54 protein-coding genes and 1 pseudogene are annotated in these 54,935 nt (G+C 64.7%); 28 read left to right on the top strand and 27 right to left on the bottom strand.

Features of this window, described 5'->3' with window-relative positions; translation table 11 throughout:
- Nucleotides 1–244: 244 nt before the first annotated feature.
- The 3 genes from ACFPO9_RS25500 to ACFPO9_RS25490 all read left to right on the top strand — a co-directional run bounded on the left by ACFPO9_RS25500 (nt 245) and on the right by ACFPO9_RS25490 (nt 2,933).
- The gene (locus tag ACFPO9_RS25500) at nt 245–1,420 is read left to right on the top strand and encodes an MFS transporter (protein WP_379776713.1); all 1,176 of its coding nucleotides are present in this window, start codon (nt 245–247) and stop codon (nt 1,418–1,420) included.
- A 92-nt stretch (nt 1,421–1,512) separates the two neighbouring features.
- Nucleotides 1,513–2,103, top strand: coding sequence for a DUF4254 domain-containing protein (locus tag ACFPO9_RS25495; RefSeq protein ID WP_379776710.1), 591 nt, complete (start codon nt 1,513–1,515; stop codon nt 2,101–2,103).
- A complete protein-coding gene (locus tag ACFPO9_RS25490; RefSeq protein WP_379776707.1) occupies nt 2,100–2,933 on the top strand; it encodes a glycosyltransferase family 2 protein in 834 nt (277 codons plus the stop codon). The genes ACFPO9_RS25495 and ACFPO9_RS25490 overlap by 4 nt, the downstream gene beginning before the upstream one ends.
- Before the next feature lie 70 nt (nt 2,934–3,003).
- Here ACFPO9_RS25490 and ACFPO9_RS25485 read toward each other — a convergent pair.
- Nucleotides 3,004–3,183: pseudogene (locus tag ACFPO9_RS25485) on the bottom strand (glycosyltransferase family 9 protein); the annotation flags it as partial.
- Nucleotides 3,184–3,300: 117 nt separating this feature from the next.
- On the opposite strand from ACFPO9_RS25485, the gene nudC reads away from it, so the two are divergent.
- Nucleotides 3,301–4,122: an NAD(+) diphosphatase gene (gene nudC, locus ACFPO9_RS25480; protein WP_379776704.1), complete on the top strand. Its 822-nt coding sequence runs from the start codon at nt 3,301–3,303 to the stop codon at nt 4,120–4,122.
- A 25-nt stretch (nt 4,123–4,147) separates the two neighbouring features.
- On the opposite strand, the gene ACFPO9_RS25475 is transcribed toward nudC, so the two are convergent.
- Nucleotides 4,148–5,020, bottom strand: coding sequence for a hypothetical protein (locus ACFPO9_RS25475; RefSeq protein WP_379776702.1), 873 nt, complete (start codon nt 5,018–5,020; stop codon nt 4,148–4,150).
- Nucleotides 5,021–5,170: 150 nt separating this feature from the next.
- Between ACFPO9_RS25475 and folE the strand changes: the two genes are divergently transcribed.
- Nucleotides 5,171–5,737: a GTP cyclohydrolase I FolE gene (folE, locus tag ACFPO9_RS25470; RefSeq protein ID WP_230027028.1), complete on the top strand. Its 567-nt coding sequence runs from the start codon at nt 5,171–5,173 to the stop codon at nt 5,735–5,737.
- Between the two features lie 196 nt (nt 5,738–5,933).
- A complete protein-coding gene (locus ACFPO9_RS25465) occupies nt 5,934–6,257 on the top strand; it encodes a transposase (protein ID WP_379776699.1) in 324 nt (107 codons plus the stop codon).
- Between the two features lie 43 nt (nt 6,258–6,300).
- Here the strand turns inward: ACFPO9_RS25465 and ACFPO9_RS25460 are convergent, their stop codons facing one another.
- Entirely contained in the window at nt 6,301–6,723 is a 423-nt protein-coding gene (locus ACFPO9_RS25460; RefSeq protein WP_379776696.1) for a hypothetical protein, read from the bottom strand.
- A gap of 134 nt (nt 6,724–6,857) precedes the next feature.
- Between ACFPO9_RS25460 and ACFPO9_RS25455 the strand changes: the two genes are divergently transcribed.
- The 3 genes from ACFPO9_RS25455 to ACFPO9_RS25445 are packed head-to-tail and all read left to right on the top strand — an operon-like array spanning nt 6,858 to nt 10,648.
- Nucleotides 6,858–7,433: a 2Fe-2S iron-sulfur cluster-binding protein gene (locus tag ACFPO9_RS25455; protein WP_379776694.1), complete on the top strand. Its 576-nt coding sequence runs from the start codon at nt 6,858–6,860 to the stop codon at nt 7,431–7,433.
- 12 nt (nt 7,434–7,445) lie between these two features.
- Nucleotides 7,446–8,444 (top strand): FAD binding domain-containing protein, encoded by a 999-nt coding sequence (locus ACFPO9_RS25450; protein WP_379776691.1) that lies wholly within the window; start codon nt 7,446–7,448, stop codon nt 8,442–8,444.
- Nucleotides 8,441–10,648 (top strand): xanthine dehydrogenase family protein molybdopterin-binding subunit, encoded by a 2,208-nt coding sequence (locus ACFPO9_RS25445; RefSeq protein WP_379776688.1) that lies wholly within the window; start codon nt 8,441–8,443, stop codon nt 10,646–10,648. The genes ACFPO9_RS25450 and ACFPO9_RS25445 overlap by 4 nt, the downstream gene beginning before the upstream one ends.
- Nucleotides 10,649–10,783: 135 nt before the next feature.
- On the opposite strand, the gene ACFPO9_RS25440 is transcribed toward ACFPO9_RS25445, so the two are convergent.
- The 6 genes from ACFPO9_RS25440 to ACFPO9_RS25415 all read right to left on the bottom strand — a co-directional run bounded on the left by ACFPO9_RS25440 (nt 10,784) and on the right by ACFPO9_RS25415 (nt 16,608).
- Complete coding sequence (locus tag ACFPO9_RS25440) at nt 10,784–12,238, bottom strand: efflux transporter outer membrane subunit (protein ID WP_379776685.1); 1,455 nt, start codon at nt 12,236–12,238, stop codon at nt 10,784–10,786.
- Complete coding sequence (locus ACFPO9_RS25435) at nt 12,235–13,191, bottom strand: efflux RND transporter periplasmic adaptor subunit (RefSeq protein WP_379776682.1); 957 nt, start codon at nt 13,189–13,191, stop codon at nt 12,235–12,237. The genes ACFPO9_RS25440 and ACFPO9_RS25435 overlap by 4 nt, the downstream gene beginning before the upstream one ends.
- Before the next feature lie 7 nt (nt 13,192–13,198).
- Nucleotides 13,199–13,405 carry a DUF1656 domain-containing protein gene (locus ACFPO9_RS25430; RefSeq protein ID WP_379776679.1) on the bottom strand — a complete coding sequence of 69 codons (207 nt, stop codon included), beginning with the start codon at nt 13,403–13,405 and terminating at the stop codon, nt 13,199–13,201.
- On the bottom strand, nt 13,402–15,447 hold the full coding sequence (locus ACFPO9_RS25425; protein WP_379776676.1) for an FUSC family protein: 2,046 nt from the start codon (nt 15,445–15,447) through the stop codon (nt 13,402–13,404). The genes ACFPO9_RS25430 and ACFPO9_RS25425 overlap by 4 nt, the downstream gene beginning before the upstream one ends.
- Nucleotides 15,444–15,896, bottom strand: coding sequence for a MarR family winged helix-turn-helix transcriptional regulator (locus tag ACFPO9_RS25420; protein WP_379776673.1), 453 nt, complete (start codon nt 15,894–15,896; stop codon nt 15,444–15,446). Before ACFPO9_RS25420 ends, ACFPO9_RS25425 begins: the two co-directional genes overlap by 4 nt.
- 88 nt (nt 15,897–15,984) lie before the next feature.
- Nucleotides 15,985–16,608, bottom strand: a complete 624-nt coding sequence (locus tag ACFPO9_RS25415; protein ID WP_379776671.1) for an HAD hydrolase-like protein — start codon at nt 16,606–16,608, stop codon at nt 15,985–15,987.
- 57 nt (nt 16,609–16,665) lie between these two features.
- Between ACFPO9_RS25415 and ACFPO9_RS25410 the strand changes: the two genes are divergently transcribed.
- The 6 genes from ACFPO9_RS25410 to ACFPO9_RS25385 all read left to right on the top strand — a co-directional run bounded on the left by ACFPO9_RS25410 (nt 16,666) and on the right by ACFPO9_RS25385 (nt 21,536).
- Nucleotides 16,666–17,442 carry a hypothetical protein gene (locus ACFPO9_RS25410; protein ID WP_379776669.1) on the top strand — a complete coding sequence of 259 codons (777 nt, stop codon included), beginning with the start codon at nt 16,666–16,668 and terminating at the stop codon, nt 17,440–17,442.
- A gap of 76 nt (nt 17,443–17,518) precedes the next feature.
- Complete coding sequence (locus ACFPO9_RS25405) at nt 17,519–18,010, top strand: Hcp family type VI secretion system effector (RefSeq protein WP_379776666.1); 492 nt, start codon at nt 17,519–17,521, stop codon at nt 18,008–18,010.
- 14 nt (nt 18,011–18,024) lie between these two features.
- Complete coding sequence (locus tag ACFPO9_RS25400) at nt 18,025–18,498, top strand: hypothetical protein (protein ID WP_379776664.1); 474 nt, start codon at nt 18,025–18,027, stop codon at nt 18,496–18,498.
- On the top strand, nt 18,495–18,863 hold the full coding sequence (locus tag ACFPO9_RS25395) for a hypothetical protein (RefSeq protein WP_379776661.1): 369 nt from the start codon (nt 18,495–18,497) through the stop codon (nt 18,861–18,863). The genes ACFPO9_RS25400 and ACFPO9_RS25395 overlap by 4 nt, the downstream gene beginning before the upstream one ends.
- Nucleotides 18,864–19,018: 155 nt before the next feature.
- Nucleotides 19,019–20,236, top strand: a complete 1,218-nt coding sequence (locus ACFPO9_RS25390) for an extracellular catalytic domain type 2 short-chain-length polyhydroxyalkanoate depolymerase (RefSeq protein WP_379776659.1) — start codon at nt 19,019–19,021, stop codon at nt 20,234–20,236.
- A 172-nt stretch (nt 20,237–20,408) separates the two neighbouring features.
- A complete protein-coding gene (locus ACFPO9_RS25385; protein ID WP_379776657.1) occupies nt 20,409–21,536 on the top strand; it encodes an acyltransferase family protein in 1,128 nt (375 codons plus the stop codon).
- 14 nt (nt 21,537–21,550) lie between these two features.
- Here ACFPO9_RS25385 and ACFPO9_RS25380 read toward each other — a convergent pair whose 3' ends face one another.
- A complete protein-coding gene (locus ACFPO9_RS25380; RefSeq protein WP_379776654.1) occupies nt 21,551–22,969 on the bottom strand; it encodes a TonB C-terminal domain-containing protein in 1,419 nt (472 codons plus the stop codon).
- A gap of 255 nt (nt 22,970–23,224) precedes the next feature.
- On the opposite strand from ACFPO9_RS25380, the gene ACFPO9_RS25375 reads away from it, so the two are divergent.
- Entirely contained in the window at nt 23,225–26,431 is a 3,207-nt protein-coding gene (locus ACFPO9_RS25375) for a DUF3427 domain-containing protein (protein WP_379776651.1), read from the top strand.
- Between the two features lie 83 nt (nt 26,432–26,514).
- Nucleotides 26,515–26,817, top strand: a complete 303-nt coding sequence (locus ACFPO9_RS25370; protein ID WP_379776648.1) for a hypothetical protein — start codon at nt 26,515–26,517, stop codon at nt 26,815–26,817.
- A 52-nt stretch (nt 26,818–26,869) separates the two neighbouring features.
- Here ACFPO9_RS25370 and gyrB read toward each other — a convergent pair whose 3' ends face one another.
- The 3 genes from gyrB to dnaA form a co-directional block, all read right to left on the bottom strand.
- Nucleotides 26,870–29,374 (bottom strand): DNA topoisomerase (ATP-hydrolyzing) subunit B, encoded by a 2,505-nt coding sequence (gyrB, locus tag ACFPO9_RS25365; RefSeq protein WP_379776646.1) that lies wholly within the window; start codon nt 29,372–29,374, stop codon nt 26,870–26,872.
- 92 nt (nt 29,375–29,466) lie between these two features.
- Entirely contained in the window at nt 29,467–30,573 is a 1,107-nt protein-coding gene (gene dnaN / locus ACFPO9_RS25360; RefSeq protein ID WP_379776643.1) for a DNA polymerase III subunit beta, read from the bottom strand.
- 73 nt (nt 30,574–30,646) lie between these two features.
- Nucleotides 30,647–32,071, bottom strand: a complete 1,425-nt coding sequence (dnaA, locus tag ACFPO9_RS25355) for a chromosomal replication initiator protein DnaA (RefSeq protein ID WP_379776641.1) — start codon at nt 32,069–32,071, stop codon at nt 30,647–30,649.
- Nucleotides 32,072–32,430: 359 nt separating this feature from the next.
- Here dnaA and rpmH point away from each other — a divergent pair, with 359 nt between their 5' ends.
- The 7 genes from rpmH (at nt 32,431) to ACFPO9_RS25320 (ending at nt 39,373) form a co-directional block, all read left to right on the top strand.
- Complete coding sequence (gene rpmH, locus ACFPO9_RS25350) at nt 32,431–32,565, top strand: 50S ribosomal protein L34 (RefSeq protein ID WP_040378179.1); 135 nt, start codon at nt 32,431–32,433, stop codon at nt 32,563–32,565.
- Between the two features lie 32 nt (nt 32,566–32,597).
- On the top strand, nt 32,598–33,050 hold the full coding sequence (gene rnpA, locus ACFPO9_RS25345) for a ribonuclease P protein component (protein ID WP_379776639.1): 453 nt from the start codon (nt 32,598–32,600) through the stop codon (nt 33,048–33,050).
- The gene (gene yidD, locus ACFPO9_RS25340; RefSeq protein ID WP_379776637.1) at nt 33,047–33,289 is read left to right on the top strand and encodes a membrane protein insertion efficiency factor YidD; all 243 of its coding nucleotides are present in this window, start codon (nt 33,047–33,049) and stop codon (nt 33,287–33,289) included. Before rnpA ends, yidD begins: the two co-directional genes overlap by 4 nt.
- Before the next feature lie 10 nt (nt 33,290–33,299).
- Nucleotides 33,300–34,964 carry a membrane protein insertase YidC gene (yidC, locus tag ACFPO9_RS25335; protein WP_379776635.1) on the top strand — a complete coding sequence of 555 codons (1,665 nt, stop codon included), beginning with the start codon at nt 33,300–33,302 and terminating at the stop codon, nt 34,962–34,964.
- 181 nt (nt 34,965–35,145) lie between these two features.
- Complete coding sequence (gene mnmE / locus ACFPO9_RS25330) at nt 35,146–36,525, top strand: tRNA uridine-5-carboxymethylaminomethyl(34) synthesis GTPase MnmE (protein ID WP_379776633.1); 1,380 nt, start codon at nt 35,146–35,148, stop codon at nt 36,523–36,525.
- Nucleotides 36,522–37,172, top strand: coding sequence for a hypothetical protein (locus ACFPO9_RS25325; RefSeq protein WP_379776630.1), 651 nt, complete (start codon nt 36,522–36,524; stop codon nt 37,170–37,172). The genes mnmE and ACFPO9_RS25325 overlap by 4 nt, the downstream gene beginning before the upstream one ends.
- A complete protein-coding gene (locus ACFPO9_RS25320; RefSeq protein WP_379776626.1) occupies nt 37,169–39,373 on the top strand; it encodes a hypothetical protein in 2,205 nt (734 codons plus the stop codon). The genes ACFPO9_RS25325 and ACFPO9_RS25320 overlap by 4 nt, the downstream gene beginning before the upstream one ends.
- Here ACFPO9_RS25320 and ACFPO9_RS25315 read toward each other — a convergent pair.
- A complete protein-coding gene (locus ACFPO9_RS25315) occupies nt 39,352–40,260 on the bottom strand; it encodes a LysR family transcriptional regulator (protein WP_379776623.1) in 909 nt (302 codons plus the stop codon). The two genes, ACFPO9_RS25320 and ACFPO9_RS25315, sit on opposite strands and share 22 nt — an antisense overlap.
- Before the next feature lie 106 nt (nt 40,261–40,366).
- On the opposite strand from ACFPO9_RS25315, the gene ACFPO9_RS25310 reads away from it, so the two are divergent.
- The 3 genes from ACFPO9_RS25310 (at nt 40,367) to ACFPO9_RS25300 (ending at nt 42,253) form a co-directional block, all read left to right on the top strand.
- Complete coding sequence (locus tag ACFPO9_RS25310; protein ID WP_379776621.1) at nt 40,367–41,122, top strand: SDR family NAD(P)-dependent oxidoreductase; 756 nt, start codon at nt 40,367–40,369, stop codon at nt 41,120–41,122.
- A gap of 30 nt (nt 41,123–41,152) precedes the next feature.
- The gene (locus ACFPO9_RS25305) at nt 41,153–41,731 is read left to right on the top strand and encodes a DUF1439 domain-containing protein (protein ID WP_379776618.1); all 579 of its coding nucleotides are present in this window, start codon (nt 41,153–41,155) and stop codon (nt 41,729–41,731) included.
- Between the two features lie 303 nt (nt 41,732–42,034).
- Nucleotides 42,035–42,253 carry a hypothetical protein gene (locus tag ACFPO9_RS25300; RefSeq protein WP_379776616.1) on the top strand — a complete coding sequence of 73 codons (219 nt, stop codon included), beginning with the start codon at nt 42,035–42,037 and terminating at the stop codon, nt 42,251–42,253.
- Here the strand turns inward: ACFPO9_RS25300 and ACFPO9_RS25295 are convergent.
- The gene (locus ACFPO9_RS25295) at nt 42,243–42,836 is read right to left on the bottom strand and encodes an Hpt domain-containing protein (protein WP_379776613.1); all 594 of its coding nucleotides are present in this window, start codon (nt 42,834–42,836) and stop codon (nt 42,243–42,245) included. The genes ACFPO9_RS25300 and ACFPO9_RS25295 overlap by 11 nt on opposite strands.
- On the bottom strand, nt 42,833–43,810 hold the full coding sequence (locus tag ACFPO9_RS25290) for a CAP domain-containing protein (protein ID WP_379776610.1): 978 nt from the start codon (nt 43,808–43,810) through the stop codon (nt 42,833–42,835). The genes ACFPO9_RS25295 and ACFPO9_RS25290 overlap by 4 nt, the downstream gene beginning before the upstream one ends.
- A gap of 126 nt (nt 43,811–43,936) precedes the next feature.
- Between ACFPO9_RS25290 and pssA the strand changes: the two genes are divergently transcribed.
- Nucleotides 43,937–44,722 carry a CDP-diacylglycerol--serine O-phosphatidyltransferase gene (gene pssA / locus ACFPO9_RS25285; RefSeq protein WP_379776607.1) on the top strand — a complete coding sequence of 262 codons (786 nt, stop codon included), beginning with the start codon at nt 43,937–43,939 and terminating at the stop codon, nt 44,720–44,722.
- Between the two features lie 78 nt (nt 44,723–44,800).
- Here the strand turns inward: pssA and ACFPO9_RS25280 are convergent, their stop codons facing one another.
- The 11 genes from ACFPO9_RS25280 to ACFPO9_RS25230 form a co-directional block, all read right to left on the bottom strand.
- Nucleotides 44,801–45,103, bottom strand: a complete 303-nt coding sequence (locus ACFPO9_RS25280; RefSeq protein ID WP_379776604.1) for a metal-sensitive transcriptional regulator — start codon at nt 45,101–45,103, stop codon at nt 44,801–44,803.
- Complete coding sequence (locus tag ACFPO9_RS25275) at nt 45,100–46,026, bottom strand: aldo/keto reductase (protein WP_379776601.1); 927 nt, start codon at nt 46,024–46,026, stop codon at nt 45,100–45,102. The genes ACFPO9_RS25280 and ACFPO9_RS25275 overlap by 4 nt, the downstream gene beginning before the upstream one ends.
- A gap of 153 nt (nt 46,027–46,179) precedes the next feature.
- Entirely contained in the window at nt 46,180–47,328 is a 1,149-nt protein-coding gene (locus tag ACFPO9_RS25270) for a D-alanyl-D-alanine carboxypeptidase family protein (protein ID WP_379776599.1), read from the bottom strand.
- A gap of 96 nt (nt 47,329–47,424) precedes the next feature.
- The gene (locus ACFPO9_RS25265; RefSeq protein WP_379776596.1) at nt 47,425–48,054 is read right to left on the bottom strand and encodes an alpha/beta hydrolase; all 630 of its coding nucleotides are present in this window, start codon (nt 48,052–48,054) and stop codon (nt 47,425–47,427) included.
- A gap of 16 nt (nt 48,055–48,070) precedes the next feature.
- Complete coding sequence (locus tag ACFPO9_RS25260) at nt 48,071–48,397, bottom strand: (2Fe-2S) ferredoxin domain-containing protein (RefSeq protein ID WP_230027061.1); 327 nt, start codon at nt 48,395–48,397, stop codon at nt 48,071–48,073.
- 46 nt (nt 48,398–48,443) lie between these two features.
- Nucleotides 48,444–49,571 (bottom strand): VanZ family protein, encoded by a 1,128-nt coding sequence (locus ACFPO9_RS25255; protein WP_379776593.1) that lies wholly within the window; start codon nt 49,569–49,571, stop codon nt 48,444–48,446.
- Nucleotides 49,568–50,224, bottom strand: a complete 657-nt coding sequence (locus ACFPO9_RS25250) for an ABC-type transport auxiliary lipoprotein family protein (protein ID WP_379776590.1) — start codon at nt 50,222–50,224, stop codon at nt 49,568–49,570. The genes ACFPO9_RS25255 and ACFPO9_RS25250 overlap by 4 nt, the downstream gene beginning before the upstream one ends.
- The gene (locus tag ACFPO9_RS25245) at nt 50,221–51,168 is read right to left on the bottom strand and encodes an MlaD family protein (RefSeq protein WP_379776588.1); all 948 of its coding nucleotides are present in this window, start codon (nt 51,166–51,168) and stop codon (nt 50,221–50,223) included. The genes ACFPO9_RS25250 and ACFPO9_RS25245 overlap by 4 nt, the downstream gene beginning before the upstream one ends.
- 1 nt (nt 51,169) lies before the next feature.
- Entirely contained in the window at nt 51,170–51,994 is an 825-nt protein-coding gene (locus tag ACFPO9_RS25240) for an ABC transporter ATP-binding protein (RefSeq protein WP_379776585.1), read from the bottom strand.
- Nucleotides 51,994–53,124, bottom strand: a complete 1,131-nt coding sequence (locus tag ACFPO9_RS25235) for an MlaE family ABC transporter permease (protein WP_379776583.1) — start codon at nt 53,122–53,124, stop codon at nt 51,994–51,996. The genes ACFPO9_RS25240 and ACFPO9_RS25235 overlap by 1 nt, the downstream gene beginning before the upstream one ends.
- Before the next feature lie 69 nt (nt 53,125–53,193).
- Nucleotides 53,194–54,681, bottom strand: a complete 1,488-nt coding sequence (locus ACFPO9_RS25230; RefSeq protein WP_379777645.1) for a B12-binding domain-containing radical SAM protein — start codon at nt 54,679–54,681, stop codon at nt 53,194–53,196.
- Nucleotides 54,682–54,935: the final 254 nt, after the last annotated feature.

The raw sequence follows: 54,935 nt of genomic DNA, 5'->3' as shown, positions 1-54,935 counted from the left end.
TCACGTATTTCTACGTTAAAACCTTCTAATTTTTATTTTTAAGAAGAGATTTGCGTTGTCAATATCTTCATTCTGTCTATATTGCGCAACGCTTCGCCGGGCACTTACAAACTGAAAGAAAGTTTTTTCCGGATGGCAAAGTAAAACGGCGGCGATCCGCGTAGAATTCGACTCCATCAGTTTCCGCACGCCAACTACTTATGGTTGGCGTTTTGCTTTGAACTTCAAGAACACAACACTGCACATGCCGACTCCTTCCCGCACTACCAGCACTGCCCGCAGCATTGCACGCACCCTGTCGTTCGCACAGGCACAGCAATACGCACTGCCCGTCCTGTTCACCGTGTTCGGCGTGATCATGGGTTCGTGGGCCGGCCGTATTCCGGCGATGGCCGAGCGCGTGCACGTGTCGCACTCGGCGCTGTCGATGGTGCTGCTGATGGGCGGCCTGGGCGCCGTCCTGTCCTATCCGATCTCCTCGCGCATGATGGCCTCGCTGGGCGCGCGCAAGACCCTGCTGTCCTCGGGCATGGCCCTGCTGTGCGTGCTGGTCGCCATCGGGGCGGCCCCGACCGTGCCGCTGCTGATGATGGCCGTGCTGAGCCTGGGCATCACCGCCAGCACCTTCGACGTCGCCATCAACTCGGCCGCGACGGCCCGTGAAAAGGCGACCGGCAAGTCGGAACTGTCGAAGCTGCACGGCCTCGGCTGCGCCGGCGGCCTGGTGGGCGCGACCCTGGGCAGCCTGATGGCCAGCCTGCACATCATGCCGGTCACCCATTTCCTGATGCTGGCCGGTCCGCTGGCCTTCGTCCTGTACTACGCCTACACCATGCTGGAAGCCGACGACGCCCCGGCTGCCGTCGAAAAGAAGAAGTTCTCGCTGCCGCGCGGCCAGCTGCTGGTACTGGGCGCCCTGGGCTTCCTGGGCTCGATGGCAGAAGGCAGCATCGCCGACTGGAGCGGCGTGTTCCTGAAAGAGCACTTCGGCGCGTCGGATGGCCTGGCGCCGCTGGCCCTGTCCTGCTTCTCGGTCATGATGCTGCTGTCGCGCCTGGTCGGCGACAAGCTGAAGGCACGCTACGGCGCGCGTCCCCTGGTCACCAGCGGCTCGATGCTGGGCGCCGCCGGCCTGTTCTTCGCCGTGCTGTCGCCTGACGCCTATTTCTCCCTGTTCGGCTTCGCCGTCGCCGGCCTCGGCATGTCGCTGGTGTTCCCCTTCGTGTTCAGCGCCGCCGGCGGCCAGGGGCCGGCAGCACTGGCCGGTGTGGCCAGCATGGCCTACAGCGGCAGCCTGATGGGCCCGCCGGTGATCGGCGCCATCGCCCAGGGCTGCGGCATGCAGATCGCCATTGCCTACGTCGGCGGCCTGGCGGCGCTGATCGCCTTCGTGGCAAGCCGCGCACGCATGCTGAAGTAATCTTTTTGCGCCGCGCCAAGGCCGTTTGCCGTCGCACGAACTCCCCTCCGCATGAGCACTCCAAACGCTGTCACCACAGCGCTGGAGTTTTCATGCACAGCAAAATCGACGCGGCGGCGGTCGTGGCCTTCCATGACCGGGCAGTGCGCAATCCGGACTGGCCGATCTTCGACGATCCGCAGTCCGGCGCCTGGACCTGGATCGCCGCCAACCATCGCTACAACGGCCTGCTGTGGCGCGAAGAAGACCGCGCGCGCCGGCTTGACGTACCGCCGACCGAAATCGCGGCCAGCAAGCGCCTGATCGACCGCTACAACCAGAAGCGCAAGGACGCCGTCGACGCCCTCGACGAGCGCCTGCTGGGCGAACTCGGCCGCGTGAGCCCCGAACCCGGCGCCCGCCTGTCGAGCGAAACCGCGGGCGCGATGATCGACCGCCTGGCTATCCTGGCGCTGAAGATCCATCACATGCGCGCCCAGGCCCAGCGCCATGAAGCGGGCGCCGACCACATGCACGCCTGCGCCTGCAGGCTCGAGCGCCTGATGGCCCAGCGCCAGGACCTGATGTCCTGCCTGGACGACCTGCTGCTCGAGGCGCGCGCCGGGCGCGCCTTCTTCAAGGTCTACCGCGACTTCAAAATGGCCTATACGCAGGCGTCGGCGCAAAAAGGAGCCGCGCCGTGAGCGAAGCCACGCATCCACCCTCGCACCAGCAAATCGATGTGCTGGTGCCGACCTGCAACCGGCCGGCGGCGCTGGCGGTGACGCTGTCGGGGCTGGGCTTCCAGACCTGGCCATCGCTGCGCATCGTCATCGCCGACCAGTCCGACGGCGAAGGCGCCTACGCGCGTCGCGAGGTGCAGGCCGTGCTGCGCTACCTGCGCGCGACCGGGCGGCAGGTCGAGACCTGGCGCAACCTGCCGCGCCGCGGCATGGCCCAGCAGCGCGCTTTTCTCCTTGAACAGGTGCAGGCGCACTATTGCCTGTTCGTCGACGATGACGTCATCCTCGAACCGGATTTGGTCAGGCGCCTGCATGCGGTGATCGAGGCCGAAGGCTGCGGCTTCGTCGGCAGCGCCCTGCATGGTCTCAGCTACCTGGGGCAGGAGCGGCCGGCCCAGGAAAGCATCGAGTTCTGGGACGGTCCGGTGACGCCCGAAACCGTGCGCCCCGGCGCCAGGTCCTGGGCGCGGCACCACCTGCACAGCGCCGCCAACCTGTTCCACGTGCAGTCGCGGCTCGGCGTCGGCGTGGACGCCACCCGCACCTATAAAGTTGCGTGGGTCGGCGGCTGCGTGCTGTTCGACGCCGCCTGCCTGCGCGCCGCCGGCGGCTACGATTTCTGGCGCGAGCTGCCGGAACAGCATTGCGGCGAGGACGTGCTGGCCCAGCAGCGCGTGATGGCGCGCTACGGCGGCTGCGCCATTCTGCCTTCGGGCGCCTATCACATGGAGCTGCCGACCACGGTCACCGCGCGCGCCGTCGATGCGCCCTATGTCCTGCCCATCAAGTGAGGCGGTGCTCACCAATAGGGCCACATGCCGACGCTGCGCTGCCTGCCCGGGCAGCAGGGGGGTAGATCTTGAAGCGCTCCGCGGACTGCTGCGCCCAGGACAAGCCGACAAGCGCGATGTGGGCGCGCGGCGCGGCGGTCCGCAGCGCGCGCAAGGCCGGCACGGCGCACAGCATGTCGCCTGGCTGGCGTGCGCGGAAGACCACGATCGAGGACACGGCCAGGCGTTGTAGGAGTGGACGGCGGACCATGTTTTCTCCCCTCGGTCCAGCGAAGGCTTGGAGCACGAAGGCTTGCGATTAGTTCTGCGCCCATCGAAATTGTGCATGTCGCGGTATCATGGTGATTACTCGCTAACGGATACCGCCATGCTCCAGACGCCCGCCTCGTTCACGCCCCTGCAGGACCCGCAGCAAGCGGATGACGCACTGTCCTTCATCTTCCACGGCGGCCGCCTGCTGGTGCGCGAAGCCGACCTGGCGCTGCCCGATCATGCAACGGTGGCCGGCCTCGAACTCGATCCGCAGGCGCTGCAGCCGGTCGGCCTGCTGGACGGCCGCTATTGCCAGGCCGGCTGGGTCGAGGACGAAGCGCGGCTGCCTGCGGGTTATGCCTGGCGCGGCCTGCGTTCGCTGTTCGGGGAGTTCGACGAGGCGGTGCTGGGCGTGGCCGGGCGCGCGGCCCAGGTGGCCGAATGGGCGCGCACGCACCGCTTCTGCGGCGCCTGCGGCAACGGCACCGCGCGCATGAGCGGCGAGCGCTGTTTCAAGTGCACGCATTGCGGGCACATGGCCTATCCGCGCATCTCGCCGGCGATGATGGTGTTGATCCGCAAGGGAGATGCGGTGCTGCTGGCCATGCATACACTGGGCGCGGTGAAGCGCTTCGTGCCGCTGGCCGGTTTCCTGGAGGCCGGCGAATCGATCGAGGAGGCGGTGCATCGCGAGGTGTTCGAGGAAGTCGGCCTGCGCGTGCACAACCTGCGCTATTTCGGCAGCCAATCCTGGCCCTTCCCGCATTCGCTGATGATCGCCTTCACCGCGGATTATCTGGAGGGCGAGATCCGCACCGATCCGAATGAGATCCTGGAGGCCCGCTGGTTCGGCCCCGATGATGAATGGCCGGAGCGCGTGCCGCACGTCTCGGTGTCGAGTGTGCTGGTCGACGCGCACCGGCCGCCCGGACGCTGAGCTCCTCGGCGTTCCCGACGAACCATCAGGGCATCGGCGTCGCCGCCACCTTGCCCTCGATCCGCACCTCCACCGGCACCTCTTCCGGCTTGGCGCCGGTCGCGCGCATGCGCACCACCCGCTGCATCAGGTCGAACCAGAAGGGCGCGCCGAACAGGGCCGTGGAGGCGGTGATGAACCAGCCCGACACCTGCAGTGCAAAGTCGGCATTCAGGACCGGCGGGAATTTGGTCCAGCCGATGGGCAGGGCCATCAGGGCGTCGATCACGGCCGGGTCGAGCGCGGCCGGCGCCTCTTTGATGTGGGCGGCCAGGCCCGGCTGCTGCCACAGGGTGCGGAACAGGTGGATGCTGTCGATATTGAACAGGATGGCCAGCAGCAGCGCGATCAGCAGCGAGATCAGCAGCTGATTGCGTTTATAGGCGCCCGACATGCGCGCCATCGCATTGTCGAACCAGCCGGCCAGCATGCCCTGGAACTGCTGCAGGTCGCGTGCGCGGCTGAGCATGCCCAGCATCGCCGTCCGTACTTGCGGATCGGGAATCGCCTCGATGGCGCTGCGCAGCTGGACCAGGTCGCCCGGCACCTTCCACAGGCTGTCCACCAGGGCAATCGCAAAATGCGCCGGTTCGATGTAGGATGGTTTCGAGCGCAGCGAGCGCTCGTCCATCGCGGTGCCGTCCGTGTGCGGGTTGACCAGCGGATGGGCGTACACGGCGCGCGCCAGGCCATCGAAGCGCGGGTCGTTGAGCATGCTCTTGATGCCGGCCAGCAGGGTGTTGGCGCGCAGGCGGAACAGCGACGCCAGCGCTTCCTGCAGGGTAGTGACGATCAGGGCCACCGTGCCGTAGCAGAAGCTCAGGCCGATGGCGACTTCCAGAACAGTGCTGCCGAGCATGGCGGTTCTCCTGGCAGTGAAAAGGACGTCAACCAAGCTAGCGCAACGGCGCCACCGCTGCCTCCGATTTAGTCAAAGAAATGGCCTGCAACCTGTGGATCAGCAGCATTTTCTATATACTCTAGCCAGTCTTCAATTTTAGGGTTAACCATGTCTGACAAAGAAGTCTTCACCGAAAACGACTGGCGTCGCCTGCTGGCCAGCCTCGGCGAAGATCCCAACCGTCCCGGCCTGCACGAGACCCCGGCGCGCGTCGCCAAAGCCTGGAAGCACTGGACTTCCGGCTACGAGCAGGACCCGGTCGAGATCCTCAAGGCCTTCGAGGATGGCGCCGAGGAGTACAACGAGCTGATCGTGGTGCGCGGCATTCCTGTCTACAGCCATTGCGAACACCACCTGGCGCCTTTCTTCGGCAAGGCTACCGTCGGATATTTGCCGAATGGCAAAATCGTCGGCCTGTCGAAGCTGACCCGCCTGGTCGACGTGTTCGCCAAGCGCCTGCAAGTGCAGGAACGCTTGACGGTCCAGATCGCCAACACGCTGATGGAAGTGCTGGAACCGAAGGCGGTCGGTGTGGTCATCAAGTGCCGCCACATGTGCATGGAAAGCCGCGGCATCCGCACGCCGGGCGAGGAAACCATCACCTCGGCCATGCTGGGCGAACTGCAGCCGAACCTGGGGCTGCGCACCGAGTTCCTGTCGCTGGCCCGCGACTGAGTCTCCCGGGCGGCCGCGCGCCGCCCGTCCCCCGCCGCGAGAGCGCGTAAAAACCGGGCAGTGTTCCGAATCGCTGCTACACTGTATTTACGGAACTCGCTACCCGGCCAAAAGAGGTCGGAACCACGAAGCCATCATGTCCTGGTCGGGAACCGTTCCGGATCACGCGTCTCCAATTGACTTTGAGGCGAACGACATGAACAGGCCAACCTTCCCAAGCGATGTAACGCGCGAGCAGTTCGATTCCGTCCGTGAGATGCTGGAAGCGGCGCGCCGCAAGACGAGACCGCGCAAGCACGACCTGTACGATGTCTTCTGCGCGGTCCTGTACTTCCTGCACTCCGGCAGCGCCTGGCGCAGCATGCCGCCCGAATTCCCTCCCTGGCGTACCGTGCACGAATATTTCACGCAATGGACGATGCTGCGCGATGGCGACCGCACCTTGCTCGAGAGCGCTCTCGACCGCCTCGGCCGCAGCGCCGAGATCGCGCGGCTGCGCCAGCTGACCGGACAACGCTGAAGAATCGCACTCGGCTGGCTTCGGCGTAGCGGCGCGTAAAAATCTATTGCGAAGACGCGACCGGGCCTTCCGCGCGTTCGAACACCAGTTTCTTCGAGCCGTCCAGATGGAACACGCCGATCGGCTGGGCCTGCACGTTCTCGGACACCGAGGGCAGCTTGGTGCAGTTCCGGGTCTCGACCTGCCACATGTCGTCGCCGGCGCGCAGCAGGAAACTGTCTTCGCCGGTCGAGAACAGCTCGACGTTCAGGTCGGCCACCGGAGTCGTGCCGAGATCGAACTGACGCTGGCAATCCGGCAGGCGCGAGGCGATCAGGCGCAGGCCGGCCTGCTTGCTCCAGAAATAATCCTGTGTGACGATCACGGTCAGGGCGTGATCGCTGCCGTCGATGGCATAGCTGGCGGTTTCGTTGACGCAGCCGGTCAGCAGCAGCGGGAGCAGGAGCGAAAGGGCGCGTGTGGTCATGGTCGAAGTATAAAACAGATCCTTAAGTAATTGATTTCTTGACGGAATAATATCCTCTCGCGCTCCGTGGTTTTGCGATTTCCGCCATCATTTATCGACGGAAGTTCCGGCGATTTTGAAAAGCGAGCGAAACCATGCCACAAGATGAACAGCGCCTGGGCGGGCAGAACGCCGAGCCCCAGGCCTCCTATGCGCCGCCGCAGCCGCTCCTGCTGCGCATCAACGGCGCCGAGCACCAGCTGCATATCGAAGCGCGCGTCACCCTGCTCGATGCGCTGCGCGAAGTGCTGCACCTGACCGGCACCAAGAAGGGCTGCGACCGCGGCCAGTGCGGCGCCTGCACCGTGCTGGTGGATGGCCAGCGCATCAATTCCTGCCTGACCCTGGCGGTGATGCACGACGGCCGCGAGATCACCACGGTGGAGGGCCTCGGCCGGCAGGACCAGCCGCACCCGATGCAGCAGGCTTTCATGGACTGCGACGGTTTCCAGTGCGGCTACTGCACGCCGGGCCAGGTGTGTTCGGCGGTGGCCCTGCTCGACGAGATCAAGCAGCGCCAGGCCAGCGCCGTCACCGAGGGCGAGCAGCTCGAGCCCGCATCCCTCAGCGAGGACGAGATCCGCGAGCGCATGAGCGGCAACCTGTGCCGCTGCGGCGCCTATCCGAACATCGTCAAGGCGATCCACAGCGTCGTGCTGCGCCAGGCCTGAGAAAGGGAGCTTATGCAATCGATCTTCTACGACCGCGCCCGCGACGTGAACCACGCGATCGAGCTGGCGCGCGAGCCCGGCGCCAAATTCATCGGCGGCGGCACCAACCTGCTGGACCTGTACAAGAGCGGCATCGAAAAGCCGGTGCGCCTGGTCGACGTCAGCCGTCTCGCTTTATCGCGCATCGAGGCGCTGCCGGATGGCGGCCTGCGCATCGGCGCGATGGCGACCAACACCGCGGTGGCTACCTCCCCGCTGGTGCGCCAGCGCTACCGCGTGCTGTCCGAAGCGCTGCTGAACGGCGCCACCACCCAGCTGCGCAACATGGCGACCGTGGGTGGCAACCTGCTGCAGCGCACCCGCTGCTATTACTTCACCGACCCGGCCTTCAGCCACTGCAACAAGCGCGATCCCGGCTCGGGCTGCGACGCCCTCGACGGCCACCAGCGCATCCACGCCATCCTCGGCGCCAGCGAGCATTGCATCGCGACGCATCCGTCGGACATGGCGGTGGCGCTGGCCGCGCTCGATGCGGTGGTCCTTTTGCAGGGGCCGGACGGCGAACGCCAGGTGCCGCTGGTCGACTTTCACCGCCTGCCGGAAGACCATCCGGAAATCGACACCGTGATCCGGCCTGGAGAGCTGATCACGGCGGTCGAACTCCCGCCCATGCCCTTCGCACGCAACTCGCACTATTTGAAAGTGCGCGACCGCGCCAGCTATGCGTTCGCGCTGGTATCGGTGGCGGCCGCCGTCGACCTCGAACACGGCAGCATCCGCGACGTGCGCATCGCGCTCGGCGGCGTGGCCCATAAACCCTGGCGCGCGGCCGAGGCGGAGACGCTGCTGCGCGGCCAGGCGGTCAGCAGCGAGCTGCTGGCGCGCGCGGGTGAGGCGGCCGTGAATGGCGCCAGGCCTTATCCGGGCAATGCCTTCAAGGTTCAATTGGCGCAGCGTGCGGTCGTGCGCGCGCTGCAAACCGTGATCCGCAAATCGGGAGGCCAGCCATGAACGGCATCGGCGCACCCATCAACCGGACCGACGCCTGGGCCAAGGTCAGCGGCGCGGCGCATTACACGGCCGAGCATCAGGTCGAGGACCTGGCGCATGCTGTGCTGGTCACCAGCACGATTCCCAGCGGCCGCGTGGTCCGCATCGACGACGGCGCGGCGCGCGAAGTGCCCGGCCTGCTGCTGGTGATGACCCCGCAGAACGCCATGCGCCTGCCGCAGGGCACCAGGGACGGCAAGCTGCAGCCGCCGATCGGCCGCCGGCTCACGCTGCTGCAGGAAGACGAGGTCTATTACAACAACCAGCCGATCGCGGTGGTCGTGGCCGACACCTTCGAGCACGCGCGCGAAGCCGCGGCACGTTTGAAGATCGAGTACGAGCGCAAGGAGGCGGTGCTCGACTTCGAGCAGGCCAGGCAGAAGCTCCACGCGCCCGAAAAGGTGCTGGCCGAAGAGACGGACACGAAACGCGGCGACCTGGCCGACGGCCTGCTGGCGTCCAGCGTGCGCATCGACGAAACCTATACGACGCCGATCGAGAACCACAATCCGCTCGAGACCCACGCCACCATCGCAGAGTGGGATGGCGATAAACTCACCATCCACGAATCGACCCAGTACATGAAGGGCGTGCAGCGCATCGTCGCCGCCATCTTCGGCATCCCGCCCGAAAACGTGACCGCGATCTGCCCCTACACCGGCGGCGGCTTCGGCTCGAAGGGATCGATCTGGTCGCACGGCCCGCTGACGGCGATGGCGGCGAAAATGCTCGGCCGCCCGGTCAAGCTGTCGCTGGACCGCACCCAGATGTTCGGCCCGGTCGGCCAGCGCCCGAACACGGAACAGCGCTTCCGCATCGGCGCGACCGAGGATGGCAGCATCCTGGCCTCAAGCCACGACACCATCGCCTACACCTCGACCATCGAGGGCTGGATCGAACCCTGCGGCATCATGACGCGCATGATGTACGAGAGCCCGAACCAGGAGACCACGCACAGGCTGGCCAGCATGAACCTGGGCACGCCGACCTTCATGCGCGCGCCCGGCGAGGCCAGCGGCTCCTTCGCGCTCGAATCGGCGATGGACGAACTGGCCTTCCAGCTGGACATGGACCCGCTGGCGCTGCGCCTGAAGAACTACACGGAGAAGGACCCGGGCAAGGACCTGCCGTGGTCGAGCAAGTCGCTGCGCCAGTGCTACGAGATCGGCGCCGAGCGCTTCGGCTGGAAGGACCGCAGGCCGCAGCCGCGCTCCATGAAGCAGGGGAACAAGTTAATTGGCTGGGGCATGGCAACCTGCACCTATCCCACCAACCGCTCGGCGGGCGAGTGCTCGGCCACCTTGAACGCGGACGGCACGGCGCTGTTCCGCTCCGCCACCCAGGACCTGGGCACCGGCACCTATACCGTGATGACCCAGATCGCGGCGCATGCGATCGGCCTGAAGGTAGAGCAGGTGCGCTTCGAACTGGGCGACTCGACGATGCCGGAAGCGCCGGTGTCGGGCGGTTCGACCACGGTGGCCAGCGTCGGCCCGGCGGTGCAGGCGGCCGGCCATGCGCTGCGCCTGAAGCTGACCGGCATCGCGGCCGCCGCCGAGGGTTCGCCGCTGTTCGGCGCCACGGCGGAGCAGGTCGGCGTCGAGAACGGCGAGCTGTATCTGCTGGACCAGCCGGCGCGGCGCGAAGCCATGGCCGCCATCGTCGCCCGCCACGGCGCGCCGGTCGAGGTCACGGCCAAGGCCGAGCCCGGGGACGAAAAGAAGAAGTATTCGATGCACGCTTTCGGCGCCGTGTTCGTGGAAGTGACGGTGGACGAAGAGCTGGGCGAGATCCGCGTACCGCGCGTGGTCGGCGTCTACGGGGTGGGCAAGCTGATGAACGAGAAGACGGGCTACAGCCAGCTGATGGGCGGCATCGTCTGGGGCATCGGCCTGGCGCTGCTCGAGGAAACCGTCATCGACAAGCGCAACGGCCGCGCGGTAAACGGCAACCTGGCCGAGTACCACGTGCCGGTCAATGCGGATGTGCAGGGGATCGACGTGCAGATCGTCGATGAGGACGATCCACATGTGAATCCGCTGGGGGCGAAGGGTATCGGCGAGATCGGGATTACCGGGGTGGGCGCGGCGATTGCGAACGCGGTGTTTCACGCTACGGGCAAGCGGGTAAGGGATTTGCCGGTGACGCTGGATAAGGTGTTATAGCCGCCGCGAGCCCGTTCCCTTGGTTCGTCATTCCCGCGAAGGCGGGAATCCAGGTTTGCTTGAGTAGCCAAAGCAAACGCCGCCAGTCCGCGACGAACTTGGATCCCCGCCTGCGCGGGGATGACGGTTCATGGGTTAGCGGTGCGTGTCAGCATGCTGCGCGTGCGTATTCTCCCAACCGCCGCCTAAAGCCAGGAAAAGCTGCACCTGATCCGCCGCCAGCTGCGCATCCGACGCCGCCAGCAGGTTCTCCGCCGTCGCCAGCGTACGATCCGCATCCAGCGCCACCAGGAAGTCGGTGCGCCCGAACTGGTACAGCTTCCCGGTCTGGCGGGAAGCCAGCGCGCTCTGGTCGCGCGCCGCGCGCAGCATCGCATTGCGGTCGAGTTCACGGGCGTACACCGTCAGCGCCGATTCCGTTTCGCGCAGCGCGTTCAGCACCACCGAATCGAAGCGCGCCAGTGCGCCGGAGGTAGACGCCTTGGCCTGGGCGATGTGCACACGCGCCGAGCTGGTCGACGGCAGGTTCCAGGAGATCAGCGGGCCGAGCGTGAACTTCCAGGTGTTCGCATCGCCAAACTGGTCCATGAAGCCGACGCCGCCGAAGGAGGCGCCGAGGCTGATGTTCGGGTACAGCTCGGCGGTGGCGACGCCGATGCGCGCGGTGGCGCCGGCCAGATGGCGCTCGGCCTGGCGCACGTCCGGGCGGCGGCGCAGCAGGGCGGCGCCGTCGCCGACCGGAATCGCGCTGGCCACGCGCGGCGGGGTCGTGCACTTTACCACCTCGGCCGGGAAGGCGCTCGGCACTTCGCCGGTCAGCACCGCCAGGCGGTACAGGGCGGTGCGCTGGCGCGCCATCAGCGGCGGCAGGTTGGCGCGCAGCTGGTCGAGCTGGGCCTGGGCGCGGCTGTTGTCGATGGCGATGCCGCGGCCGCGCTGCACGCGCTCGCCGGTCAGCTTGACGAACTTCTGCTGCAGGTCCACCGACTGCTGGGCCACCTTCAGCTGGTAGCCGGCCGAGCAGGCTTCCGCATAGGCGCGGGTGGTGTCGGCGGCGACCATCACGTGGGCGACGTCGGCGGCGGCCTGCGCGGCATCCAGGTCGGCCTCGGCGGCTTCGATGGCGCGGCGGATGCGGCCGAACATGTCGAGCTGGTAAGCCACCTTGATGTCGCCGTCGTAGATGCCGGTGCGCGGCAGCTGCTCGGGCAGGCCGATCGAGGCGCCGGCGATGCGGCCGTACAGCGGCGCTGCCGCCATCTCGACTTCCGGACGCTTCTTCTCCTCGACTTCTTCCAGCACCGCGTGCGTGCGTTCCAGGTTGGCGGCCGCCACGCGCAGGTCGGCGTTGGCGCTGAACGCCTTGGCGATTAACTTGTCCAGCACCGGGTCCTGGTACAGGCGCCACCAGTCGGCGGGCAGCGGCTCGGATTTGTAGGGCTGCTCGGACGCGCCCATGAACTTCGCATTCGCGGCGTCGCGCTTGACCACGGCCTCCTTCGGCACGTGGTAGTCGGGGCCGACGGTCGTGCAGGCGGCCAGCGCGCTTGCCAGCACCGTCAGCGTCAGGGTTCTATACGTAAGGTTCATGATCGTTTCTTCGTGTTCGGCGCGGCGGCGACTGTCTTGGCAGCGGGTGCGGCAGGTGCAGGAGCAGCTTGCTGCGCGCCAGGCAGCACCTTCACGGTTGCGGTCTGGCCGGCCACCAGGCGCACGCTGGCCGGCAGCGGGTCGAGGGCGATGCGCACCGGGATGCGCTGGGCCAGGCGGACCCAGTTGAAGGTCGGGTTCACGTTCGGCAGCATGTTGGCGGAGGTAGAGCGGTCGCGGTCGGCGATGCCCTCGGCGAAGCTTTCGACGTGGCCGGCGATCGGCTGGCGCGTGCCCATCAGGGTCACTTCGACCTTGTCGCCGACCTGGATGGCGGGCAGCTTGGTCTCTTCGAAATAGCCTTCGACATAGAAGGTGCTGCGGTCGACCAGGGCCATCACCGGGCGGGCCGCGGTGGCGTAGGCGCCTTCGCGCAGGTCGAGGTTGGTGACGATGCCGTCCACCGCCGACACCACGTGCGAGCGTTCCAGGTTCAGCTTCGCGGTGTCGCGGTTGACTTCGGCCTGGGCCAGCGTGGCGCGCGCCTGGTCGGTGCGGGTCTGGCCCTGCTCGCGGGTCTCCTGCGAAACCAGGTCGTCGAGCTGGGTGTTGCGCTTGTTCTCGCGCTGCGCCTGGGCCAGCGCGGCCTGCGCGGCGATCACCTGGGCCTCGGCCTGGCGCAGGGCCAGCTCGAAGCGCGCGCGGTCGATCTCGAACAGCGGCGCGCCCAGGGCCACGTGCTGGTTGTCGTGCACGTAGACCCTGGTGACCTGGCCGGTGACGTCCGGCGCCACCTGCACCACATAGGCCTTGACGCGGCCGTCGCGGGTCCAGGGCTCGACCTCGTAGTGGCGCCACATCTGCCAGCCCGCATAGACTGCGCCGGCGGCGAAGGCCAGGGTGATGCCCATACGCCCGATGGTCGATAAAGAAGCGGGTAACGAAATTTTCATAGCCATCTCAGGACCAGTTGCGTGTGAAGTAGGTCAGCGCGCCGAGCACGATGACGAACAGGGAAAAATCGAACAGCGCCGGGTGCCACACCCGGCGGTAGAAGCTGGTCCGTGCCAGGACCAGGTTGAGCAGCCTCGATACCACCAGCGCCGCCAAGGTGAGCAGAAGGAGCGGAGGAAGGTAGAGGCCGTAGATGCTGACTTCGCCGATCATCGGGTCTCCATTTCATAAGGGGCGGCTTGCGGGAACAGGTCGCGGCGCATGCCTGTGAGCGCGGCCAGCGCTTCAAGCTGGGATGCGTCGCGGGCACCGGCGCAAATCGCGCGCAGGGCGTTGTCGAGGGTGCCGAGCAGGCGCGATTCGCAATCCTGGTCGACGCCCGGGCGCAGCGCGAAGTGACGCGAGAGTTGCGCCATCAGCGGCTTGACCGCAGCCTCGCCGCGGCCCAGCTGGCCGCGCACGCCCTGCAGGATGGTCATGTTCAGGCCGATGCGCAGGTCGCGCAGGGCGTCGACCGCCTGCAGGTCCTGCTGCGGGTTTGGCTGTGATGCGGCCAGCGCCAGGCGCGGCGCCAGCAGGCCGACGCGGTCGACCATGCGCGCCGAGAATTCGGCCAGCGAGGTCGGCTGCTGCCCGCTGCCCAGGCGCGCCAGTTCGCTCCAGCCGGCCTTCAGCAGGCGGCGCGCGGTCCAGCCGGCGCCCACGCGGCGCAGCACGCCGGTCGTGACCGCGGCGGCCACCAGGCCGAGCACCTGCGCCAGCGTGCCGTTGGTGAAGGACACGATGTCGACGGTGTGGGTGTCGAGCAGGGCCAGGGTACCGCACAGGCCGAACAGCCAGGGCATGGCGCGCCCGAAGGTCGCCGGCCGCGCGATCCACACGCCCACCAGCAGGAAGGTCGGCGCGCACACCAGCGCCAGCATCTCGAAGCTATGGATGGCCGGCAGGATGCCGAGGATGTACAGGGCCGACACCGGAATCGAATAAATCGTATAAACCAAAAAGCCCTTGATGAAGGGCACCGGGTCGTCCTGGGTCGAGAAGAAGCAGCACAGCACCGCCGCCATCATCGGCGCCGCGGCGCCCGACGGCCAGCCGGTCATGATCCAGAAGGCGCAGCAGGCCAGGGTGGCGACGACGGCGGCGAAGGCCGACAGCAGGGCCATGCCGCGGTCCTGGTGCAGGGCGCTGGGCGGCACGCCCGGCAGGCGGCGCACGGCTTCCGGCAGCTTGCCGTGCACGCCGGCGTCGATGTGCTGGCGCAGGGTGCGGGTCTCGACGCACAGGTCGACCAGCCGGCGCAGGCGCGCCGCCAGGTTCAGTTCGATCAGGCCGCTCCAGCCGAGCGCGCGGCTGTCCCTGGGCATCAACGCGTCGATGCGGGCATGCAGTTCGCGGCCGGGCGCATCGAGCGCGGTGTCCTTCGGCGTATCGACCAGCGCGGTGACGTCGCGCAGCAGGGTGCGCCAGCGTTCCGAGGATTCGGCCGCGCCCATCTCGCGCAGGGCGGTGAGGCGGTCTTCGATGCCGGACACCACCGGCACGAACTGCGCCAGGCGTTCCTGCAGGGCGTTGACGGCCTTCTCGGTCCAGCGCAGGTGCGAGGTGTCGAAAGGCAGGTGGGTGCTCATCACGCGCAGCTCGGTGATGTCGCCGGCCAGCTTGCGGCGCTCAAGCGCGGCGCGCGGGTCGCCGGCCGGATTGAGCGCATCGCGGATCCAGTGCTGGGCGTCCTGCACCGCATGGTCGAGACGCGCCAGCAGCACCGGGCCGAAAGGCTGGGGCAGCACCAGGCTGTGGATCACGGTGGCGCAGGTCATGCCGAGCGTGATCTCCTCCACGCGCGCGAGGGCGATGTCGAAGATGGCGCCGGGCTCGCCGACCGCGGGAAAGGCGATCAGGCCGGCCGTGTACCCGGCCAGCATCAGCAGGTAGGAGCGCGGGGTGCGGTCGAGCAGCGAGAAGTACAGGCAGCCACCGATCCACAGCGCCAGCGCGAGCGACAGCAGCTCGGGCGAATTCGCCAGCCGCGGCACCAGGAAGGTGACGGCGACGGCGCCCAGCAGCGTGCCGCCCGCGCGGTAGAACCCCTTGGAGCGGGTCGGGCCGGCGAAGGGCGCGCTGACGATATAGGCGGTCATCATCGCCCAAAAGGGACGCGGCAGTCCGATGCGCATCGAGATGTACACCGCAAGCATCGCTGCCGCGAAAGACTTCACGGAGAACAGGATCTCCGTCTTGCTGGCCAACTTCATTCGCTGGCCAGGCTCGCGATCACGTCCGGCAGGCCGGCCAGCACGCGCAGGCAGGCTTCGACGTCGCTTGGGTCGAAGGCGTCGAACAGCTTGCGGCGGAATGGGCGCAGCGCCGAGTCCATCAGCTCGGCCGTCTTCTGGCCCTCTTCGGTCAGGCGCAGGATCTTGGCGCGGCGGTCGTTCGGATCCTCATGGCGCTCGAGCAGGCCGGATTCGAGCAGCTGATCGACCACGCGCACCAGCGACGACGGCTCCAGGCTGAGCGTCTCGGCCAGCACGCCCGGACGCACGCCGTTCTCGCCGAAGCGGCTGATGACCAGCACCGGCAGGCCGGTCGCCTGCGACAGGCCATAGTCGGCTGCAACCTTGTCGGCGGCGGCGCGGTAGAGGCGCGAGGAGAGGGTGAGGGCGGCGGTGAGACTGCTCAGTGTCTGGTCCGATAGGCGCATGTTTTAGTTTGGGTAAATACCTTTTGAATGCGAAAGTTTAGCATGCGAAGTATTTTTCTTCAAGTAGGCTGGGCTCTCCGAGCCCATCCTACGCGATACGGTGTAGATCTTGCGGCGTGGTGAATTCGTCAGCGCAGCCGTGCTGCCGCAGCGCCTCGATGGTGGCATACCCCCAATGCACGGCGCCGAAGTCCACCCCCGCCTTGCGCGAGGCATCCGCATCCGTCCCCTGGTCGCCGATGTAGATGGCATCCCGCGGCCCCACGCCGCAGCGCTTCAGCACTGCCCGGATGCGGCTGGTCTTGCCGAAGATCGACATCCCGCAGTCGAACTGCACCACCAGCGCCGCCAGCTCGGGCCCCAGCACCGTGCGCACGTTGTGCTCGGAGTTCGAGGACACCACCGTCACCAGCACGCCCCGCGCATGCAGGAAGCGCAGGGCCTCGGCGATGCCGTCGAAGAGCGCGATGGCGCCGGCGTTCTCCTTCATCATCGCCATGAAAGTACGGGATGCCGCCGGCAGCTTCCAGGCCGGCATGCCGACGTGCTCCATCATCTGCCGCACGCCGTAGTGGCGCAGCTCGCCGGCCCTGGCCGTGTCGATGCGCCTGAAGCCATGGCGGTCGGCGATGGTGTTGAAGACGCTGAGGAAGAAGGGGAATGAATCGGCCAGCGTGCCGTCGAAGTCGAAGATGGCGAGTCGGTAATTCATGGGCACAGCGGCATGGGATAATTATCGGCTCGACTATACATGATCCCGAGCCCCGCCTTGACCACCGTCCTCCTGCTGAAGCTGTGCCTCGTTCCCTCCCTGATCTACCTCGTGACCCTGATCGGCCGCCGCTGGGGACCGAATGCGGCCGGCTGGTTTTCCGCGCTGCCCATCGTCGCCGGGCCGATCCTGCTGACGATGGCGATCGAGCAGGGACCGGGCTTCGTGGCGACGGCCGCCGCGCACACCCTGATCGCCGTGATCGCGGTGCTGGTGTTCTGCATTGCCTATGCATGGGCGTCGGGACGTTTTGGCGTGTTCGGTTCCCTGTGCGCGGCGCTGGCCGCGTATGCCCTGGCCGTGGCGGGCCTGCAGCTGATCGAACTGCCACTGCTGCCGGGATTCGCCCTGGTGCTCGGCGTGCTGGCGCTGGCGCCGCGGCTGTTCCCGCGCATGCGCGATGCGGGCGCGCGGAGTGAAAAGCAGGCCAACGACCTGCCGCTGCGGATGCTGGCCGGCGCGCTCCTGAGTTTTACGGTCACCTGGGCCGCAGCCGGCATCGGGCCGCGCCTGAGCGGCTTCTTCGCGATGTTCCCGGTGATGGGCACGATCCTGGTTGGCTTCTCGCACGCGGCATCGGGGCGCGCCTATGCGGTCAACATCCTGCTCGGCATGGCGCGCGGGTACTACGCCTTCGCGACCTTCTGTGTGGTGCTGTCGCTGATGCTGCGCGGGCAGCCGATTGCGCTGGCGTTTTGCGTGGCGGCGGGGGCGGCGCTGGTGGTGCAGGTGTTGAGCAAGCGGGGGATGGTGTTGTCCCTGAAGCGAACATAGCCATTGATGAAGCGCAGGGCTTGCCTGACGAGTTCGGGGGAATACTTCAGTTTTCCCTCGTTCCGGAGACACGTTCATGGCAATCGACGCTTACCTGCAAATCGCCGGTATCAAAGGCGAATCCCAGGACTCTGCCCATCAAGGCTGGATTGAACTCATCTCGGCAGAGTGGGGCGTATTACAGCCTAAATCGGCAACAGCGTCGACCGCTGGCGGCCATACTGCGGAGCGCTGCGAGCACCGCAGTATCTCGATAAGCAAACTGGCAGACCTGTCCTCGCCACTTTTAATGCAGCTTTGTTCGTCGGGTAAGACGATTCCAAAGGCCAAGCTCGAGTTGATGCGTGCCGACGCCGACGGCAAGCCGGTCAAGTATTACGAGGTCGAACTTGAAAACGTGCTGATCGGTGGTATTCACCAAGCCGTACATGACGGAAGCATTCTTCAGGATGCCGTCTCGCTCAAGTTCTCGAAGGTTAAATGGAAATACACCCAACAGAAGATCGGCGGCGGCGCTGGCGGAAATACGACCGGTGGCTGGGACCTGGCGACTAACCGCAGCGCGTGAACCGGGAGCTAATCATGCTCGAAGTTCAACCGAAGGATTCACGCGGCTACTTCATGCTGCCGCAAGCGCCCGAAGATGTTGGTTACTACGTGTACGGAACACCTGAGCAGGGAGCTGGACAATACGCCCATCCTGCACTCATGACAGTTCTATTCTTCGTAGAGCGCGCATGGCAGGCGATCGACCGGCGGAAGTTTGGCATAGGGAATATTAGTCTGTCAGGAGGCGGAAAGTTTAAGCCTCATGACACTCACAAGGATGGTCTTCAGGTTGATGTCCGTCCTTTGCGGAAGGACGGCGCCCACGTCCGGGTCGATTATTTCCAGGCCGGCTATGATAAGGAAGCTACGGCGCGGCTTATCGGTCTTTTCCGAGCTCATCCGGCAGTCATGAAGGTGAACTTTAATGATCTGAGCATCCCCGGGGTGCTGCCTTTGAAGGACCACGATAATCACTTTCACGTAGCAATCCGAGCGAGCGTGACATGAAGAAGACTTTGGTAATCATTGGCGCAACTGTACTGCTGTCGGCGTATGCGTCGGAACAGGTTCAGCGGCCAGCACCATATCGGCAGTTCAAAGGCGACTACACCATTTATTCCGGCGATCTGGACGATCAGCAGGCACCTACCGGAAACGACCGCAAGCTTTCATTCATCATCGAAGGACAAGCTGCAAAAAACATTTTCAATGCAATGCCTCCCGACGACAAAGAGACTTGCAGTGGAGAGAAGGGCGCACGCAGCCGTCGTAAAGGTAACGTCTGGTGTACGTTCAACCCTGGAAATGGATACACGTGTTACTTCGGCTTCGATTTAAAAACTGGCAAGAGTATCGCCGGCGGTATCTGTTGAAACGGCAGACAGGACTTCTGGCTGCTCCTTTTTGCACAGTCTGTACATCACGCACGCACATCCTTTATCGCTTGAATACCTGGAGAGCTCAACTATTCTGATCCGGTCAGTCCGCAGAGATTGACGAAAACATAAAACACGATCGGAGACTGAATATGAAAGCTCGAACCGGCGCCGCGGCGAAGGCATTCGCCGCGGCGTGCATAGGCTTGCTCAGCGCAAGCGCCCTCGGGGCGGTTATTGCGCTCCCCAAATACAACGTCAGCGTGAACGACGTGTCCGTTTCCGGATTCTCGTCCGGCGCCCACATGGCGGTGCAGATGCATTTCGCCTATTCGAAGACGGTGAAAAAGGGCGCGGGCATTGTCGCCGGCGGACCGCTCTACTGCTCGCAGGGGAATGCCGCGATCTCGGTCGGCCCGTGCATGGCGAATACCGGCTCGCGCAACCTGCCTTACCTGATGTCGGTGGTGAATACCTGGTCGGGCAATGGCTATATCGACCCGACCAGCAATATGGCCGCATCGAAGGTCTACCTGTTTTCCGGGACCATCGATTCGACCGTGCGCCAGCCGGTCATGGACGACCTGAAAACGATGTACGCAAATTACCTGCCGGCTGCGAATATCGTCTACAAGAACAATCTCGCGGCCGAGCATTCGATGCCGACCGATTTCTTCGGCAACGGCTGCGCCATCAATGGCAGCCCCTACGTCGACAACTGCAATTTCGATACCGCGGGCGAGATCCTGAAACAGCTCTACGGTCCGCTGAACGCCAGGAACGCCGGCGCCCTGACCGGCAGCTTCATCAACTTCGACCAGGCCGCGTTCTGGGGCAATCATAATCCTGGCGTCTACAGCATGGCCAGCAGCGGCTACGCCTATGTGCCGGCAGCCTGTTCCGCCGGACAGGCCTGCAAGCTGCACGTGGCTTTCCACGGCTGCCTGCAGAGCGCTTCGGTGGTCGGCACCGCTTATTATCAGAATGCGGGCTATAACCGCTGGGCCGATACCAACAAGATCATCGTGCTGTATCCGCAGACCATCGTCACCGCGAACAATCCAGGCGGCTGCTGGGACTGGTGGGGTTACGAGGACGTCAATTTCCCGGCCAAGAGCGGCGGGCAGATGGTCGCCATCAAGACCATGATCGACAAGGTCGTCAGCGGCAATACGGCCGCGCCTTTTACTTGCTCCAGCTGGTATGCCAGCAATTACTCGCACGTCGCCAATGGCCGCGCCTACATCGGTGCGGACGGGCAGGTCTATGCCGTGAATTCGAACCAGTATCTCGGCTATTACCTGGTCACGGCCTATACGGATGTGCGGCGAACATCGACGGGGTATTACGCCTACGGTACCTGTTCATGAGTCCGTAGAGAACGTCGAAATTCGCTGGAAATAAAGATGTATTGACGGAAGTTACTGAATGTAACGGGCGGACATAAAGGCGGAGCGTCCTTTATCATGCGCCCGTTCGGCAATATCGACGGCATGCGTTGCTCGATGAGAGTCGGGCAATGCATTGTTGAGGATATTGCTGATGACGGTAAAGAAGGGAACGACACAATTTGGCCTGATTAATCTGCTCAAGGCCGGCGCCGCGCAGCTGATCGTCCTGCATCACCTGGCTTTCTATGGACCGATGGCGGACCAGGCACGCCCCCTGATGCCGGCGCTGATCGACTGGCTCGACGCATACGGCCGCATCGCCGTGCAGGTATTCCTCGTCGTCGGCGGCTTCCTTGCCGCGAAATCCCTTTCTCCGCAGGCCCATCCGACGATTGCCCATCCCGGCGCGACGATCTGGCGCCGCTATATCAGGCTGGCGCTGCCCTTCATGGCGGCAATCCTGCTGGCAATCGGGGCGTCCGCCCTGGCGAGAGGATGGATGACCCACGATTCGATTTCGGCGCCGCCGACCTTCTCGCAATTGAGCGCGCATTTCCTGCTGATGCACGACGTACTGGGTTACGAAGCCTTGTCGGCCGGCGCCTGGTATGTGGCGATCGATTTCCAGCTGTATGCGCTGACGACCCTGCTGCTATGGGGCGCGGGACGTTTTGCGGGAGCGCGGCGCCAGTCCTGGCGAGTGCCGGTGCTGGTCGCGCTGTGCGTCGGCATGTCGCTGTTCTACTTCAATCGCGACGCCGCCTGGGACGTATGGGCGCCGTATTTCTTCGGCAGTTATGGACTCGGCATGCTGGCCTGGTGGGCGAGCGATCCGGCGCGCAAGCCCGGTGAAGCCGCGCTGCTGCTGGCGATGACGGTGCTGCCGACCCTGATTGCGCTGAACCTTGAATTCCGTAGCCGGATCGCGGTGGCGCTGGTCGTGGCTTGCGTATTATTCCTGTTCGGTCGTATCAAGCTCGCGGACTACCGCAGCCAGGCCTGGACACTCGTGAACCGCCTGGCGGCGATCTCGTTTTCGGTATTTCTCGTCCACTTTCCGGTTTGCCTGGTCGTGAATGCCGCCTTTAGCCGCTTCGTGTCGGAGCAAGCGCACGAGCAGGCCTTCGGGATGGCGATTGCCTGGCTTGCCAGCCTGGCGGCCGGGGCGGCCTTTTACCGTTGGGTGGAAATGCCGCTGGGACGGATGCTGACGGGTTTGACGCTCAGCCAGCCGGCAATGCAAAGCCGGGAGGTTGCCAAGCTGAGAGCCTATCGCTAATCCGCGCGGATGCTTTATTCCAGCCGGACCGCAACGTCGAATATCCAGGTGCGGCGGACTTCAATCACGTCGTACTGGCGCGCCAATGAAGGGGGAAACGCGCCAAAGGGCGCCTGGCTGGCGATGATTTTTCGGATCGCTTCATCGATGGCGGGAACGCCGCTCGAGGTCACGAAGCTGACTTTTTCGACGGTGCCGTCGGCGCGGACGGCGATCGTCACCGTCGGGCGATTGTGCGGCTGCTTGATGACATCGCGGATCATCTCGAACGTCATGTTCTTTTCGATCTTCCGGCTCATCGACTCCGCATAAAGAACCAGATCGCCATTCGGATCGGCGCGCCCGAACAGCCAGCCGCGGCGCAGGGCGCTTGCCGCGGGGAGTGGCGAGCGGGATGCCGCATCGCGTTGCGCCGCTTCCAGATTCAGCTGCCTGCCGATGGCCTTGAGACGCTCCTCGCGCTCGGCTTCGTATTTGGCTTTTTCGCGCAGGACTTGATCCTTCTTGGCCTGCTCCAGTCTTGCCGCTTCCTGCCGCGCAGCGTCGGCGGCGCGCTCCTGCTCCTGCTTTTCTGCCGCCTGGCGTGCCTTCTCGGCCTGCCTTGCCTGCTCCTGGCGCGCTGCTTCCTGGCGTTGTGCTTCCAGTTGCGCCTGTTTGGCCTGTTCCTCGCGCGCGGCTTCCTGGCGGATGCGTTCCTGGCGCTGCAGTGCCAACTGCGCCTGCTTTGCCTGCTCCCGCTGGATGGCCTCGTTGCGCGCAGCTTCCTGTCGCAGGAGCTCGGCTTTTTCCTGTTCTTGCCGGGCGGCGGCCAATCTCTCGGCCTCGTCCTTTGCGGCCTGCTCGGCGCGGGCAGTCTCGGCGCGGAGCAGCTCCTGGCGTGCCGCTTCACGCTGTGCGGCGGCCATCAACTCGGCCCGCTTCAGGTTTTCCGCGAGTTGCCTTTCTCGCTCGATGCCGGCCTGGTCGAGCGCCACGCGGTCATTGGTCGCCTGTTCAAGCGCGGGCTGGGCGACATCGCGCGCCGTGCTTGGGGTGGGCGTGTCATCGAGGTGGGGCGGGGACCGTTGCGCCACGGGGGCGATCGGCAGCGATGCGACAGCTTGCCTGCTCGCGGTCACGACGGGCTCGACGGCGGATGCCGGCGCCGCGGCCGCTGCCGGCTTGGGCATGGGCGCCGGGGTCGAAATCGGGGAAACCGACGTGGATGAGACCGTGCTGCCGATTGTGGCGACGTCCTCGGAGGCGAGCACGGGATTCGCTTCGATGGCTGGCGGCGTCGGCAAGGGCGCGAGCATGACCTGGAGCTCATCGGCGCCGAGCCGTTTTTGTTTCCAAGGCAGCTTGAAGCCGGGCAAGCCGAAGGTCTGGCCGCCGAAGGTGACGCTGAGCAATACGACGTGCAGCAGCACGGCGACCAGCAAGGCGGTGCTCATGCGCCGTTGATCGGTCTGGATAAATAGGCCCTGAAGGCGCCCGCTGCTGGCTGTCGGAAACATGAGAGAAGCCTATCACAGCAGGATGTGCCTATTGATACAAAACAAAGAAAGCGTGGTTTTTCGCGCCAGGGTGGTCTTGAGAGCGGCAAGGAGCATTCCATTTCCACTGTGCGGGTATGCAACAGCCCTTTCTACCTCGGTAAAAAATATTATTCGCGGGATATACTGATATTTTTGCCAATCCGATCTCCGATGCCGCAAGCGCTGCCAGATGGCCTTTATGACCAACTTCTGACTGATGATGTCATTACCGATTTAAGCCGGACTTTCCATAGCGATCACTACACGCTTAAGGATCTCGACGCTGGAAGCGGGCCACGGCAATTGGCTGAAGCACTTGCCGAGCAGCTTTCCAAGGTTTTACAAGACATTGCGCCTCACGCCAGCAGTGATGCCGAGCCGGACACTAAAACTTCCCGTCTCCAAGCCCAGCTTGAATTCGTCAACGCTGTTCTCGTCGATCTTCGAAAGCGCCTTGTGAGCCAGTATCCAAGTCAAGATCATGGGGCAGCTATTCGACTGCTCGCTGCGCCGCCAAAGAGCTTGACCGCGGTACACCGCCAACGTCCGGTCCTTACAGCGCCTGACACCGGCGTTACGGCCCCATGGTTATTCACTGCTGCGAAGGCTTCGCCAGCACTGTTGAGTGAACTGCGCCAAGAACTCGCCAGTAGCGATCGGATCAATATCCTGATGAGTTTTATTACGGTATCAGGGGTGCGCAAGATTCGCGATATCTTGCAAAGCATTACCGCACTGGATGGAACCGGTAAGGCACGCGCTAAGCTGCGCATTCTGACAACCACTTATATCGGTGCGACCGAGGCACAGGCAGTGGATGAATTGGCGCGCCTGCCTAACTGCGAGGTCCGGATCTCGCTGGACGGGCGTCGTACCCGCCTTCACGCAAAAGCGTGGATATTCGAGCGCGATAGCGGATTCGGCACCGCTTATGTTGGCAGTGCCAACCTGACGCAGGCGGCTCTGGCGGGGGGGCTCGAGTGGACAGTAAAATTTGCAGAACGTGGCCAGGGTGCCATGTTCCAACAAGCTCAGGCACATTTTGAAACCCTTTGGCATGACACGGAGTTCGTGCCTTACGATCCTGAGCAAACCGAACACCGTACCGCTTTGCAGGAAGCGATTGCGAAGGAAAAGGGTGGCGGGTATTCCGCGCAGCCTGAAAATGTCATCAGCTTTTTCGATATCACCCCAAAGAACTACCAGCTTGAGATGCTGGAGCAATTGCAGGCCGAGCGTGATCACAAGCGGGTACGCAACTTGGTCGTCGCTGCGACGGGTACAGGTAAAACGGTCGTAGCAGCATTCGACTATCGACGGCTCTGCACACAGCTCGGCGGCCGGCCACGATTGCTGTTCATCGCTCACCGCGTCGAGATTCTGAAGCAGGCGCTGCGGACCTATCGTGAAGTGTTGCGTGATGCTGGTTTTGGCCAAGTGTTGAGCGGTAATAACCGCCTCGAAAATCTGGATCACCTGTTCACGACAATCGAAAGCCTGCATAGCAATGATTTGCTGACGCGCTTTGGCGAGAGCTACTGGCATACGGTTGTGTTCGATGAATGCCATCGCATCGCCGCTGCCAGCTTTGATGCCGTTGCCACGCGGGTCAAACCGTCCATTATGCTAGGGCTCACGGCAACCCCGGAACGAAGTGACGGCAGGCCGATTTCTCCCTACTTCGACATGCGTCCAGACGGCTGTCCGGCCGTCGAGCTCAGACTATGGCAGGCGCTGGACCTGCAATTACTGGCCCCATTTGAATATTTTGCATGCGATGACAATACCAATCTGCGCGACATTCCGTGGCGTCAGCCTGGAGAAAGTGCCTATCTCGACAAGGTCCTGACAGGGGATCATGCTCGGGCTCTACTGATCATCAACGAATGGCGACGATTGTGCTCTTCCCCTAGAACGAGCAAGGCGATTGCCTTTTGCGTCAGTGTGGCGCACGCGGAGTTCATGACTGCCCAATTCAACAAGGCGGGGTTGCTGGCTTTGTGCTTGACGGGACAGTCTACACAGGCTGAACGGGAAGCCGCTCCGTTGGCGCTGGCCAAAGGGGAAGTCTGTGTTCTCGTGACAGTAGATCTGTTTAATGAAGGCGTCGACATTCCTGTCGTAGATACGCTCCTCTTGTTGCGGCCCACGCAAAGCCCGGTTTTATTTCAACAACAAATTGGCCGTGGCTTACGTCTTTCACCGGGCAAGGAAACCTGCTTGATCCTTGATTTCGTGGGACAGCATTCAGTAGATTTTCGTTTCGATCATTTGCTGGGACAAATCACGGGCTTGAATCGGCGGCAGCTCACGGATGGCGTCGAGAACGGCTTCAGCCAGTTGCCGACCGGTTGCTATATTCAGCTTCAACCGCGTAGCCGCGAGCAGATCCTTGCCAATCTTCGCAAGCTGACCCTGCAAAATTGGCGGCGTATGACCGTTGAGTTGCAGGCTTATGCCAGTCTGAAGGGCACCCAGGGTGTGACCCTTGCAGGATTCCTCCATGACCAGACTTTGAATATTAGCGATATTTATCGAACGACTGGAAATAGTGGGTGGTCGGCCTTGCGCCGCGCTGCAGGACTGGCAGTTCACGACACTGGGCCGGAGGAAGAATATTTCAGTCGCCGGTTCACGGCACTGCTTCATACCAACGACCCTGCGCAACTTGCCTTGATGGCGAACATCGGCGCGGCACCGTTGGAAGAGCTCGATTGCGAAACTAGCGGAGCGCTGCGACTACAAATGCTGGCCTACCAGGTCGATGGTACGGCCTCACGTGTGGGAAGCGGCAGGTCTTTTGCCCAGCGTCTGCAAGCCAACCCCAATAGTGCTGCCGAGATCGGTGAAATTGCTCGGGTTCTTGAAGCAAACGCCTTGCCGCATCCATTCCTGGTACCTGGGCTGGAATGGTCAACGCTCTGCCTGCACGGCCATTACCGCCTCAATGAAATCCTGACTGCTGTGGGCTTTTTGACCGCGGACCACCGGCCCTTGTTTAATACTGGCGTGTTGCGCCTGCAAGCCCGCAAGCTTGAACTGATGTTCGTAACCTTGGATAAGCGTAGTGGCTTTCATGAGACCATTGCCTATCACGACTATGCAATAAGCCATGAGCTCTTCCATTGGCAGTCTCAAAATAGTACGGCACCAACGACGGGTATTGGGCAGCAATACATTCGTAGCGTAGGCGAGCAAGCGAACGGATGGCAGTTCCAGTTGTTTGTTCGGATCGATCAAGATAGCCCCTATCTGGCCTGCGGTCCTGCTACGTTCCAGGAAAGCCATGGAGCGCGTCCGATGAACATCATCTGGAAGCTTGGGGTACCGTTACCGGCGGCTGCTTTCAGTCAGTTCAGTGTTTTACGAGCGACATAACTTAGTCAGCGTCAAACCTGAGGTCGTCACTTGTCGTCATGCTTACGGCGATGAACCGAATTGGTCAAAGCGGAGCCTGAGATATGAAGCAATTCCTGATAAGCCTTGCTTTGTTGTTGCCGTCTCTAACCGTGCTGGCACAGGATTATTTGCCACGCGATGTGCACGGGTTCATGAATCGTCGCGAAGACTGCGACCAGCTTCGCAGGGTTGCCCCCGACGCCAGAGAAAGACTGCTTAAGCTATGCGTGGGCACGGACAAGGAACTCGTGCAGCTGAAGCGGAAGTACGCACGAAACTCGACGATCATGCAAATCCTGAATCAATTCGAGGCGGGTATTGAGATCGCCGAAGCGCCAAGCATGAAAAAGAAAGCCGCCAAATAAAAAAGCCAGCCCCGAAAGGCTGGCTTCTCGCCAGACAAGGCTCAATCAACGATCAAACGTCAATATTCCCCGCCTGCAGCGCATTACTCTCAATGAAGTGACGACGCGGCTCGACCTCATCACCCATCAAGGTCGTAAAGATCTGGTCCGCAGCAATCGCATCCTCGATCTGCACCTTCAGCAAACGGCGCACGGTCGGATCCATCGTGGTTTCCCACAGCTGCTCTGGATTCATCTCGCCCAGACCCTTATAACGCTGCTTGGACACGCCGCGCTCCGCTTCATCGCGCAGCCATTCCATGGCCTGCTGGAAGTCGCGCACGGCGCTTTCCTTCATCTTCTCGCCTTCGCCGCGGCGGATGATGGCGCCTTCGCCCATCAGGCCCCGGAAGGTGGCGGCCGAGTTGGCCAGGGTGGCGTAGTCGGCGCTGGCGACGAAGTCGGCGTCGATCGAGGTCACCTGCACGTTGCCATGGTGGATGCGCTCGATGCGCAGCGCGTGCTTGTCCGACAGGTCGTCGGAACGCACGCCCACCTTCACGCTCGGATCCTTGATGGCATCCATCATGGCCTGGGCCGATTTCTCGGCGGCTTCCTGGCTGCTCAGGTCGAGCGTCACGCCGGTCATGATGGCGGACAGGGCGGCACGGTCGATCACGCGCGTCAGGCGCATCATGATGGCATTGGCCTTGTTGTACTTCTCCACCAGGTCGCCGAGTTCGCCATCCACGATCGGTTCCGCGCCTTCCTTCGGCAGCAGGGCGGCGCCATTCAGCGCAAAGCGCATCATGTAGCTGGCTTCCTCGACGTCGTCCTTCAGGTAGCGCTCGTCGCGGCCGGCCTTGACCTTGTACAGCGGCGGCTGGGCGATGTAGATGTGGCCACGCTCGACCAGCTGCGGCATCTGGCGGTAGAACAGCGTTAGCAGCAGGGTGCGGATGTGGGCGCCGTCGACGTCCGCATCGGTCATGATGATGATGCGGTGGTAGCGCAGCTTGTCGACGTTGAACTCGTCCGGGCCGATCGAAGTGCCGAGGGTCGCGATCAGGGTCGTGATCTGTTCCGACGACAGCATCTTCTCGAAGCGCGCCTTTTCCACGTTCAGCACCTTGCCGCGCAGCGGCAGGATGGCCTGGAACTTGCGGTCGCGGCCCTGCTTGGCGGAACCGCCCGCGGAGTCACCCTCGACGATGTACAGTTCGGCCAGCGCCGGGTCACGTTCCTGGCAGTCGGCCAGTTTCGACGACAGGCCCAGCCCGTCCATCACACCCTTGCGGCGGGTCAGGTCGCGCGCTTTACGGGCCGCTTCACGGGCACGTGCTGCTTCGACGATCTTGCCGCAGATGATCTTGGCGTCGTTCGGCTTTTCGTTCAGGAAGTCGGTGAGCGTTTTCGCCACGATCTCTTCGACCGGGCCGCGCACTTCCGACGACACGAGCTTGTCCTTGGTCTGCGACGAGAACTTCGGCTCAGGCACTTTGACGGACAGCACGCAGGTCAGGCCCTCGCGCATGTCGTCGCCCGAGATTTCAACTTTCGCCTTCTTGGCAAAGTCGTTTTCGTCGATGTACTTGTTGATCACGCGCGTCATCGCCGCGCGCAGGCCGGTCAGGTGGGTGCCGCCGTCGCGTTGCGGGATGTTGTTGGTGAAGCACAGCACCTGCTCGTTGTACGAATCGTTCCACTGCATCGACACGTCCACCGAGATATTCGTGCCCTGGTCCGACTGGCGGTCGCCGGTGGCCTGGAACACGGTCGGGTGCAGGACGCTCTTGGCCTTGTTGATGTACTCCACGAAGCCGCGGGTGCCGCCTTCGAAGGCGAAGATTTCTTCCTTGCCGTTGCGCTGGTCGCTCAGCTTGATGTTGACGCCGTTGTTCAGGAAGGAGAGTTCGCGGATGCGCTTGCTCAGGATTTCGTAGTGGAACTCGACGTGGGTGAAGATGTCCTCGTCGGCCCAGAAGTGGACTTCGGTGCCGCGCTTGTCGGTGTCGCCGAGGATTTTCATCGGCGAGACTTCCACGCCGTCGACGACTTCGATGATGCGGTCCACCGGCACGCCGCGCACGAATTCCAGCTGGTGCACCTTGCCTTTTTGGCGGACGGTCACGCGCAGCAGCTTCGACAGTGCGTTCACGCAGGACACGCCCACGCCGTGCAGGCCGCCGGACACTTTGTACGAGTTCTGGTTGAACTTGCCGCCGGCGTGGAGTTCCGTCAGGGCGATCTCGGTGGCCGAGCGCTTCGGCTCGTGCTTGTCGTCCATCTTGACGCCGGTCGGGATGCCGCGGCCGTTGTCGGTGATCGAGATCGAGTTGTCGGAGTGGATCGTGACGTGGATTTCGGTGCAGTAACCGGCCAGCGCCTCATCGATCGAGTTGTCCAGCACCTCGAACACCAGGTGGTGCAGGCCGGTGCCGTCCGAGGTGTCGCCGATATACATGCCCGGACGCTTTCGCACGGCCTCCAGGCCTTCGAGGATCTGAATCGACGAGGCGCCGTACTCGTCCGCCTTGGCAGAAGAGGATTCCAAAATTGCTTGAGTGTTCTCGGACATGACTGCTTTCTCAAATAACGGGTAAATCAGACCGCGGACACGGAATCCGCGGTTTCGCCCAACAAGAACATATATGGGCGATTCAGCGCTTTTTAAATACGCATCGGCATGACGACATACTTGAAGTCGCCATTTTCAGGAATCGAAATCAGCGCCGACGAATTCGAATCGCCCAGCGAGATATTCACCTGGTCGCATTTCAGGTTGTTCAGCACGTCCAGCAGATAAGTGACGTTGAAACCGATGTCGATCGCATCGCCGCCGTAGTCGATTTCCAGTTCTTCCACCGCCTCTTCCTGGTCGGCGTTGGTCGAGCTGATCTTCATCGAGCCCGGGGCGATCAGGCAGCGCACGCCCTTGAACTTGTCGCTGGTCATGATCGCGGCGCGCTGCAGCGAGCGCAGCAGTTCGTCGCGGCCGATCGTGAAGTCGTTCTTGTAACCCTTCGGGATCACGCGGGTGTAATCAGGGAACTTGCCCTCGACCAGCTTCGACACCAGTTCGATGTCGGCGAAGGTCAGTTTCACCTGCGAGGCGGCGATGTCCAGGCGGACGGTCTCGTCGCTTTCTTCCAGCAGGCGCTGCAGTTCGATGATGGTCTTGCGCGGGATGATGACTTCCTGGCGCTCGAAGGACTGCTCGGCTTCGACTTGCGCGAAGGCCAGGCGGTGACCGTCGGTCGCGACCGCGATCACCTTGTTACCGTCCAGCACCAGCAGCAGGCCGTTCAGGTAGTAGCGGATGTCCTGCTGGGCCATCGCGAAGTGGACCATGTTGAACAGGTGCTTCAGCGTCTTTTGCGGCAGGGTGACGGAGGCGTTGTAGCTGTCCGCCACCGACACGGTCGGGAATTCCTCGGCCGCCAGGGTCTGCAGCGCGAAGCGCGACTTGCCGCTCTGGACGGTCAGGCGCTTGTTCAGCAGGGTCATGGTGACGTCGCCCGATTCCGGCAGGGCGCGCAGGATGTCGAGCAGCTTGCGGGCCGCCACGGTGGTGCCGGTTTCTTCAGGACCCGAGCCGATATTGGCCAGGGTCGTGATCTGCACCTCGGTGTCGGTCGACAGGAAAGAAACGCTCTCGCCGTTCTTGCGGATGAGGATATTGGCCAGAATCGGCATGGTGTGCCGACGCTCGACAATACCACTCACGATTTGCAGTGGCCGGAGAAGCGTGTCTCGGGTGGTTTTGACCAGTTGCATAAATATCCCTCAGTTTTTTATCAGGTAAAAATGTTGTCTGTGCAATATTTTGCCAGAAATCACTACAAAAACCTTAGCCTTTCAGCGTCTGTTCCAAGACGTGCAGCTCATGGTTGCACTCGGCGTTTTTCTGCCGGTCCGCCGCGATCTTGCGCACCGCATGCAGCACCGTCGTGTGGTCGCGGCCGCCGAACAGTTCGCCGATTTCCGGCAGACTCTTCTGCGTCAGCTCTTTCGCCAGGTACATCGCGATCTGGCGCGGACGGGCGATGTTGGCCGGACGGCGTTTCGAATACATGTCCGCGACCTTGATGTTGAAGAAGTCGGCCACCGTCTTCTGGATGTTTTCCACCGAAATCTGGCGGTTCTGCACCGACAGCAGGTCCTTCAGTGCTTCCTTCACCACATCGATGGTGATCTCCTTGCCGTGGAAGCGGGAGTAGGCCAGGATCTTGCGCAGTGCGCCTTCCAGCTCGCGCACGTTGGAGCGCAGGTGCTTGGCCACGAAGAAGGCGACGTCGTCGTTCAGCACCACGCCTTCCGATTCGGCCTTCTTCATCAGGATCGCCACGCGCATTTCCAGCTCGGGCGGCTCGATCGCCACCGTCAGGCCGGAATCGAAGCGCGAGATCAGGCGGTCGTCCATGCCGGTGATCTCTTTCGGATAGGTATCCGAGGTGATGATGATCTGTTTCTTGGCCGCGATCAGGGCTTCGAAGGCATAAAAGAACTCTTCCTGCGTGCGGCTCTTGCCGCCGAAGAATTGAATATCGTCGATCAGCAGCATGTCCAGCGAGTGGTAGTAATGCTTGAAGTCGTCGAAACCCTTGCGCTGATACGCGGTCACCACGTCGCGCACGTACTGCTCGGCGTGGATGTAGCGGATGCGCGCGCCCGGCTGGTCCTTCATGACCTGGTTGCCGATCGCATGGATCAAGTGGGTCTTACCGAGGCCGACGCCACCGTAGAAGAACAGCGGGTTGTACGAGACGCCCGGATTGTTCGCGACCTGGATCGCGGCCGCGCGCGCCAACTGGTTGGCCTTACCGGTCACGAAGTTCTCGAAGGTGAGTTCGGGATTGACGCGGCTCTGCTCACGGCGCGGGTTGTTGGCGATGACGTTGTCCGGCGTGACCACCGGCGTGGCCGGCACGGTATTGTCGGCGGCGGCATTGATGCCCATCGCGCCCGCCGCCATTTCGGCGGTCGAGGTGGTCGGCTGGCGATTGCTCACCGCGTCCGGCTTCTTGGGCGAGGTCTTGGGGTCGAGCACGAACAGCACGTCCACCGGACGCTCCCAGAAATCGGAGGCGAGGGCGGTGATGCGGTTTGCGAACTGCGACTTTACCCAGTCGAGCTTGAAGCGGTTGGGCGCCGCGATGCGCAGCTTGCCGTCCTCATAGTCGAGGGCGACCAGTGGTTTGATCCACGCGGTATATTGCTGCGGCGTCAGCTCGAGTTCCAGTTGCGTGGAACAGGCTTGCCAAAAGTTTTCCATACATCGACCAAGTTAAAGCGTAACACTCTATTTTAACTGTCTTCTCGGAAGTTATCCACAGGCGGAGCGGGTTTTTTCCACCGAATCTCAACAGCGTGATGCACATGAGCAACCATGCCGGGCCGGCGCCGCGCGGCGCTGCGGCGCAACAGCTTTCTTGACAGCTCGACCGAAAATGCTGTCTAATTCAGGGTTCCCCGCCCACACGCATTGCCAACTCCGGCACGCAACAGATGGGCGACTAGCTTTGCTGAGGCGTGACGCTGGCTTAACAACTGCGAAATGTCATTGGCGTATGGCCGGCTCATGAGAAGCCGGCTCCAATTTTTTGCATTCTTTTTGCTTTAAGCGAGACCACCATGAAACGTACTTACCAACCTTCCGTCGTCCGTCGCAAGCGCACGCACGGCTTCCGCGCACGCATGGCTACCCGTGGTGGCCGTCAAGTCCTGAACGCACGCCGCGCCAAGGGCCGCAAGCGTCTGGCTGTCTAAGCCACGACAGGCCTTTCGACCGCGCCTAAGCAATGTCAGGCGAAGGTTCGCACGACTTCGCGCGCGTTCGGCGCATCGTAAAAACGGATGAGTTTTCATCCGTTTTTCGTTTGCGCCCTGCACAAAAAACCGCGCATTTCGTGCTCTATACCCGACCGACTACCCTGCCGCATGCGCGGCTGGGCGTCGTCGCGGCCAAGCGTTTCGCGCCGCGCGCGGTCACGCGCAATACCATCAAGCGCATCACGCGCGAACTGTTCCGCACCACGGCGATGCCGGCGCTCGATTGCATCGTGCGTTTGTCTCGTCCGGTGAATACCAAGAGCGGACCAGCCACGAACAAGGCCCTGAAGACGCTGCTGCACGCCGAGCTGGCGCGCCTGTTCGCGTCGCAGGCGCCCAGGCCGCGCAAGCCGGCGCCTGTCGCCGCGCCACCCGATGCGGCTTCCGGTTCGCCGGACAGCACCGGACAACAGCCATCATGAACAGGCTGCTCGTCTGGCTGCTGCGCGCTTACCAGTTGCTGGTGTCCCCGATGTTCGGGCCGAGCTGCCGTTTTTATCCGAGCTGTTCCAACTACGCGATCGAAGCGGTGCGGCTGCATGGCGGCGCCCGCGGCGGCTGGCTGGCCTTGCGCCGCGTCTGCCGCTGCCATCCGTGGAACGCCGGCGGCAACGACCCTGTGCCACCCCCAACAACCGCTTGCGGTTGCAACCATTCCTGAATAAGACCCAATGGAAATCAATAAACGTACCATCCTGTGGATCGTGTTCGCCGTCTCGCTGGTCGTCCTCTGGAACGACTGGATGGTGGCAAACGGAAAACAGTCGATGTTCTCGCCGCAGGCGCCTGGCAAGGTCGCAACCGCCCCGGCTGCGCAGCCGAAGGTGAACGACATGCCGGCCCCGGCGGCCACGCCAGCCTCCGTGCCGGGCGCCGCGCCCGCCGATGGCGCTGCCGCAGCACCGGCGCCGATCCAGACCCGGATCATCACCATCACGACCGACGTCTACAAGGCCGACATCGACACCGCCGGCGGTGTGATCCGCCGCCTGGAACTGCTGAAGTACCGCGACAAGGTCGACAACACCAAGAACCAGCTGCTGTTCCACACCGATGCCGCCAAGGGCCGCCTCTACCTGGCGCAGACCGGTCTGACCCCGGCCGCGACCGGCGCCCTGCCGAACCACAACACCCCGTTCGTGGCGAAGCCGCTGGTGACCAACGGTAACCAGACCCAGCTCGTGCTCGAAGCGGAGCAGGGCGGCGTGCGCCTGACCAAGACCTTCACCTTCCACCAGGGCGACTACGTGATCGGCGTACGCCACGACGTGACCAACATCGGCGCCGTGCCGGTGGCGCCTTCGCTGTACCTGCAGCTGCAGCACGACGGCAGCAAGCCGGAAGGCGACACCTACTTCAACAGCAGCTACACCGGTCCGACCCTGTACACCTCGCAGGACAAGTACCAGAAGCTGACCTTCGACAAGATCGCCAAGGGCAGCGCCGAGCACACGAACAAGGCCACCGACGGCTGGGTCGCGATCTCGCAGCACTTCTTCGTCTCGGCTTTCATCCCGACCGACAAGATGCAGCGCGACATCTACACCAAGAGCCTGGGTAACAACCTGTTCGCCATCGGCACCGTAATGCCGCTGGGGACGGTGGCGCCGGGCGCCACCGTGTCGAACGAAGCCCGCCTGTATTCGGGTCCGCAGGAAGAAAAGATGCTGGAGAAGGTCACCCCGGGCCTGGAACTGGTGCGCGACTACGGCTGGGCGACCATCATCGCCAAGCCGATTTTCTGGACCATGGACCAGCTGCACCAGATGATCGGTAACTGGGGCTGGACCATCGTCGCCTTCACCATCCTGATCAAGCTGCTGTTCTTCCCGCTGTCCGCCGCCGGCTACCGCAGCATGGCCAAGATGAAGACCGTGACGCCGAAGATGCAGGCGATCCGCGAGCGTTATAAAGCCGACCCGGTCAAGATGCAGCAGGCCACCATGGAGCTGTACAAGACCGAGAAGATCAACCCGCTGGGCGGCTGCCTGCCGATCCTGATCCAGATGCCGGTGTTCCTGGCGCTGTACTGGACCCTGCAGGCCGCGGTCGAAATGCGCGGCGCCCCGTGGATCCTGTGGATTCACGACCTGACCGCGCCGGACCCGTTCTACGTCCTGCCGATCATCTACGCGATCTCGATGTTCGTGACCACCCGCCTGAACCCGCAGCCGGCCGATCCGATGCAGGCCAAGATGATGATGTTCATGCCGCTGGCATTCTCGGTCATCTTCGTGTTCTTCCCGTCCGGCCTGGTGCTGTACTGGGTGGTCAACAACCTGATCTCGATGGCGCAGCAGTATGTGATCACCAAGAAGTACGCGCCGGCGAAGTAAGCCTGCGATGGTTTGATCGGAAAGCCCGTGCGTTGCGCGGGCTTTTTTTATTCGTTAGCCCCAAGACCGTCGTCCCCGCGCAGGCGGGGACCCAAGTTCGTGGCGGACCACAAAAACTCGGATTCCCGCCTCGGCGGGAATGACGGCGGTACGCAGCATGACGTTGGTACAATCCTCTCCTATGAAACTAGACACCTCCCCCATCGCCGCCATCGCCACCGCTCCCGGCCGCGGCGGCATCGGCGTCGTGCGCGCGTCCGGCAAGTCGCTGGCGCCGCTGATCGACGCGCTGTTCCCGAACCAGAAGCTGGCCCCGCGCCACGCCACCTACCTCCCGTTCAAGGACGCCGAGGGCGCCGTCATCGACGAAGGCCTGGCCCTCTGGTTCAAGGGGCCGCACTCATACACCGGCGAAGACGTGCTGGAACTGCAGGGCCACGGCGGCCCGGTGGTGCTGCGCATGCTGCTGGCGCGCGTGCTGGAAGCGGGAACGGATTTCGGCCTGCGCCTGGCCGAGCCGGGCGAATTCACCCGCCGCGCCTTCCTGAACGACAAGCTGGACCTGGCCCAGGCCGAGGCCGTGGCCGACCTGATCGACGCCTCGACCGAAGCCGCCGCCAAATCGGCGTCAAGCTCGCTGTCGGGCGCCTTCTCGAAGGTGGTGCATGCGCTGGTGGATAAAACCATCAACCTGCGCATGCTGGTGGAGGCCACGCTCGACTTCCCGGAAGAGGAGATCGACTTCCTCGAGAAATCGAATGCGCGCGGCCAGCTGGCCGGCATCGTCGAGGCGCTCGACCACGTGTTCCGCCAGGCGGCGCAAGGCGCGCTGCTGCGCGAAGGCCTGAACGTGGTGCTGGTCGGCCAGCCGAACGTCGGCAAGTCCTCGCTGCTGAACGCACTGGCCGGCGCCGACGTCGCCATCGTCACGCCGATCGCCGGCACCACCCGCGACAAGGTCAGCGAGACCATCCAGGTCGAGGGCATCCCGCTGAACATCATCGACACCGCCGGCATCCGCGCGCTGGACGAAGGTATCGACGTGGTCGAGCGGATCGGCATCGAGCGCACCTGGGGCGAAGTCGGCAAGGCCGACGTGATCCTGCACCTGCTGGACGCCAACCTGGGTCCGGCCAGGGCCGACGAGGACATCGTCGCCGCCTTCCCGGCCGGCGTGCCGGTGGTCCGCATCTGGAACAAGATCGACCTGTCGGGCCATAAGCCTTCGGTGGACGTGAGCGCGGACGCGATCCATATCTACCTGTCGGCGCACGAGAAGATCGGCATCGAGCTGCTGCGCGCGGAACTGCTGCGCATCGCCGGCTGGCAGCAGACCGGTGAATCTCTGTACCTGGCGCGCGAACGCCACCTGATCGCCCTGCGCGCGGCGCGCGAGCACCTCGACATGGCCGGCCGGCACGCGGCGCAGGACGACCAGTCGCTCGACCTGTTCGCGGAAGAGCTGCGGCTGGCGCAGGACCAGCTGTCCAGCATCACCGGGCAGTTCACGCCGGACGATCTGCTGGGGGTGATTTTCAGCCGCTTCTGTATCGGCAAATGAGCGCACCCGGACCGGATGCCGTCGCCTGGCTGTGGCGCGACGCGCCGGTGCCGGCCTGGTCGCAGGCGGTGGTGGCAGTGGTCGACCGCCATGTCTGGCTGGCCGGTAGCAAGGTGCTGGTGCGCCCCGGCGCCCGTCCACGGCAACTGCCCCCAAGCGCCCGCGTGATCCCGGTCGTGCACGTGGAGATCGATGTGCTGCGCCCGCCCGCCAGCCTGCAGCCGGCGCGCGCGGCCGTGCTGGACGCCATGCGCAAGGCGGCGCGCGCGAGCACCTCCGGCTGGGTCCAGCTGGACCTGGAGGCGCGGCCTTCGCAGCGCGCCGATTACCGCGCCCTGGTGCAGGAGATCCGCAGCACGCTGCCGCGCGAAATCCGCCTGAGCGTCACGGCGCTGGGCTGGTGGTGCCGCTCACCGAACTGGCTGGACGGGCTGGCCGCCGACGAGGTGGTGCCGATGTTCTTCCGGATGGGACGCGACAATGCGGCGCTGCGCGATATCGTCGCGTCCCGCCCGCAGCAGCTGCACCCGCTGTGCCGCAGCGGCAGCGCCGGCTTTTCGCGGCAGGAGCCGTTCGCGCCAAAGGTCGCGGCGCGCTACCGGCGCACTTACTGGTTCGATGAAAAAGGATGGAGACACCCCGAATGAAGCGCATTCTCGCACTTGCCATGCTCGCCGCCGCGGTCTCGATGGCGCTGGACGCCGGCGCCAGCGGCGACTACGGTCCCAGCTACACCCTGTTCAAGGCCTACACCGCGCCGGACATCCCGCTCGAGCGCTTCCAGGCGGGGGAGCTCGGCATCCTGCAGCCGGGCATGCGGCGCGTCTACCTGTACACGGCCTGGCGCGCGATCTCGCTCGGGCCCAAGGTGGCGGCGTCACCGGGCACCCCTGGCGGCCTGGCGCGCGCCGATGGTTCGGCCTTCGGCAACGGCTGGCAGCAGGCCGCCGTCGCGCCGGACCCGGCATCTTCGCGCCCGCCGGCGATTCCGGCGATCCTGCAGCTGCGCGAGGACGACCCGGCCCTCAACGCCTATTACGCCTGCCCGGAAGCCGCCAACGAGCAGGCCGGGCGCACTTACCGGATGCTGGGCGCGCGGCCCGACGCCGGCAAGGAGCGCATCGCCGCCTGGGTGCGCGCCCAGTTCCAGGTCGGCCAGGCCTGCCAGGAAGCCGAGGCCGCGCGCTACCGCTACGGCGCCGAGAAGGACAAGGCGCCGCAGTTGGCCGAGCCGGCGCCGCTGCCCGAATCCGAGCCGCTGTTCTGGCGCCAGCTGCGCGACTACCAGCGCGCCGCCTGGCACTTCTACCTGCAGCATTATGCGCAGAGCACGGCGCAGTTCGAGCGCATCGGCGCCACCAAAGGGCACCCGATGCAGGGACTGGGCCAGTACCTGGCGCTGCGCTCGGACATCCGGCGCGCGCTGGCGCTGAAGGAGACGAGTCTGGCCGCGCGCGACAAGGATGCCCGCTGGCTGGAGCAGCGCGGCGCCGCGATCCTGGCCGACGCCTCGCTCGCGCCCATGCACGAGCCGGCCCGGGCGCTGCTGCGGTCGATGCGCGCGAACCTGACGCCCGAGATCCGCCTGGAAGAGCTGAACCGCTACCTGGACAACCCGGCCGCCGACCCATTCGCGCAAGACCGGCTGGGCGACTGGGCGATCGTGATCGACGACGCCAAACTGCAGACGGTGAAGCAATACGACTTCATCGACTGGATCGACACCCTGCGCGCCTGCGACCTGCGCTCGAACCCGACCTGCGCCGCCCAGGCCGCGCATGCGCTGGCGCGCTGGAAGAAGACCGGCGCCCGCACCTGGCTGACGGCGGCGATGATGCTGTCCCAGGCCATGCCGCCGGAACTGGAGCGCGCGGCGCTGGCCATCGGCGCCGACGACCCGTCCTGGCTGACGGTCCACTATCACCTGGCGCGCCTGTACCGCCTGGCGGGCCGCCAGCAGGAGGCCCGCGCCATCGGCGAGGCGGCCCTGAAGCGCAAGCTGTCGCCGGGCACGCGCAACCTGTTCCGCGAGGAGCGCTTCGCGGTGGCGTCGTCGGTGAAGGATGCCGCCGCCTGGCTGCTGCGCACCAACGTCGATTACCTCAAGGGCGATCCCACGCAGAAGGAAGACATGATCAACGACGACGGCCTGCTGTGGTTCAAGACCGGCCTGCCGGTGGCCGGCATGGTCGAGCTGGCGCGCGTCGAGAGCCTGCCCAAGCCGCTGCGCGCGCGTGCCGCCGGCGCCGCGTGGATCCGCGCGTCCCTGCTCGACATGCCGGAGCAGGGCGCCGCGGCCGCGGATTTGCTGGCGCAGCTGGCGCCTGAACTGGCGGCGCCTGTGCAGCGTTACCGCCGTGCCGCGTCGGGCGAGGAACGCCGCCACATCGCGCTGGTGGCGGCGCTGCGCTTCGGCCTGTCCGCGCAGCTGGACATGGCGCCGCAGCCGGTAGTAAGCCGCGGCGGCGACGAGGTCACCGCTTCCGGCTGGTGCAAGTTCGACGGCAAGGAGTTCGAGCAGGCCGCGGACGAGCGCCTTGCCTGGCGCTTTCCCGCCATGCCCGCCACCGGCGATGCCGAGGCGCGCGCGGAACTGGCCCGCCTGGCGCCCATGAAGACCGCCACCGGCGTGGTCGGCGACGATGTGCTGCAATGGCTGGGCAGCCACCCGAAGGATCCCGAGCTGCCATGGCTGCTGTACGTGGTCGTGCAGTCCACGCGCGGCGGCTGCCTCGATGCGGACGCCGCCAGCCTGTCGAAGAAAGCCTTTACGCTGCTGCATAAACGCTATCCGGGCTCGGAATGGGCGGCGCAGACGCCGTATTTCTATTCGCCTTCGTCAAGGTAAGGCTTCAGCAAGCCCGCCACCCAGTCCATGAAGGCCACCGCGCGCGCCGGCACATGGCGCCGCGTCGGGTAGACGAAGGCCACCGGCATCGGCGCCGGCCGGTAATCCGGCAGCACCTCGACCAGCTTGCCGGCCTCGATCAGCTCGCGCAGGCCGGCGCCCGGCACCTGGATGATGCCCAGGCCGGCCAGGCAGGCGGCTTTATAGGACGCAGTGCCGTTCACGGTCAGCATGCTGCCCACCGGCGCGTAATGGGTGTGCTCGCCGTCGAACCATTCCCAGGCCGCGGCGCTGCCGCCCAGTTGAGCGTCGTAGTGAATCAAGCGGTGCCCGACGAGGTCTTCCAATCGAAGCGGCGTGCCGTGCTGCGCCAGGTAGGCCGGGCTGGCGCAGTTGACCAGCTTGTAGCTGCCCAGCGGCCGCGCGACCAGCGACGAATCAAGCAGCACGCCGGCGCGCAGCACGCAGTCATAAGCCTCGCGGATCAGGTCCACGCGGCGGTCGGCGGTGCCGAGGTCGATCGCCAGCTGCGGGTGCCTGGCCATGAACTCGCCCAGGCGCGGCAGCACCAGTTCGCTGGCCAGCGCCACCGACATGTCGACCCGCAGCCGGCCGCTCAGCACATCTTCGCCGCCGCGGAACATGCCGCGCAAAGCCTCGACTTCATCCAGCACTTCGCGGCTGCGCGCATGGAAGGCCTCGCCCTCCTGCGTCATCTGCACCCGCCGCGTGGTCCGCTGCAGCAGGCGCGTGCCCAGCTGCTGCTCGAGCTGGCGCACGGCCGCGGACACCGTCGCATTCGGCAGGCCGAGCTGGCGGGCGGCGCCGCTGAAGCTTTCGAGTTCGGCCACTTTCAGGAACACCTGGATCGTATCGAGTTCGTTCATGCAGCCATGATTCTTCGTAAATCCTGCAAAGTCAATTCGATTTTGGCGGCTTTATTGCAGCCCAGTGGAAGAATACACTGGACTCTTCTTACAAAAGGAGGCTTCCATGAACAAGCGTATTGCGATCATCACCGGCGGCAGCCGCGGCCTGGGCCGCAGCATGGCCCTGCACCTGGCGCGCGACGGCGTCGACATCATCCTGACTTACCAGCAGAACGAAGCGGCGGCGCTGGACACCGTGGCGGAAGTCAAGGCGCTGGGATGCCGTGCCGCCGCCTTCCAGCTGGACGTGGCCGACAGCGGCGCGTTTGTCGGCTTCGCCAAACAGGTCGACGCCACCCTGGCCGCATGGGGCCGCGAACGCTTCGACATCCTGGTCAATAACGCCGGCAGCGGCCTGCACGTGCCGCTGATGGAGCTGAGCGAAGCGCAGTTCGACAGCATGATCGCGATCCATTTGAAATCGGCCCTGTTCCTGACCCAGGCGCTGGCGCCGCGCCTCAATGACGGCGGACGCATCCTGAACATCTCCAGCGGCCTGACCCGCTTCACGCTGGCCGGCGCCGGCGCCTATGCCGCGGCCAAGGGCGGTGTCGAGGTGCTGACCCGCTACCTGGCGCGCGAACTGGCGGACCGCCGGATCTCGGTGAACACGCTGGCGCCGGGCGCCATCGCCACCGATTTCGGCGGCGGCCGCGTGCGCGACGATGCCGCCATCAACGCCTGGGTCGTATCGCAGACGGCGCTGGGACGCGCCGGCCTGGCGGACGATATCGGCGGCGCGGCCGCCAGCCTGCTGGCCGAGGGCAGCGCGTGGATCACCGGGCAGCGTATCGAAGCCTCGGGTGGAATGGGCTTATAATTTACTGAACAGTTCACGAACGAGGCGGGCATGGAAAAGGGGATCACGCGGCGGCGTTTCGGCTTGACGATGGCGGGCTGCATGGCGGTAGCCGCAAGCGCCATGCTGGCTTCCTGCGCAAGCCTCAGCGGCCCGCGCCGCGTCGAGATCCCGCAATCCAGGCTGCAGGCGGGCCTGGAGCGCCGCTTCCCGCTTCGGAATCGCCTGCTCGAACTGTTCGACGTCCAGCTCACCCGCCCGCAGCTGGCGATCCTGCCCGACAGCGACCGCGTGGCGCTGACGATGGACGTGTCGGTGTCGCCGCCCTTCCTGCGCCAGTCCTGGGCCGGCGTCATGACCCTGTCCGGCCACCTGTACGTGGATGCCGCGCGCAGCGGCGTGTTCATGGCCGACGCCCACGTCGACCGCTTCGATATCCAGGGCATGGAGGGCGCCCGCGCCAGGGACCTCGGACGCGCGGCGGATGTCCTCATGAACCAGCTGGTGCGCGACGTCGCGATCTACAGCTTCCGCACCGAAGACCTGCGCTATGCGGGCGCGCAGTTCGTGCCGACCCGCCTCGATACCATCCCCGGCGCGCTGGTCGTGACCGTCGAACCCCAGCGCTGACGCCTGCGCGCCACGCGCACGATTGAACGGCCCCAAGCAGCTGTTGTTAATACTGCTATTATTTCTCGCAGCTGGAAGTCCGGCATCGTTCGCTTCGATGCATCGTGGAGTGCCGTCACTGTTGCGCCACCAAGACTGTCGCAGGCTCGCCATTGCGGAGGTAACGCAATCGGCGCAAACTTGCGTCGACTTCGGTGCGCATCAGCATGCAATGGACAAGCCGCGCTTGCGCTTTCTCATGCACATGGTGTTCCACTAAAGTAATCTTTGCGTTACTGAAGCGCAGCCGGTAAGGGGGTGATCTTGGAAACGATACAGGAAAGTTTTCCGGAGAAGGGGCTGGCCGTCGAGCCGCTCGTCGCCGCGACGATCAATACCGGCGCCACGCCGGTACCAACGCGTCTCAGCCTCCCGCCGAAAGGCGCGTGTTGGTACTGCGACAAACCCTTGGACAGCGTGCGCCGGTTCTGCGGCAAATCCTGTTCCGACGCCTTCGACGAAGAAGCCGAATTCACGCGCTGAGCCAGGCCAGCGCGCCTTCGAAGTCGAAGACCTCGATCGCTGCCGCGATCCTGCGGTAGCGTTCTTCTCCCAATTCCCTCGTCAAGCTCGGCGCGGCGTCCTGCACCAGGTCGACCGCGTCGCCGTTGCCGTCCTCGAGCAGGGCGCGCAACTGCGCCGTGGCCGCGCCGCGGCCGTCGATCTGCTGCACGGGCGCCGCCGCCGGCGCGATGCCTTCGTCCGCATCCAGTTCGAGCAGCACCCGTTCGAGCGCATGCTCCAGCCGCGCCAGGCGCGGCGCCAGATGGCCGTCGCCGCGGCGCAGCGCCTGTTCCAGCGCCTGCGCCGCCTCGCGTAGCGGCACCGCCTCGATCATCCCGGCCGCGCCCTTGAGCGTATGCGCCTGGCGCTGCGCCACCTCGATGTCGCCGGCGGCCAGGGTCTCGCGGATGCGCACGGCCGCGTGCCGGTAGTCCTTGCGGAAGCGCGCCAGCACGCGCGCGAACAGGGCGGCGTCGCCCATCAGGCGGGCGATGCCGTCCGCGCGGTTGATGGCGGGCAGAGAGGGAGCGGAAGCCGCTTGCTGGCCGGCGGACTCGCTCATCTGGTCGTGAACGACCAGGTCTTGCTGACTGCCGCGCCTCCCACGGTACCGTTGAAGCTCACGTCGTAGGTGGTGTTGGCCGCCAGCGGGGCCAGCGGAACGATCGCCGCCACCGAGGCCATGGTCGTGTTGGGATCCTGGCCCTTCACCAGCAGGCGCGTCGCCAGGCTGTTGGCGGCGCCGCGCACGCGCACCGTGAAGCTCGTCACGGCGACCGGCTCGGTCAGGTTCGCGTGCACGCTGATCGGGTAGCCGACCTCGTTGGTGTCCGGGACCGGATCCGGCTCCTCGAAATCGCTGAAGAAGTTGCGCTGCACCCCGGTCTGGCCGTTGAAGGGCCAGGACACGATGGCGTGGCTGGGCAGGCCCGGACTGTAGCCGCGGGTGGCGCCCAGGTTCGTGGTGAAGTAGATGTAGCTGGCGGCGGCGGTGGCCGAGCCGGTGCCCATGTCCTTGAACAGCGGCTCGAACATCACGAAGCGGTGGTAGATCGCCGTGACCAGTTCCTCGGCCATGTAGAAGCCGGTGTTGTTGGTGGTGGCGGCGATGATCTCGCCCGAAGCGTAGTTCGGCACCAGCGTGTAGCCGGCGGCCTGCACGCGGGCTTCCACCGTGGCGCCGGTGTAGCCGGCCCGGTTGGATTGCTCGTCGTGGGTGACCAGGTTGTTCAGGCGCTGGTAGTCCGAGTGGGCCTGCGACGAACGGTCGAGCTGGCTGTTGCGCGCCAGCGCGCCGACGCCGGCCTGGCTGCGGCGGTAGTTGATCCAGTTGAAACCGTCGGTGGCGACGTTATTGGTCAGGACCGGCGCCGAGGCGTCCAGCCCCGAGAATCCGGTGGACCCGCCCGTGGAGCCGGTGGCGCCATTCGCGCCATTCGCGCTGCCGCTGTCCGAGCCGCCGCCGCAGGCTGCCAGCGCCAGGGCGGCGATGAAGGCGGCGATCAGGCTCTTCGCAGGTTGCGTTTTGCTCATCATGTAATACTCCCAACTTCCGTCAATACCGGGGTCAAAGAGCTCCCATTCTAGGCTAATTCCGCGATCCATGCGCAGCCCTAAGTCCATGTAAAATAAGCCATTCTTTCCTTTTGTCGAGTCGTCAATTTGAAGCCTAGCCGCCAGCAGCGCCTCGCGCGCGCCAAGTTCGCCCTGCCCAGTTTCGTGACCCTGCTGTCGATCGCCTGCGGCTTCGGCAGCATCGTCATTTCGGTCGACAACGCCCCGGTGGGTAATCCGGACGACTACCGCCTGGCAGCCATCCTGCTGGTGCTGGCCGGCGTCTTCGACGCGCTCGACGGCTTTGTCGCGCGCGCCACCAACACCCAGTCGGACTTCGGCGTGCAGCTCGATTCGATCGCCGACGTGATGAACTTCGGCTGCGCCCCCGGCCTGCTGCTGTACTGCTACGGCTTCGCGCAGATGGGCGCCGACCATCCGACCCTGGTGCGCATGGGCGGCCTGGCCTGCTTCGTGTTCGTGGCCTGCGGCGCCCTGCGCCTGGCGCGCTTCAATGTGATGGTGGGCCGGACCGACCCGCGCTACTTCGTCGGCATGCCCATCACCGCCGGCGCGGCCTGCGTGGCCGCGGTGGTGGTGGCCTGGCCCGACCCGGTGGCCGCCACCGAGATGGGCCGTGCTTTCCTGGTGATGCTGCTGATGGTGGCGGTGGGCGCGCTGATGGTCTCGACGATCCGCTTCCCCAGCTCGAAGCAGCCGAAATCGAAAGCGGTGTTCGTGGCGCTGGGCGTGTGCGTGCTGCTGCTGGTGCTGCTGCGCACGCGCTTTTTCGCGCTGTTCTTCGTGCTGTATATCAGCGCGACGCTGCTGCTGAATTTGGCGTGGCAGGGCGGGTGGCGCGGCGTGGAGCCGCCGAAGGTTTATGAGGATTGATGTTTGCGCATGCGTGGGCACGGGGCGCCCACCCTACCGAGGAATGTAGGGTGGGCTCCCCGAGCCCACGCGCGCCGTTCAGGCAAACTTGTCCAACAGCGCCGCCAGATGAGCGGCGCTTTCTTTTGCTGCATCCAGATCCGCCGCATTCCCGGTCTGGTTGACGATACTGGCCGTCAGCAGCTGCACGAAAGACCGGTCGAGCGCCTTTCTCGCCGCCGCCATCTGCTGGGCGACGGCATCGCAGTCGGCCGGCGCGTCGGCCAGCGCCACCAGCTTCTGGATGCCGCGCAGCTGGCCCTCCACCCGCGCCAGGCGGTTCAGCAAATCCTTCTTCTGCTGTCCGCTGAGGGCGCGGCCCTCGACGATAGCGACCGTCATGCGACTTCGTGGCCGCGCGCCGCGCGCAGGATCGCGAACCAGTCGGTGCGCGACAGCTTGAAGGTCGTGCCGGCCACCGCCACCGCGATGGCCTCGATGCGGCCGCTGCCGGTCAGCGGGACCGGGTTCGAGGGCAGCTGCATGATCCAGGCGAAGATCACGCTGGCGAAAGGCTGGTGCAGGCGGTCGGCGATCTCCTTGACCACCAGGCGCAGGTTCTCGGCATTGGCCTCGTTCGAGGTGAACAGGTGGCCGCCGGCCAGCGGCGACCAGATCATCGGCGCCACTTTCAGATCCTGCAGGCCGTCGAAGGTCTCGTCGAACATCGGCGCCACGTGCAGCGGCGAGAATTCGACCTGGTTGGTGGCCAGCTCGACGCGGCGGTTCAGCGCCTCGAACTGGTGGCGGCTGAAGTTCGACACGCCCACGTGCAGCACCTTGCCGGCCTGTTTCAGGCGCGTGAAGGCCTCGGCGATCTCGTCGAAGTCCATCAGCGGATCGGGGCGGTGGATCAGCAGCAGGTCGAGGCGGTCGGTATGCAGCTGGCGCAGCGATTCCTCCGCGGATGCGACGATGTGCGCGGCGGTGGTGTCGTAGTGCTGGATCGCGTGTTCGGGGCGTTTATTCGACAGCAGCTTGATGCCGCACTTGCTGATCAACTGGATCCGGTCGCGCAGCGCAGGCTGGGCGCGCAGGGCTTCGCCGAACTGGCCTTCGACGCCGTAGTTGCCGTAGATGTCGGCATGGTCGAAGGAGCTCACGCCCATCGCGATGCACTGCTCGATCAGGGCGATGCGCTGCCCGACCGTCATGTTCCACTCGACCATGCGCCACATGCCGGCGACGATGCGGGACAGTTCGAGTCCGTTCGCGCGGGTGGCGATGCGGGGGCAGTGCAGGTCGCGGGGGAGGGCGTGGGTCATGGTGATATTCCTTTGATCGGTTCGCCAGATTATAGCTGTCCCGTAAACGACGTAGGGTGGGCACCCTGTGCCCACGCGGAGCGGCCAACATGATGCCAGCTTCACGCGTGGGCACGGGGTGCCCACCCTACAGTAATTCCGGCGCCGCCGGAATTACTTCATCCACAAACGCATCGAATCCCAGGCACGCCCGATGATCGACGCTTCCGACACCTCTTCCAGCGACACCACCGGCAGCGCCAGCAGCGGCTTCCCGTCGACCATCATCTTCAGGGTGCCGACGCGGCCGTTCAGGGCCAGCGGGGCGACCAGCGGGTCCTTGCGTTCGAGGACCGGCTTCATCTTCTGCGCCACGCCCTTCGGCACGGTCACCAGCACGTCGTTGGGGAAGCCGATCTTCACGGTCGACTTCGAGCCCTTCCACACTTCCGGGGTGGCGATCGCCTGCCCCTTCGCGTACAGCTTGACGGTGTCGAAGTTCTGGAAGCCCCAGTTCAGCAGCTTCTGGCTTTCGGCGGTACGGGCCCCGTCCGAATTCGCGCCGGACAGCACCGAGACCAGGCGGCGCTCGCCGGACGTGCCGTTCGGGCGGTGGGCCGAGGCGATCATCGAATAGCCCGAGGCTTCGGTGTGGCCGGTCTTCATGCCGTCGACGGTCGGATCGAGCCACAGCAGGCGGTTGCGGTTCTGCTGCTTGATCTTGTTATAGGTGAATTCCTTGACCGAGTCGATCTTGTAGAACTCGGGGAAGTCCTTGATCACGTGCGAGGCCAGGATCGACAGGTCGCGCGCGGTCGAGTAGTTGTCCGGGCTGGGCAGGCCGTGCGGATTGGCGAACTTGGTGTTCTTCATGCCCATGCGCTGGGCCTGTTCGTTCATCAGGTGGGCGAAGGTGCCTTCGTCGCCGGCCACGGCTTCGGCCAGCGCCACCGCGGCGTCGTTACCCGACTGGACCATCAGGCCGTACAGCAGGTCGTTGATCGAAACCGGGGTGGCCGGGTCGATGAACATCTTCGAGCTGCTGCCGTCGACCTTCCAGGCGCGCACCGACACGTTGACCTTCTGGTCCAGCGAGATCTTCTTGTCGCGGAGGGCGCCGAAGACCACGTAGGCGGTCATGACCTTGGTGAGCGAAGCCGGCTCGATGCGGGTGTCCGCATCCTGCGAGGCGATGATCTGGCCGCTGGTCACATCCAGCAGGGTCCAGGAACGGGCGGCGATTTGCGGGGGCGGCACTTGTTGCGCATGGGCGGCCGACATCAGGAGTGCACTGGCGGCCAGCGCGGCGATTAGCTTTTTCATGGGAGGCAAGAGGAAATCAGAGGGACGATGACGCAAAGGCAATGCCCGTGAGCATTGCCTAAAACAAAGACGGACCATTATAGGCCAGTGACCGCTTCAAATGTCACGCCGCCACATTTGCGCGACAAGATTTTTAATGTGAACCAGCCTGCGGTGGAAGAAATGGTCGGCGCCCGGGATCACCGTCACCGGGATGTCGAGCGGGCGCGCCCAGTCGAACACCTGCTGCAATGTGATCGTATCGTCAAGCTCGCCGTGGATCAGGATGGTGTCCGCGGGGACCGCCGGCATCGGCCATTTGCCGGCCGCCGTCCCCACCAGCACCAGCCGCTCGGCCGGGTGGCCCTGGGCTTCCAGGCGCTGCTGCAGCTGGGCCTGGACGAAGGTGCCGAAGGAGAAGCCGGTCAGCGCGACCGGCAGGCCGGGATACTGTTCGACCATATGCGCATACATGACCTGCATGTCGTCGACCTCGCCGCGGCCATCGTCATACGCGCCCTCGGATTCGCCGACGCCGCGGAAGTTGAAGCGGGCTGTCACGTAGCCCAGGCCGACGAAGGCGCGCGCCAGCGTCTGCGCGACCTTGTTCTCCATGGTGCCGCCATACAGCGGGTGCGGGTGGGCGACCAGGGCGATGCCGCGCGGCGGACCTTCCGGCTCGTCCAGCATGCACTCCATCTTGCCGGCGTGGCCGGTCAGGTAAAACTTTTGTGAATGCTTGTTCATTGCGTACTAAAGAAGATCAGATTTTCAAACGCTCGACCACTTCGCCCTTGAGCAGGTGGCGGTCGATGATCTCGTCGATGTCCGAGGTGTCCACGTAGGTGTACCAGGTGCCCTGCGGGTAGACCACGACCACCGGGCCCTCCTCGCAGCGGTCCAGGCAGCCGGACTGGTTGATGCGCACCTTGCCCTGGCCGTTCAGGCCGAGTTCCTTGATGCGCTTCTTGGCGTGCTTCTGGGCGGTCTCGGCGCCGTGCTTGCCGCAGCTCGGGCGGCAGCCTTCGCCTTCGCGCACGTTCATGCAGAAGAACACGTGGTGTTCGTAAAAAGGTTTTTCGTCGCTCATGTCGGTCTCGATAGTGTGTGCACCTGCCCGCTATGATACGCCCTTATCACTGGCGGTTCAGGCGGTGCGAGGGCAGCAGCAGGAACCAGAGGGCAAAGAAGGGCCAGGCCATGCCCATGAACTGGGCGGCGCCATTGAAGTTCAGGAATTTACCCTGCTGCCAGGCCTGCAGGGTGGCGACGAAATACGGATTCGCCGGGATCGTGTTCACGACAATCAGGGCCAGCACCAGCGTCACCACCGCCAGGCGGCGCTGCGCGACCTGGGGCGCGAAGGCCAGGCCGGCCAGCATGATCAGGCCGATCAGGAAGCCGCCCTGGGCGCCGGGCGTGACCCAGGTGAGGGCGTTATCCGGCGAGAAGAACAGCGAGCTTGCCAGGATCTTCACCAGCACGCCCGCGAACACCAGGGCCAGCATCAGCCCCAGGCGCGGCGCGGTGCGGCGGGCCAGGCACAGCAGGGTCAGGGCGGCGCCGGTCATGCCGCAGGCCGTGATCACGATCTCGGACAGCCAGTACTGCTCGACCGTCATGCCGGCGCTGCCGCGGATCAGGGCGACCAGGTCGATGTCGGTGTCGAGCCATTCGGACAGCCATTCCGACAGCAGCGGCAGGATCTGGCCATTGCCGAACAGGTAACCCTGCGGATAGACCTGGGCCAGCGGCCACAGCGCCACCAGCACCAGGCCCTGGCTCGCATGCGCGGCAAACCAGCGCTGGCGCAGGCGCTGCAGGCGGCTCTGGTTCAGCAGCAGCGGCGCAAACAGGAGCCCGAGCACCGCGCCGGCCAGGCAGCCGCCGGCATTCGTCACCAGGTCGAGATTCGAGGGCACGCGCGTCGGCAGGAAGTTCTGCACCACTTCCATGGTGCCCGACACCAGCACGCCGCACACGGCCGCCACCAGTACCGCCCACATGCCGCGCACCAGCGGGTGCAGGGCCAGCACGAACAGCACGCCGAGCGGCATGTAGCCGACGATGTTGACCATCACGTCGAAGCCGGTCCAGTAGCGCTGCGGCTGCAGGTTCAGGAAGGCGAAGGGCGACAGCCCGCTGCTGCGCCAGCCCGAGAACGGGAACCAGCTCGCATACACGATCAGCAGCAGGTAGGCCAGCAGGGCGGCGCGCGCCACCGGGGATGCGCGCGGCCTCGCCTCGTCTTCCGTCAGGGTCATCGGCGACTGATGTTCAGGGTGCCCAGCCAGGCCACGATGTCGGCGGCGATGGCGTCGGTGCTCGCCGCCAGCGCACGCGCGCCGCCCGCCGCGTCGGCGCTGCCGGCCGCGGTGGTCCGGGCAAAGCTGCGCTGGTCGACCAGCGTATGGCCCTGGAACACCGAGGCGCGCAGCGCGACCTGGCCTTCGCTCTGCGCCACGCCGGTGAAGTTGTGGACGAATTCGTCGACGTCGACGCGCAGGATCGGGATGCCGTTCGAGGCATCGGTTTCCGACAGTACCTTGGCGCCGGACTGGGAGATCCGGGTTTTGAGGCGCTGCGTCATCATCTGCAGCGGGTTCGCGGTCCAGCGGCTGTTGGCATAGGTGCGCGCCTGCAGGGCGTCGGCATAGCTCAGGCGGTAGAACATGCGCTCGCTGTCGAGGGCGCTGGAGCCGGTGAGGTCGGTGACGACGATCGCGCCGACCGGCGCCGCTTGCGCGCTCTGCACGGCTGCCTGTACGGGCATGGCCGGACCGAAGTCGAACTGGGTGGTGGGTTCGCCCTTTTGCGAGGCGCAGCCGGTGAGCAGCAGGGCGCCTGCGGCAAGGACGGCGATGAGGCGGTGCCTAGGTAGGTTTGCACTGAGCAGGGTCACGGTTTCCTCATTCATTTGGTCGGAGGTACGAAGCCGGGCTCGCCGGGGCCGGGTTGGGCCTTGGCCGCGCCGAACAGGATGCTCTGCGGGCGGTCGCCGATATTGGTCACGGTGCGGCGCACGGCGCGCAGCGAGATGCGGGCCTCGTCGGTCATGTCGGTCAGGTGCGGCAGGGTGCGCATCTCGAGGTCGGAGGTCACGCCTTCGAGCGAAGCGATGGCGCCGGCGGCGCGGTCGATCGGCCCGCCCGGCGCCTGCAGGCTGGTGGCCAGGCGGTCGTAATTACGCACCGCGCCGGTGGCGCTGGTGGACAGCTCGTTCACCGAGGTCATGGTGCGATCCAGCTTGGCGGTCAGCTCCGGCATGCGCGCCAGGGTGGGCTGCAGCTGTTTCGGGATCTCGCCATAGGCCTGGGCCGCCTTGCTGATGTTGTCGACCGCGCTCGTGATCTTCTCGGCGTTTTCCTCGCTGACGATCTTGTTGAGGCTATTCGTGATCTGCTCGGTCTTCTCGAGGATGGACAGGCCGCGCTTTTCCAGCTGGTCCAGCAGGCCGGGGCGCAGCGGGATGCGCGCCACGTGGCCCTTGTCGCTGGCCAGCAGCGGCGAGCCGGTGCGGTCGTCGTCGAGCTGGATGAAGGCGATGCCGGTCACGCCCTGGTAGCCGAGCGAGGCGAAGGTGGTGGTGGTGACCGGGGCGCCTTCCGCGATCGACAGCCTGATCAGGATCTGGCCCGTCACGCGCGGGTCGAACACGATGTCGTCGATGCGCCCGACCTCCAGGCCGCGGTAGCGCACCGCGGCTTGCGGGTTCAGGCCGGGGATGGTCTGGGTGGTGACGATCTCGTACGGACGCATCTTGGTGCTGTCGCGATTGAGCCAGAGGCCGATCAGGACGGCCGCCACCAGCAGCGCGACCGTGAAAAAGCCCGTCATCAGGGCATACGATCTGTTTTCCATGTCAGTCTTCCGATTCCTTTCCTGCGTAGCGTTCTTCCAGCACTTCCAGCGCGCGCTGGCCGCGCGGGCCGAGGAAAAATTGTTTGATGAATGGGTGCTCCACGCGCAGCACGTCGCACGCGGGGCCGACCGCCAGCACGTGCTTCTCGGCCAGCACCGCGATGCGCGAGGACAGCGCGAACAGCGTGTCCAGGTCGTGCGTGACCATCACCACGGTCAGGTGCAGCTCGTTGTGCAGGGTCTGGATCAACTCGACGAAAGTATCCGACAGGTCGGGGTCCAGGCCGGCGGTGGGCTCATCCAGGAACAATAGCTGGGGTTCGAGCGCAAGGGCGCGCGCCAGCGCGGCGCGCTTGACCATCCCGCCCGACAGGTCGGACGGCATCTTGTTGGCGTCGCCCGGGCCCAGGCCCACCATGTTCATCTTCAGCAGCACGGCGTCGCGGATCACATCCTCGGGCAGGGCGCGCAGCTCGCGCAGCGGCAGGGCGATGTTGTCGAACACCGTCAGCGCCGAGTACAGGGCGCCCTGCTGGAACAGCATGCCCCAGTGGTTGCGCATGCGCTGCAGCTGTTCCGGGCTGGCGTTGCTGACGTCTTCGCCGAACACCGTCACCGAGCCGCTCGACGGATGCTCAAGGCCCAGCATCTGGCGCAGCAGCACGGTCTTGCCGGTGCCGGAACCGCCGACGATGGACAGGATCTCGCCGGCGTAGATGTCGAGGTTCAGGTCCTGGTGCACCACGGTGCGGCCGAAGCGGGTCCACAGGTTGCGGATCTGGACCACCGGCGGCCCGACTTTTTCGTCCGGTTTCAGGTTCATCATCAGTTGAACCCCACGCTGGAAAAGACGATCGCGAACACGGCGTTGGCCATGATGACGACGGTGATCGCGGTGACCACCGAGGTCGTCGTCAGGCGGCCCAGGCTTTCCGTGTTGGGCTTGATGCGCAGGCCGAAATGGCAGGCCGTCAAGGCGATCAGCATGCCGAACACGATGCCCTTGCCCAGGCCGATCATGTAGTTCACGATCGGCACCGCCGACGGCAGCTTCTGGATGAAGTAGCGCAGCGACAGGTGCAGCTCGACCTTGGCCGCGATCATCCCGCCCAGCAGGGCCATGGCGTCGGTCCAGATCACCAGCAAGGGCATCGCGATCGCCAGCGCCAGCACCTTCGGCATGATCAGGCGGAAGCCGTGCGAAATGCCCATCACGAGCATCGCATCGAGTTCCTCGGTCACCCGCATCACTCCCAGCTGCGCGGTAATCGAGGAGCCGGAGCGGCCCGCCACCAGGATCGCCGCCAGCAGCGGCCCCAGTTCGCGGATGACGGCCATGCCGAGGATGTTGACCAGGTAGATGTCGCCGCCGAACATGCGCAGCTGCTGCGCCGACAGGTAGGACAGCACGATCCCGATCAGGAAGCCGACCAGGGCGGTGATGCCCAGCGCCTGGAAGCCGGAGTGATAGATGTTGGCGGAGATCTCGCGCCACGGACCCGCCATCGGATGGCGGATGAAGCGGCCGACGTCCTGGACCACCTGGCCGATCAGGATCACGACCGCCTTCATGTGCTCGAAGAAGGACAGCACGCCCAAACCGAGCCGGATGATCCAGTTGAAGGGACTGGTGCGCACGCGCGGCAGCTCGATGTCGCTGGCCTGTTCGAGGCGCGCGAACAGTTCTTCCTGCTTCAGATCGAGGGTCAGCTGGCCGGGACGCTTCTTGCCCCAGGCGCTCCAGAACATCTGGGCGCCGATGTGGTCGAGGCTCTCGACTGCCGACAGGTCCCAGGCCAAGGAGGATTTGTCGGCCAGTCCGGTCAGGGTCTTGTTGATGCTCTTGATCGCACCGCGCTTTGCCAGCGCATGAACCTGCCATACGCCGCGCGCCACCACCGACTCGCCGGCGTTGGGATGTTCGATAGTTAATGTTGGCGCATTTTCAATCCGCATTACGGCAGTGTAAAAGAGATTTGCAGCGGCTGCCACACGCGCGGCAGTGGCGTGCCGCGGCGCGCACTATTACGCGGCCAGATGGCGGACCTGGCGCTCGGGGGCTGCGGCGCCTGGCTTCTGCTTGTCGGTCGATTTGTCGACCTTGCCTGCATAGTCGCTGGCCAGCAGGGCCTTCGCCGCGTCCTCGCCCATGCCCTGCAGCTGCAGCCACTCCTGCACCAGTTTCGCCAGGCGATCGAGGGCGATGCGGTGGGTGGCGTCAAGGCGGGTGTACATCCAGTCGGAGAAGGCCATGAAGTTCGCGAAGGGCGCGTCGCCCAGCAGCGTATTGACGGTGTGGGCGAAGCGGCCCGAGTTGGCGACCAGGTCCCAGTAGCGGGCAAAGCGCACCAGGCGCTGCATGGTGGCGAAGTCGATGCGGTCGGTGGCCAGTACGGTATAAGGCGGATAGGGATCGAACACCATCCCGAAAGGCTCGGTGTGGCGGATGATCGGGGTGCCGCGCAGGCGTTTCAGGATGCCGAACTGGATCTCGTGCGGGCCCAGCTCCACCAGCTTATCGAAGCCGCGCGCGAAGCTGGCCACGTCTTCGCCCGGCAGGCCGGCGATCAGATCGACGTGCAGGTGGGCGTGCGAGTATTCGTGCAGCCAGCGGATGTTGTCCGCGGCCTTGACATTGTCCTGGCGCCGGCTGACCAGGGACTGCACCTCCGGGTTGAAGCTCTGGATGCCGATCTCGAACTGCAGCGCGCCCGGCGGGAACTGGGCGATGGTCGCCTTCAGCCCTTCCGGCAGGTGGTCGGGGACCAGCTCGAAGTGGGCATACACAGGGTCGTCCGGATGCGCCGCCAGCTTATCGAGGAAGAACTGCATGATGCGCTGGCTGGTCTTGACGTTCAGGTTGAAGGTGCGGTCGACAAACTTGAACAGGCGGGCGCCGCGCTGGTACAAGCCTTCCATCTCGGCCAGGAAGGTGTCGAGGTCGAAGGGCCAGGCGGTCTTGTCCAGCGAGGACAGGCAGAACTCGCACTTGAAGGGGCAGCCGCGCGAGGCTTCCACATACAGTGTGCGGTGGGCGATGTCCTCGTTACTATATAGAGAGTAGGGCAGGGCGATGTCGGCCATGGGCGGCTGGACGCCGGCATGCACTTTCATGAGCGGCTTGGGACCGTGCAGGATCTCGCCGCACAGTTTGGGGAAGCTGACGTCGCCCCAGCCGGTGACGGTGTAGTCGGCCAGGCGGACGATCTCCTGCTTGTCGGTCTCGTACGAGACTTCGGGACCGCCCAGCACCACCGTCACCTCGGGCGCGACGCGCTTGAGCATGGCGACGACTTTGGCCGTCTCTTCGACGTTCCATATATAGACACCAAAACCGACGATGCGAGGCTGCCTTGCCAGCAGGCGCTCCACGACCTCGGTCGTCTTCGCACCGATGACGAATTCCATCAGCGCCGTTTGCGCCTGCAACTCGCCCATATTGGCCAGCAGGTAGCGCAGGCCCAGCGAAGCGTGGGCATAGCGGGCGTTGAGGGTGGAGAGCAGGATGGTCATGGCGGTGCGGATCGGCTGGACGGCAAAGGGTGCATTGTACGCGTTGGGCTTCATTTGCGCGTGCAGGCCTTGCGGGCTGCCGGTGGCTTTGATATGATTCGCTCCCTCGTTGAAAACGATTGCCGATTCAAGCAGTTAGGGCAGTTTCATCGAGCTGTGTCTGAACGATACGACACAAAAAAGGATTTGACGAGTTAAGCGAAACACTGCATAATCTCACTTCTCTGCTGCTGACGAACACAACGATTCGCAGA

The organism is Massilia aerilata, assembly GCF_042656905.1.
Taxonomy (GTDB): domain Bacteria; phylum Pseudomonadota; class Gammaproteobacteria; order Burkholderiales; family Burkholderiaceae_D; genus Telluria; species Telluria aerilata.
This window is presented reverse-complemented; position numbering and strand designations above follow the sequence as displayed.

Excerpts from the sequence above, each read along its gene's own strand:
- ACFPO9_RS25230 (WP_379777645.1), bottom strand. The coding sequence starts at position 54,681 with ATGACCATCCTGCTCTCCACCCTCAACGCCCGCTATGCCCACGCTTCG.
- dnaN (WP_379776643.1), bottom strand. The coding sequence starts at position 30,573 with ATGCAACTGGTCAAAACCACCCGAGACACGCTTCTCCGGCCACTGCAA.
- ACFPO9_RS25420 (WP_379776673.1), bottom strand. The coding sequence starts at position 15,896 with ATGCGCCTATCGGACCAGACACTGAGCAGTCTCACCGCCGCCCTCACC.
- ACFPO9_RS25380 (WP_379776654.1), bottom strand. The coding sequence starts at position 22,969 with ATGAGCACCGCCTTGCTGGTCGCCGTGCTGCTGCACGTCGTATTGCTC.
- ACFPO9_RS25375 (WP_379776651.1), top strand. The coding sequence starts at position 23,225 with ATGCCGCAAGCGCTGCCAGATGGCCTTTATGACCAACTTCTGACTGAT.
- ACFPO9_RS25290 (WP_379776610.1), bottom strand. The coding sequence starts at position 43,810 with ATGATGAGCAAAACGCAACCTGCGAAGAGCCTGATCGCCGCCTTCATC.
- mnmE (WP_379776633.1), top strand. The coding sequence starts at position 35,146 with ATGAAACTAGACACCTCCCCCATCGCCGCCATCGCCACCGCTCCCGGC.
- ACFPO9_RS25500 (WP_379776713.1), top strand. The coding sequence starts at position 245 with ATGCCGACTCCTTCCCGCACTACCAGCACTGCCCGCAGCATTGCACGC.
- gyrB (WP_379776646.1), bottom strand. The coding sequence starts at position 29,374 with ATGTCCGAGAACACTCAAGCAATTTTGGAATCCTCTTCTGCCAAGGCG.
- ACFPO9_RS25395 (WP_379776661.1), top strand. The coding sequence starts at position 18,495 with ATGAAGAAGACTTTGGTAATCATTGGCGCAACTGTACTGCTGTCGGCG.
- ACFPO9_RS25325 (WP_379776630.1), top strand. The coding sequence starts at position 36,522 with ATGAGCGCACCCGGACCGGATGCCGTCGCCTGGCTGTGGCGCGACGCG.
- ACFPO9_RS25260 (WP_230027061.1), bottom strand. The coding sequence starts at position 48,397 with ATGAGCGACGAAAAACCTTTTTACGAACACCACGTGTTCTTCTGCATG.
- ACFPO9_RS25385 (WP_379776657.1), top strand. The coding sequence starts at position 20,409 with ATGACGGTAAAGAAGGGAACGACACAATTTGGCCTGATTAATCTGCTC.
- ACFPO9_RS25445 (WP_379776688.1), top strand. The coding sequence starts at position 8,441 with ATGAACGGCATCGGCGCACCCATCAACCGGACCGACGCCTGGGCCAAG.
- ACFPO9_RS25370 (WP_379776648.1), top strand. The coding sequence starts at position 26,515 with ATGAAGCAATTCCTGATAAGCCTTGCTTTGTTGTTGCCGTCTCTAACC.
- ACFPO9_RS25450 (WP_379776691.1), top strand. The coding sequence starts at position 7,446 with ATGCAATCGATCTTCTACGACCGCGCCCGCGACGTGAACCACGCGATC.
- ACFPO9_RS25400 (WP_379776664.1), top strand. The coding sequence starts at position 18,025 with ATGCTCGAAGTTCAACCGAAGGATTCACGCGGCTACTTCATGCTGCCG.
- ACFPO9_RS25275 (WP_379776601.1), bottom strand. The coding sequence starts at position 46,026 with ATGACCCACGCCCTCCCCCGCGACCTGCACTGCCCCCGCATCGCCACC.
- ACFPO9_RS25455 (WP_379776694.1), top strand. The coding sequence starts at position 6,858 with ATGCCACAAGATGAACAGCGCCTGGGCGGGCAGAACGCCGAGCCCCAG.
- ACFPO9_RS25320 (WP_379776626.1), top strand. The coding sequence starts at position 37,169 with ATGAAGCGCATTCTCGCACTTGCCATGCTCGCCGCCGCGGTCTCGATG.
- ACFPO9_RS25270 (WP_379776599.1), bottom strand. The coding sequence starts at position 47,328 with ATGAAAAAGCTAATCGCCGCGCTGGCCGCCAGTGCACTCCTGATGTCG.
- ACFPO9_RS25255 (WP_379776593.1), bottom strand. The coding sequence starts at position 49,571 with ATGACCCTGACGGAAGACGAGGCGAGGCCGCGCGCATCCCCGGTGGCG.
- ACFPO9_RS25265 (WP_379776596.1), bottom strand. The coding sequence starts at position 48,054 with ATGAACAAGCATTCACAAAAGTTTTACCTGACCGGCCACGCCGGCAAG.
- ACFPO9_RS25435 (WP_379776682.1), bottom strand. The coding sequence starts at position 13,191 with ATGAAAATTTCGTTACCCGCTTCTTTATCGACCATCGGGCGTATGGGC.
- nudC (WP_379776704.1), top strand. The coding sequence starts at position 3,301 with ATGCTCCAGACGCCCGCCTCGTTCACGCCCCTGCAGGACCCGCAGCAA.
- ACFPO9_RS25280 (WP_379776604.1), bottom strand. The coding sequence starts at position 45,103 with ATGACGGTCGCTATCGTCGAGGGCCGCGCCCTCAGCGGACAGCAGAAG.
- ACFPO9_RS25310 (WP_379776621.1), top strand. The coding sequence starts at position 40,367 with ATGAACAAGCGTATTGCGATCATCACCGGCGGCAGCCGCGGCCTGGGC.
- ACFPO9_RS25425 (WP_379776676.1), bottom strand. The coding sequence starts at position 15,447 with ATGAAGTTGGCCAGCAAGACGGAGATCCTGTTCTCCGTGAAGTCTTTC.
- ACFPO9_RS25430 (WP_379776679.1), bottom strand. The coding sequence starts at position 13,405 with ATGATCGGCGAAGTCAGCATCTACGGCCTCTACCTTCCTCCGCTCCTT.
- ACFPO9_RS25475 (WP_379776702.1), bottom strand. The coding sequence starts at position 5,020 with ATGCTCGGCAGCACTGTTCTGGAAGTCGCCATCGGCCTGAGCTTCTGC.
- yidD (WP_379776637.1), top strand. The coding sequence starts at position 33,047 with ATGAACAGGCTGCTCGTCTGGCTGCTGCGCGCTTACCAGTTGCTGGTG.
- folE (WP_230027028.1), top strand. The coding sequence starts at position 5,171 with ATGTCTGACAAAGAAGTCTTCACCGAAAACGACTGGCGTCGCCTGCTG.
- ACFPO9_RS25245 (WP_379776588.1), bottom strand. The coding sequence starts at position 51,168 with ATGGAAAACAGATCGTATGCCCTGATGACGGGCTTTTTCACGGTCGCG.
- rnpA (WP_379776639.1), top strand. The coding sequence starts at position 32,598 with ATGTCAGGCGAAGGTTCGCACGACTTCGCGCGCGTTCGGCGCATCGTA.
- ACFPO9_RS25390 (WP_379776659.1), top strand. The coding sequence starts at position 19,019 with ATGAAAGCTCGAACCGGCGCCGCGGCGAAGGCATTCGCCGCGGCGTGC.
- ACFPO9_RS25295 (WP_379776613.1), bottom strand. The coding sequence starts at position 42,836 with ATGAGCGAGTCCGCCGGCCAGCAAGCGGCTTCCGCTCCCTCTCTGCCC.
- ACFPO9_RS25315 (WP_379776623.1), bottom strand. The coding sequence starts at position 40,260 with ATGAACGAACTCGATACGATCCAGGTGTTCCTGAAAGTGGCCGAACTC.
- ACFPO9_RS25305 (WP_379776618.1), top strand. The coding sequence starts at position 41,153 with ATGGAAAAGGGGATCACGCGGCGGCGTTTCGGCTTGACGATGGCGGGC.
- ACFPO9_RS25405 (WP_379776666.1), top strand. The coding sequence starts at position 17,519 with ATGGCAATCGACGCTTACCTGCAAATCGCCGGTATCAAAGGCGAATCC.
- ACFPO9_RS25250 (WP_379776590.1), bottom strand. The coding sequence starts at position 50,224 with ATGAATGAGGAAACCGTGACCCTGCTCAGTGCAAACCTACCTAGGCAC.
- ACFPO9_RS25495 (WP_379776710.1), top strand. The coding sequence starts at position 1,513 with ATGCACAGCAAAATCGACGCGGCGGCGGTCGTGGCCTTCCATGACCGG.
- ACFPO9_RS25235 (WP_379776583.1), bottom strand. The coding sequence starts at position 53,124 with ATGCGGATTGAAAATGCGCCAACATTAACTATCGAACATCCCAACGCC.
- ACFPO9_RS25440 (WP_379776685.1), bottom strand. The coding sequence starts at position 12,238 with ATGAACCTTACGTATAGAACCCTGACGCTGACGGTGCTGGCAAGCGCG.
- ACFPO9_RS25465 (WP_379776699.1), top strand. The coding sequence starts at position 5,934 with ATGAACAGGCCAACCTTCCCAAGCGATGTAACGCGCGAGCAGTTCGAT.
- ACFPO9_RS25240 (WP_379776585.1), bottom strand. The coding sequence starts at position 51,994 with ATGATGAACCTGAAACCGGACGAAAAAGTCGGGCCGCCGGTGGTCCAG.
- rpmH (WP_040378179.1), top strand. The coding sequence starts at position 32,431 with ATGAAACGTACTTACCAACCTTCCGTCGTCCGTCGCAAGCGCACGCAC.
- ACFPO9_RS25415 (WP_379776671.1), bottom strand. The coding sequence starts at position 16,608 with ATGAATTACCGACTCGCCATCTTCGACTTCGACGGCACGCTGGCCGAT.
- ACFPO9_RS25460 (WP_379776696.1), bottom strand. The coding sequence starts at position 6,723 with ATGACCACACGCGCCCTTTCGCTCCTGCTCCCGCTGCTGCTGACCGGC.
- yidC (WP_379776635.1), top strand. The coding sequence starts at position 33,300 with ATGGAAATCAATAAACGTACCATCCTGTGGATCGTGTTCGCCGTCTCG.
- dnaA (WP_379776641.1), bottom strand. The coding sequence starts at position 32,071 with ATGGAAAACTTTTGGCAAGCCTGTTCCACGCAACTGGAACTCGAGCTG.